We start from the raw sequence: 57,671 nt of genomic DNA, 5'->3' as shown, positions 1-57,671 counted from the left end.
AGAGGGGGATTCGTGTCAATGCCGTCGCGAGTGGGCTGATTCTGAGCCCGACCGCACGGCAGAACCTGTCGGCCGAGAAACTCGAGGCCTACAACGCGAATCTCCTGGTCGACGACTTCGGCGAGACCGATGACCTGGCATCGGTAATCACGTTCCTGGCGGGCCCGGAATCGAGGTACGTCACCGGGCAGACGATCATCGTCGACGGCGGATTCCAGGCTCATCAGCCCTGGCATGCGCAGAACCACATCGTTCACCCACAGGCGCCGATCTGATGACCGAGGGTGCAGGCGCCGCCCGACCTGTCACTACTACCGTGACGCAGCCAAGGAGATCCGCATGACATCGCAACCAATTACTGTGCCGACCGCCACCGGTGACGTTCCGGTATCCGCACTCGGTAGAACGCTGATGCACGAACACATATTCGTCACCAGTCCCGAAGTCCAGCAAAACTGGCCCGACTATCCCGAACAATGGGACGAGGACGCTCAGATCGCCGAGGCCGTGCGGCGACTCGCGGCGCTCGAGGCCGAGGGGTTCGACACTCTGGTCGACCTGACCGTGATCGGTTTGGGGCGGTACGTTCCCCGGGTCGTTCGGGTGGCTGAGCAGTCGAACATCAACATCGTGGTCGCGACGGGCGCCTACGTCTTGAGCGAACTTCCGGTGTACTTCCACTACCGGGGTCCGGGCACCGCGGCGGGCGGGCCCGACCGACTTGCCGACTTCTTCATACGCGACATCACGGAAGGAATCACCGGGACCGGTGTTCGTGCGGCGGTGCTGAAATGCGTCACCGACGAGGCCGGACTGACAAAGGACGTGGACCGGGTCCTGCGGTCGGTTGCGCACGCGCACCGGGAAACGGGTGCACCGATCACGACCCACACCCACTCCGGGCTGCGCCGAGGCCTGGACCAGCAGAAGGTCTTCAAGGAGGAGGGTGTCGATCTGTCCCGGGTCGTCATCGGGCACTCGGGCGACACGGACGACTTCGGTTATCTCGAAGAACTGGCGGATGCGGGGTCGTATCTGGGAATGGACCGATTCGGGCTCGACACGGTGCCATTCGACAAGCGGGTGGAGATCGTCGCGGAGATGTGCCGGCGTGGCTACGCCGACCGGATGGTTCTGTCCCACGACACATCCTGCTTTTCCGACATGTCGGATCCCGTGCGTCGTCGGGAGATGAATCCGCGCTGGCGCTGGACCCACATTCCCCAGGACGTCGTTCCGGCGCTGCTGGAGCGAGGCGTCAGTCAGGGGCAGATCGATGTGATGCTCATCGAAAACCCGCGGCGGATCTTCGCGAACCAGGGCGGCTATTGAGAAAGATGCCCTCGTGAGCAGTCCGATTCGGAAGTTGGACTATTGCCAAGCATGCGCTTGGTCAATTACTGTGACGCCAAGCCAGTAGTGGCGTGCATCACATCATCTCCATATCATCCTTCCGGATCGGACAGGGAGCACGTGCATGACAACAAATCCTCCTTCTGCCAACCCACTCGAGGAATCCGAGTACTCACCCCCCGCCGCGCACGGCAAGATCTGGACGCCGCAATGGATCGGCGCACTGGTTGTCGTCGTCATGCTCGGTGAGCTGGCAACGTTTTCGTACAGTTTGGTCGGGACTGCACTCCCGGGGATCGGCCTCCATTTCCAGACAGCCGACCTGGGCTGGACGATCACCGTCGCCAACCTCGTCACAGCGGTCGCCGTCGCAATGCTTGGAAAGCTGGCCGACCTGCGCGGCAAGCGGAACCTCCTGGTCATCGTCACCGCTCTGTCGGCGGCCGGCGGCGTCATCTCGGCGGTGGCCCCGACCTACGAGGTCTTTCTCGTCGGGCGGGGGCTCCAGGGGCTTCTCTACGTGACGCCCGCGCTGGGATACTCGCTCATCCGTGACGTGTTCCCGAAGCGGCTGATCGCCTTCGCGATCACGGTGACTTTCACCGGAGCCGGTGCGCTCCTCGTCATTTCGCCCTTCATCGCGGGGTGGCTCATCGACGGATTCGGCCCGCTCTCGGTATTCTGGTGCATCGCCGCATTCCAGGTGATCTGCATCATCGGGGTGCTGTTGCTTCTTCCTGAGTCGCCGCTGCGGGTGAAGTCGCGACTCGACTGGGTGGGTGCGATCCTGCTCGGTGCCGGTGGTGCACTGCTCGTGTACGGCCTCGGCAACGGTGGCACCTGGGGTTGGACGTCGGTGAGCTTCGTCGGATTCATGGTTGCGGGACTGGCGTGTTTCGCCGCGTGGATCTGGTGGGACAGTTCGTTTCCCGAGCCGATCATCGAGATCTCGTTGCTACGCACGCGCCCGATGTGGACGACCCTCGTTCTCAACGCCGCTGTGTACGCGCCGGCGGCGATCGTCGTGTCACTGGTGCCGATCATCGTCCAGATGCCCCGTGATCCCGGCGACGAGATCGGCTTCGCCTCGGATGCATTCGGCGTCGCCGCCTTCATGGCACCGCACGGAGCAGCGATGGTCATCTGCGGATTCATCTGTGGAGCCAAGGCTGGGCGGTGGGGAATTCGCTACCCGATGATGGCGGGCTGTAGTGCTCTCGCGGTCGGCAGCATCGGTCTGGCCTTCCTGCACTCCGACACGTGGCAGGTGCTGCTGTGGCTGCTCTTCTGCGGAATTGGAATGGGCGCGACGTACGGTGGGCTGCCCAATCTGGTTGTCCAATCAGCGCCGCCCGAGAAGCAGGGCATCACGTCGTCGATCATGCTGTCCGCGCAGAACTTGTCGAGTGCCGTCGCGGTCCAGCTCGTCTTCGCGATGCTCGCGATGCATACGTTCACGACCGAACTGGGAACCTTCTTCGAGTCCGCCGGATATCGAGTGGCATTCCTCATCTCGGCCGCGTTCGCCCTGGCCGGCCTCGTGGTCCTCAAGATCATGCCTCATGGTCGTGCATCCGACGTCCAGACCGTCAAGACCGCATCCGATGTGGTCGCTCACTGACACGACGCGACATACACAGGAGCGCCGGACACGATGTCCGGCGCTCCTGTGTATGTCCGGGAGCGATCAGGCCCCGTCGATACGCCGATCATCGAAGTCCTGGGCCGATGCGATCGCGCTCGCGGCTTGCGCAAAGCTCCGGTACAGGGGGAGGCGGCTGTCCGACGCGAAGGTATCGAGCAACTCGATATCGGCGGGCGGGCACACCTCGGTGTTCCGAACCACGACGGCCACCCGGACGGGCAATTGGGCGTCGATCACCGTCTGCAGTGTGTCGATCAGTGGGCAAATGCCCGTGGTGCCGTAGTTGTAGTACGCGGCGGCGTTGAAATGAATGAGCACGTCCTGGTATTGCTGACCGTCCTGGGCGAAGATCGGAGTCAGCGCGTCGATCAGAATCGACGTGGGGGAGGCAGGTCCGACGGGCACCTCGAGCGGATTGGCGACGCTGGATCCGGCGCCGTATCCCAGGTCGCGGAGGCGGGTACGGAGCTCGTCGCGCAGCGGAGTGAGGTCGAGGCCGGCGCGATCGCAGGTGTCGGTGGCGAGGACGGATGCGCCGCCCCCCAGCCCGATCACCAGGACACCGTCGGCGTCCGTCCTCGGGTTGTGATCGATGTAGTGCTGGAGGTAGCTCAGGCAGGAGAGGAAGTCCTCGAGCGAACGGACCTGAACGGCCCCCGTCGCCAGGGAAATAGCAGCCCACACCTTTTCGTTCCCGGCCATCGATCCGGTGTGCGAGCTGACGGCGACCGAACCCTGAGTGCTCGAGCCGCCGCGCAGGACCACCACCGGCTTCCTTCCGGCGGCGCGGCGCAGTGCGCTGAGAAGTGCCGCGCCGTCGCGTGTGCCTTCCAGGTAGATTCCGACGACCCGAGTCTCGGGGTCGTCGACGAGCCAGTCGACGAGCTCGCCCTGAGTCACGTCGATCGCATTGCCGATGCTGACGAGCTTCGAGTACCGGATGCCGCGTCGCGAACCCACGGTGATCATGTCACCGGACAGCCCGCCGCTCTGGGACACGACGGAGACCGCGCCTGGTTCGGAAGGTGCACCGAGGGTGAAGGTCTGACGGCCGCGGGGTGCGAACACACCCAGGCAGTTGGGTCCGAGGACGCGGGTCGAGGTGCCGGATGCGGCTTGCCCGAGCTCGGCCTGCAGTGCCGCGCCGGCTTGTCCCATTTCCGCGAACCCGCCGGTGACCACGTGGACAAAACCCACTCCGGCCGCGGCCGCATCGGCGACCACTTCCGGAGTCGCCGCTGCCGGTACCGCCACGACCAGGTAGTCGACCGGGTGGGGAACATCGCGGATCGACGAGTAGGCGGGGACGCCGTCGATACTGTCGGCGTCCGGATGTAGAGCGCAGAGGTTCTCGTCCCAGCCGGCCTGCCGGTAGGCCGCGAGGAAGCGGTTTCCGAAGGTGGATCGACTACTCGAGGCGCCGGCTATCGCGATACCGCGGGGCGCGAACAGGCGGGTGAAGTCGGTGGGCTGGGACTCCGCCGCAACCGGCACCTCGGCCGTCGAGTCCACGATCAGGCGAGCATCCAACGCCTGAACGCCGTCCGCGGTCACTACGATCGGGTTGCACTCGAACTCCGCGAGTGAGTCGCCGAGGCGCTCGACCAGGCCGCCCTGGCCGGCGATCGACAGTAGAAAGTCGATGAGAGCGTCACGGTTGCCCGGTTCACGTCCCCGAGCGCCATGAAGTAGCGGCGCCCCGGGGAAGCTCTCCACCAGTTCTGCGGCATCCGACCGCGACATGGGGGCCACCCGCAGCGCCGACAGGTCGAGCATTTCGGTGGCGATACCGCCGAGTCCGAGCAACACCACGTGCCCGAAGGTTGCGTCGCGGACCACCCCGACGATCAACTCGAGTCCACCCGGATGCTGCTGTTCGACGAGGTATCCGGAGGGAGTGAGGCCCTGGCGGGTGAGAGTTGCCGCCATCTCGGAGACCGCTGCCGGGACGTCGTGCGCTGTCAACCCGAGGATGACGGCACCGACGTCGCTCTTGTGCACCAGTCCCGGGCCCCATGCCTTGAGCACGAGTGGTCCGGACAGCCCGGACACGGCGTCCGCGGCGTCCGCTGCGTTCGTGAAAGTTGCGCTGACCGGAACATCGATACCGTGTTCGCCGAGTAGGGCTTTGACCTCGTGCTCGGGTATTGCGCGCCGGAGATCGGCGGTGACTCCCATATCCACCGGTGACGCCTCCCCCGTTGCAGGGGCGGAAGGGTGCAGCGCGGAACTTGTGTTGGGGGGCATGAGTGATTCCTCTTTCGTGGAAACAAAGTACATTTAAGCAAGCGATTGCTTGGTATCATACGCTGGTACCGGAGCTTCGGTAGTGCTACTGAGAGGTCGAAAAGGATGCCTGAGCAAGTCGATGTCGACGCCGTATCGGAAGTCGGAAACTGGGGGCGGTGGGGAGCCGGCGACGAGCGGGGGGCTGCGAACCTCCTGACTCCGGCCGTCGTGCTCGAAGCCTTCGATGCGGTGCGCGAGGGTAGAACCCTGTCGCTCGCGCTGCCCATTCAGGGAGCTACATCCGGACCGGCGGCTTCCCGCTTCCCGCATCTCGCCGGACGGCCGCTGCCTCAACATTTCATGGCGATGGACGGCGGTGACTACGCGGCGGGGACCGGTCGGATCAAGGGAGAGATGTCGGTCGCGGACGACGCGCTGATGCTCTCGCCGCACGGAACCACAACCCACATCGATGCACTGGCGCACATGTGGCGCAACGACGTGTTGTACAACGGCCACTCGGCGAATCGGGTGCGCAGCTACGGTGCGACACGATGCGGGATCGACAAACTCGGCCCGCTCATCACCCGCGGTGTGATGCTGGACGTTGCCAGGCACCTCGAGGTGCCGCATCTGCCGGCGTCGGCGCGAATCGATGATCAGTTGCTTGCGGAGACGGCTGAGTCTGCCGGTGTGGAAGTCCGGGCCGGGGACGTGGTGCTCGTTCGGACCGGGTGGGCCACGGTTTTCGCACAAGACCCCGAGATGTACAACCACGAGCAGCCGGGTCTGTGTCACAGCGGAGGCCGGTGGCTGGTCGAACGTGACGTCGTGGCGATCGGCAGCGACAACATCGCTGTCGGTGCGCTCGATCCCGGTGGTGTGTTCCATGGGTCCGTCGACGAGGACATCCACATGCTGACGTTGTGGGAACACGGCGTATCGCTCATCGAAATGTTGTGGCTGGAGGAGCTTTCGCGAACGGAGAGATCTGAGTTCCTCTTCGTTGCGGCACCGCTGCCGATCGTGGGAGGCACTGCGAGTCCGATCAATCCTGTTGTGGTTCTCTAGGCTGCGGGTTCAGCCGAAATGCCGCAGAAGGCCGCCTTCGGCGCGCAGGGCTGCGCCGTTGGTCGCCGAGGCTTGGCGCGAGCACGCGTAGACGACCATGCTCGCCACTTCGTCGACCGTCGCGAGGCGTGCCAGCAGAGTGCTCGGCCTGATCGACGTCGCACAGTGGCGGTCCGCGTCCTCGCGCGGCACGGCGTGCTCGGCGGCATAGTCGTCGAGGAACGTGCCGGCACCGCTCGACGCGGTCGGCCCCGGAAGGACGCTGTTCACCGTGACGCCCGTGCCCACCGTGAGTTCCGCGAGGCCGCGTGCGAGCGCGATCTCCGCCGCCTTCGTCACGCCGTAGTGGATCATCTCCGACGGAATGTTCATGCCGGCCTCGGATGCAACGAGGACGATTCGCCCCCAGTTCCGCTCGAGCATGCCGGGCAGATAGGTGCGCGCGAGGCGCACCGCCGCCATCACGTTCATCTCGTAATGGCGGATCCAGTCGTCGTCCGTCGTGTGGAGGAAATGCTTCCAGTCGAACACCGCGGCATTGCCGACGATGATGTCGAAGGAATCGTGCGCGCCGGCGATCGCGTCGCATCCCGCCGCGGTGGTGACGTCCGCAGCGACTGCGGAGAAGCTTTCGGCAGGCGCCAGCTCGTCGGGGGCCTGCTGGACGGCCGTCGCGGTACGACCGTTGACGACGACGTGGGCACCGCAGTCGGCGAGGCCCTGTGCGATCGCAAACCCGATTCCGCGCGTCGAGCCGGTGACGAGCGCCGTCTTGCCGCTGAGGTCGATCTTCATTCTCGAAGCCTTCCTGGTCGCAAATTCCTGGTGACCTGCCCGGCGCCCGCAGCGTCACATCATGGTGATGCCACCGTTGACGCTGAAGGTTTGTCCGGTGACGTACCCGGATTCGGTCGTGCAGAGGAACTCGATCGCCGCAGCCACCTCGCCTGCGGATCCCATGCGGCGCATGGGAATGGCACCGACGAGTTTGTCCATCAGGGCGGGGTTGTTCTCGGCAACCGAATGCAGCATGGCAGTGTCGATCAGCCCCGGGCAGACGACATTGCTCGTAATGCCGTCCCGGGCCGTCTCCCGCGCCAGGGTTTTCGAGAACCCGAGCAGGCCGGCTTTCGTCGCGGAGTAGATGCCCTCCCCGCCTCCGCCCGCTCGCGCGCTGTCGGTGGCGACGAACACGACCCGACCCCATCCGCGTTTCGTCATCTCCGGGACGATCGCGTGACAGAGTTGCATGGGTGCGCGTAGGTTGACCTGCCACAGCGTGTCCCACGCCGCGGGGTCACTGTCCACGAACCGCTCGACTCGCGTCAGGCCTGCATTGTTCACGAGGATATCGACCTCGCGCAGTGCTGCGTTCTCGCCGAGAGCGAGCGCGATCGACGTGGGGTCCGCGAGATCCATGTGGACGGCGGTTCCCCGGTCGATCGAGCCGGCTACGGATTCGGCCGCGCCGAGGTCACGATCGAGTATGAGAACTGCGGCGCCGCGCAGGGAGAGGCGCTGGGAGATGTCCGCGCCGATTCCGGCGCCGCCGCCGGTCACCAGCGCTACTTTGCCTGCAAGATCGGTCTGCATGGGTTCCGAAGATACACTACTGAGCAAGCGCTTGGGTAAGTGTATAGTGATCCGGGACACCGAAAGGGGTGGAGATGGCTTTCTCGGGCCGACGCCTCGGGCGTTCAGATCGCAGTGTCGTCGCATTGCTTCTGCTGAACCAGGGCGAACTGTGTCTGTTGCGCCGGAGTTCGCTCGTTGCCAGCGATCCGGGCAGGTGGCACTGTATTACAGGCTACCTCGACTCGGGCGACGACCCGGCCGAGCACGTGTTGGTCGAACTGGGTGAGGAGACGGGCCTGTCTCGCCTCGACCTGGCCGACCTGGTCGCGGGGCCGGTGTTGAGCCTTCCTGGTGGTGACGGGGTTTGGACGGTGCACGTCTTCGTCGCGACCGCGCGACATCAACGGGTCCGGCTCAACTGGGAGCACGAGGACGTCTGCTGGACTCCGTGGAGCCGGGCGGGGGAGGACGGCCGGGAGCTCGTGCCGTGGCTGCCCGTGCTCGTCGCCGAATCTCTGCCCCACATGCACGTGACAATGTCATAGACAAGCGCTTGTTCAAGTAGTTAGGGTGACTCCATGTCAGCAGATCCGAACCACTCGTCGAATGGGTATGCCCTCGGCATCGATGTCGGCGGCACCTTCACCGACGTCGTCCTCGCCGGGCCCGCCGGCCAGGAATCGGTTGCCAAGACGCTCAGTACCCACGGCGACCCCACTGAAGGAATCGTCAAGGGGGTGCAGGCCGCTCTCGCCGCAGCGGGAGTAGAACCGGCGGCGGTGGATCGGGTGGTGCATGCGACCACACTGGCTACCAACGCCATTCTGGAGCAGAAGGGTGTCCGGGTCGCGCACATCGGTACGCGCGGGTTCCGCAACCTCCTTCCGCTGGGCCGCTACGCGCGGGTCGAGGAAGACCGTTTCGACACTTTCTTCGATCCGCCGTCGTCGCCGATCCCCGCGGCCGACTGTTTCGACGTGCTCGAGCGCCTCGACAGTGCCGGCGGCGTCATCGTTCCCTTGGACGAAAGGTCCGTGCGCGCAGCGGCAGAGAAGATCCGGGACCGCGGTATCCGGTCGGTGTCGATCGCCTTGCTGCACTCGTACGTAAATCCTGCCCACGAACTGCGCGTCGCAGAGATCGTGCGGGACGTCCTGCCTGCGGACGCAACGGTCGTGATTTCGGCCGAGGTGTGGCCCGAGCTTCGTGAATACGAACGCACCACGACGACCCTGATGTCCGCCTACGTGGGCCCGGTGATGGTCTCGTATCTGCGAAAGCTCGAGCAGCGGCTCCGTGACGCCGGAATCGATGCGCGCGTGCAGGTCATGGAGTCCGGAGGCGGTGTCATGTCCGCAGATCTGGCCGGTCGCCGCGCTGTCGCGACAATCGAATCGGGCCCGGCCGCCGGAGTTCTCGCAGCCCGCGCGGCCGGTCTGTCGGCGGGCAAACCGGATGTGATCTCGTTCGACATGGGCGGAACGACGGCGAAAGCGTCCGTGGTCCGCAACGGCGCTCCGGCCATCACCACGGAGTTCCATGTCGGTGGCAAGGGGAGCTTCGGCGGGCGTCGCGCGGGTACCGGAGTGCCGATCAAGACGCCGGCGATCGACCTTGCCGAGGTGGGGGCAGGCGGCGGCAGTGTCGCCTGGGTCGACCAGGGACAGGCGTTGCGGGTCGGTCCGCATTCGGCCGGTTCCGAGCCGGGCCCGGCCTGCTATGGCCGCGGCGGCCAGGACCCGACCGTCACCGACGCGAATCTCGTTCTCGGCTATCTGGATCCGATCGGGTTCGCGGGTGGAACGATGGGACTCGAACCCGACAACTCCGCCCGTGCCATCCGGGAGCGGGTCGCCGAGCCGCTCGGTGTCGGTCTGGAAGCCGCGGCAAACGCGATCCACGAAATCGCTAACGCGACGATGGCCGCAGCGGTCCGGGTCGTCACCGTCCAGCGTGGCCTGGATCCCCGGAACTTCTCGGTCGTCGCATTCGGTGGCGCAGGGCCGATGCACGCGGCGCGGGTAGCAGAGGAATTCGACATCGGCACCGTGATCATTCCACCGTCGTGCGGCGTCGGCTCTGCCGTCGGACTCCTGGGCACCGACTTGAGCACCGATCGCGTTCTCACCCGACTGCGCCATGAGGACGACATCGACGGCGAGTCGATCGACGACACCTTCCGTCAGCTCTCCGAAGCCGCGGCCGGGGATCTCGGTGTCGAACTCGCCGCACCGTCCACTCGAGTCGAGCGGTCCGTCGACGTGCGGCTGGCCGGTCAGGCTCATGAACTGACCATCCGGATCAGCAACGGCGGCGCAGGCAGGCACTGGGACGACACGTCCCTCCCGTCGCTGCGCGAGCGCTTCGCCGAAAAGTACAAGGAAGCCTACGGTATCGACGGTTCCGGCCCCGTCGAGTTGGTGAGCTTCCGCGTCCGGGTCACCCACGTGGTTCCCAAGGTTCCACTCGGCCGTCGTGCCGTATCCGATGTGCGAGGCCAGGGGCCCTCGCGCAAACGCCGCGTCTGGTTCCGGGAGTTCGGTGAGTACCGGGAGACCCCCGTCTACGAGCGCGAAGGAATCGTCGGCGACGAGCCGGTTCCCGGACCTCTTGTCATCGCAGACGGTGAATCGACCATCGTCGTGCCCCCGGCCTGGAATGCCCTGGTCGACGGCGAGTTCAACGTAGTTCTGTCGCGCGCTTCGGAGGAGAAGTAATGACGCACGTTCCGGCCGACGGTTCGGCCCCCGTCCTCGACGACAATGGCTCCGGCACAGCGCAACTGACTTCCGAAGTGCTCCGCAACGCACTCGTCGTCGCCGCGGAAGAGGCGAGTATCGTCGTCGTGCGGTCCGCATTCTCGACCTTCGTCGTGGAGGGTTCCGACGCATCGGCAGCCATCCTGGACAAGGATGGCCGGCTCATCGCCCATTCCATGGCCACAACGCTCATGAACAGCATGGCGCTGTCGGTGGCCGTGCCGTTCCTGCTAGCCGACATTCCGCTCGACACGATGCGGCCCGGAGACGTGTTCGCCACCAACGATGCTTACAAGGGCGGGGTGCACACCAACGACATCCTCATCTTCAAACCGATCTTCGTGGAAGGCGCGGTGGAGTACTTCACCGCGACCTTGATTCACGTGTCGGACATCGGCGGGGCATCTGCGGGCGGAATGGCGTCCTTGGCCACCGAGATCTTCGCCGAGGGATTGCAGTTACCCCCGGTCCGGATCGCCGGCGCGGACGGGTTGGAGGAGCCGATCATGCGGATCCTCGCCCTGAACAGTCGCACACCCGACAAGGTGCAAGGCGATGTCCGCGCGCTCATTGCGGGCGCATCGACCGCGGCCAAGCGTGTCGAAGAACTCATCGAAGAGTACGGTGTGCAGGGTTTCGCGGACGGTGTCCACGACTACCTCGACTACACGGAGGTGCTCACCCGGGCCGCGATCGCGGACTTGCCTGCCGGAACCTACCGCTCCCACTACACCATCGACGACGACGGTGTCACCAGCCTGCGCGGGCATCGCGTTCAGGTGGCGGTCACCATCGGCGACCGCGACATCTCGCTGGACTTCGAGGGAACCGACCGCCAGGTCGCCGCCGCCGTCAACTCGAGTATCTCGCAGTCGCTCGCTGCGGCAGTGTTCGCGTTCCGGTGCTTCGTCGATCCGACGATCCCGATGAACGACGGGTGCCTGCGCGTCCTGGACGTGAATCTCCCGGAGGGCACCCTGGTCAATGCCCAGTCGCCTTATCCCTGCGGCGGACGATTTCTGCCGGCCTACGCGGCCATGGAGGCCGTGCTGCAAGCATTGTCGGACGCTGTCCCCGAACGCGCCATCGCTGCGTCGGGAATCCTGCAGCCCTTCTCGATTGCCGCGACGACTGCACCGTACTGGGTTCATCTCGCCTACGAATTCGGCGGAGTGGGAGCACGGTTCGGCAAAGACGGACCGGACGCCACCGGCATTCATTTCGGTCTGGGGCGAAACTCGGTTCCTCAGGTCGAGCCGGTCGAAGTGCGCTGCCCCCTCGTGGTCGAGGAGGTGGAGTACATCGCGGACTCCGGTGGCTCAGGACGCTGGCGCGGCGGACTCGGAACCCGGACGGTGTTCCGGCTACTGTCCGATGCCTACGTCACGACCCGCGGTGATCGGCTCGAAACGGGCCCCCGAGGACGGGACGGGGGAAGTTCCGGAGTCACCGGTGCTTTCAAGAAACGCACCCTCGACGGGAACACCGTGGTTCTGAACTCGAAGGTGAATAACGAACTCTTTCTTGCGGGCGAGTCGTTCGTCGTCGAGACGAGCGGCGGCGGGGGGATCGGAAATCCGTTCGAGCGTCCCGTGGAGTACGTCCTGGACGACTTCGATGCGGCGCGGATCACGGCCGACGGTGCACGACGCGACTACGGCGTGATCGTCACCGCCAAAGGTGATCTCGATAGTGCAGCGACCGATGCGCGAAGGAAGACACTTCATGACTAGATCGCCTGCAGTCGCCCGGAAGACCCGCGGAACCAAAGGAAGTGATCGATCGTGACCAGCAATGACCGTGCACCGATGAAGTTCGGCGTGTTCCTCGGGCCCGAGCACAAGCCCTCGAACAACCCCACCTGGGACCTCGAGCGCGACCTGCAATTCATCGAACATCTCGACAAACTCGGATTCGAGGAAGCCTTCGTCGGTGAGCACCATTCGAGCGGTTGGGAGATCATCTCCAGCCCCGAACTGTTCATTGCGGCAGCCGCCCAGCGAACTCGTAACATCAAACTGGGTACCGGCGTGATCTCGCTTCCTTACCACCATCCGCTGATGGTGGCGGAGCGTATGACGCTGCTGGACCACCTGACTCGTGGCCGGCTGATCATGGGTGTCGGGCCCGGCGCATTGCCGTCCGACGCGGCGATGATGGGTCTGGAGTACTCCTCGCTCCGTGAGCGGATGGAAGAGTCGCTAGAAGCGATTCTGGCACTGTTCACCTCCGACGACTGCATCGACCGCAAGACCGAGTGGTTCGAACTGCGGCAGGCGCAACTCCAGATGCTGCCGTACACCCGGCCGCACCCGGAGGTGGCGGTCACCGCCGTCATCTCGCCCGCGGGCGCGATGCTGGCCGGGCGGTTCGGGCTGCCGATGCTCGCTCTCGCGGCCGCCACCGACGCCGGCAGCCGTGTGCTCGCCGAACATTGGGACATCTACTCCGAACAGCGGGCCCTGCACGGGCACGGGCCGGGCGACCGCAGAGACTGGCGGCTCGTGAGCGTCATTCACGTGGCTCCCACCCGGGAGGAAGCCGAACGTCAGGTTTCGTACGCAATCGAAGACGCCGGGCGCTACCTCTTCCGCGATGCGAGCTTCCTGAAGGCGATCTACGACTCGTCGGGCCTGGAGGAGGGGGCTTCGATCCTCGACGTGTTCCGCGCGTCCAATCTCGGCGTGGTCGGAACTCCGCAGGATGCGATCGAGCACATCGAGCGGATGCAGGAAATGTCCGGCGGTTACGGCACCCACCTCATCCGGGTGCTCGACTGGGCGTCGCCGCAGGACACCCTGAACTCGTACGAGTTGTTCGCTCGGGAGGTCGTGCCGCACTTCCAGGACTCGAACCGTCGTCGAATCGAGAATTGGAACAGCTTCCACAACTCCGAAGGTGACTTCCAGGTAGCCCTCGGCGCAGCGAACGCCCGCGCCCGCAAACGCTACGAAGACACCAAGTCGAATCGTTTGTGAGCACCTGCGCCCAGACCTACTCGAACACATTGGAGAACCAGATCATGACCCACCAAGTTTCTGTCGGAAACGTGCTGTATCCCGTCGACGACGTCGATTCCGCGGTGAAGTTCTACGAATCGGTGTTGACGCTGCCGACGAAGTTCCAGGACGGTTCACGCTTCGCTGCGCTGGACGGCGGCAAGGTCACCGTCGCCATCGCCGGTCCGGAGGAGGACGTCACCGGCGGTCGCGTCGCCGCGTCCTTCAAGGTGTCCGATGTGGTGTCCGCAGTGGATGCGGCAGTTGCCGCCGGAGCCACGGTTGTCCGCGACCCGGAGGACGGGCCTCATGAGACACGTGCGGTCGTGTTGGATCCCTGGGGCAACGCCGTGGTCCTCTACGCACCGTTGAAGGCGTGAGGGACGACGACATGGCCGGTCGATTCGCCGGGAAGGTCGCGCTGGTCACCGACGCGGCCAGTGGGCAGTAGGCGAGTACACAGGGTAGGAAAGAGATAGATGTCGAGTGCCACGCAAGGATTGGATGGCCGCACTGCTCTTGTCACCGGTGCGGGGAGCGGTATCGGCCGCGCGACCGCGATCGAACTCGCCGCCGCGGGCGCCACGGTGGGTTGCGCGGATGTCGACGAGCACTCGTGCCGTAGCTGCGCCGAAGAGATCACGGCACAGGGAGGCACGGCATTCTCCTACCTGATGGACGTGCGTTCGGCGGCCGACTTCGAGTCCGTAGCGTCAGCTCTGCTTCTGCGGACGGGGCGAATCGATGTCCTGGCGAACGTGGCCGGTGCGATCACGGCCCGCGGACCGCTCCTGTCCATGAGCGACGACGAGTTCGACGACGGTCTCACGCTCAACCTGAAAAGCTTCGTGCACGGTTGTCGTGCAGTCGGCACCGCGATGATCGGTGGCGGTGGTGGAAGCATCATCAATGTCTCGTCCGGAACGGTGGACGGCCGCGCGCCAGACCTCGGGGCGTACAGCATCCCGAAAGCGGGAGTCCTGCAGCTCACCCGGACACTCGCCATGGAACTCGGCGGGGCCGGCGTCCGGCTGAACACAGTGTCGCCGGGATATATTTCGACGTCGATGACCGCAGCGCACTATCGGAACGCCGACGGCACACCGAATGAAGAGCGACGGAATGCAGTCGACAGTGAACACAGTGCCGATATCCCACTCGGGCGGCCCGGCCGTGCGAGCGAGGTCGCCGCTGTAGTCGCATTCCTGGCCTCCGATGCCGCTTCCTACGTCACCGGACAGATCCTGCGAGTCAACGGCGGACTCGTGATGCCGCTGTGACGGCGAAATTCGCACTCCCTCCGGTTCCGGAGTTCGCATTTCCCGGGTTCGCGGACAGCTGCTCTGTCGTCGTCGGCGGGTCGAGCGGTGGGGTCGGTTCGGCAATGGTCCAGCTCCTCCTGAACGCCGGCTCGGCAGTCATCATGGTCGACCGAGACGAGGAGCGTTCGGGAATGCTCACGGCTGCCGTCGGACACGACGAGTCGCTGCTCCCGGTGCTGACGGACATCACCACCGAGGACGGGATCCGCGACCTGGAATCGGCCCTCGACCTAGCCGACCGCCCGGTCCGGCACCTCGTCAATGTCGTCGGAGGCGTGTCCGGCGACGATGTCGGGCACATACTTCATCTCGGAGCGGACCAGTGGACACGCGCGCTCACGACCAACGTGACCTACGCGCTGCGGACCAGTCAGGTTGTCGCGCGGCGCATGGTGCAGGAGCGCCGCGGATCGATCGTCAATCTCTCCGTCGCCGAGGCGGATCGGGCGATGCCCTGGTTCGCGTTCTACGGAGCGACACGATCGGCCTTGGACTCATTGACGCGCACGATGGCCGTCGAGCTCGGGCCCTTCGGAGTTCGTGCGAACACCGTGTCGTGGGGTCTGATCAATTCACCGAGAATGCACCCCGCGCACACGTCGGAGGGCAATCGGGAGCGCGACGTGATTCCGCTCGGCAGGCGCGGGCTGGTCGCCGACGTCGCCTGTGCGGCGATGTTCATGTTGTCGGACCTCGCCCAGTACGTCACCGGTCAGAACTTGGAGGTCGACGGTGGACTGTCGCTGTGTGGACCGCACTACGAACACACCGAGAACATTCCGGTGTTCCTGGAATCCGAATCTGCGCGCGATGGGCTTCGGAGACAGTTCGACCGCATCGCGCACCCCGACCGGGAACACCGGGGTTGACCTCCCGATCGGTAGACCTCGGTGGGCAGTCTACGGCGGAAGGCGGTGGTCGTGCCGACATCGAAAGCGTGCGTGATGCACGCGCCCGCTGGGGATGTGGGTACTCGTGCGAGGGTCACGAGCAACTCTCTGCCTCCACCGCGAGTACGCCGATCCCACGCATCACGTTCTGAGGGTGGCCCGTGCGCAGCCTGGGGTAGAACCTCTTACCGCGCACGGGCTCGGGCGGCGGCCGTCACACTGCGGACTCCGTGATGTCCACGACGGGAAGAATGGAGTGTCCTAGTCTCCGCTCCTTGGTGCGAAGGTAATCGATGTTGTGGTGGTTGACATGTGGAGGATGAGCAACGCGGGAAATCACGTCGACGCCATACCGCGACAGTGCGGTGATCTTGTCGGGGTTGTTGGTGATCAGTCGTGCTCGGCTCACCCCGAGCTCCTTGAGGATGGTGGCCGCCACGGCGTAATCGCGCGCGTCGACGGGCAGGCCCAGCTCGAGGTTGGCGTCGACGGTATCGTAGCCGTCCTCCTGCAAGGCGTACGCCGCCAGTTTCGCCCCCAACCCCACACCTCGCCCTTCCTGACCGCGCAGGTACACGACGACTCCGGTTCCCTCGGCGGCAATCGCTGTGAGCGAGTCCTGGAGCTGTGGGCCGCAGTCACACCTGAGTGATCCGAGTATGTCGCCGGTGAGGCACTCGCTGTGCACGCGGACGAGCGGTGTTGCCGCAGCAGAACCTGCGAGGTGCGGAGTTCCCGCGACGAGAGCAATGTGTTCGACACCGTCGTGAGCGCGGAAAACGTGGCCGATGAAGTCGCCGGCCGTCGTGGGCACGCGCGCTCGCGAGATCCGTGTGACGAGTTGTTCTCGCTGACGACGATGCTCGACGATGTCGCGCACCCGGATCATCTTCAGGTGATGCAGGCGCGCGAAACGAATGAGTGCGTCGCGACGAGACGTTTCACCATCGTCGTCCACCAGTTCGCACAGCACGCCGACAGATTCGAGACCGGCCATCCTGCACAGGTCGACCGTGGCCTCCGTGTGTCCACGACGCTCCAGGACGCCGCCCGGCCGCGCCAGCAGCGGCATCACGTGGCCGGGACGGCTGAGGTCGTCGGGTCGAGTCTGCGGGTCGGCGAGCGCGCGTGCCGTGACGGCGCGATCCGCTGCTGAAATTCCGGTCGTGACGCCGTGTAGTGCGTCGACCGAGACGCCGAATGCGGTTCCGAAGACTTCACCGTTGCCGGCAGCGGGAACCATGGGTGGTAAGCCGAGCGCAGCGGCACGGTCTTCCGTCATGGCGACACAGACGAAACCCGAGGTGTGACGGATGATGAACGCCATCTTCTCGATTGTTGCGTGCTCGGCCGCCATGACGAGATCGCCTTCGTTCTCACGATCCTCGTCGTCGACGACGACGACCATGTCGCCGCGTGCGATCGCGTCGACAGCCGCAGACACGCTGTCGAACCGTTCGTGCGCGGATTCGGCGTCGAGTTGTCCGACGGCCGTCGATATGTGCGTTCTCATGGGTGCCTCCGACGATGCGGTGGTGGGTGGACTCGGCTGGAGGAGCGCTGCCGGCGAGCGAGCTGATCAGGGTGGTTGTGCCCCGCCTGCCTGTTGGAAGTGGGCTAGTCGGCGCTGTGCAGTCGGCCGTATTTTCCGCGGTGGAACAGGAGCGGCGATCGGCCGTCGGCATAGAGGTGCTGGACACGCGAGACGACGATCACGTGGTCGCCGGCCGGATGTTCGGCTTCGACTCGTGCGTCGATCCAGGCGACGGCATTCTCGATGACGGGGGCACCCGATGGCGACGGCTGCCAGGCCAGACCGGCGAACTTGTCGCCTCCCTTGACGGCGAGCTGCCGGCCGACATGTTCCTGGTCTTCTGCGAGGATGTTGATGACGAAGCTGTCGGCCCGTCTGATCGCAGGCCAGGAGCTGCTCGTGTGGGCGACGCAGAAGGCGACCAGGGGCGGATCCAACGACACCGATGTGAAGGAGTTCGCCGCCAGACCGGCGCCATCTCCGGTTGCGGGATCGAGTGCGGTGATGGCAATGACGCCGGTTGCGAAGTGGCCGAGGACCGATCGCATAGTGGCGGCGTCGACCTCAGGCAGGTCTTCCCGCCGTTCCGTTGCTGATGTAGTGCTCATTTCGACCTCCGTGGGTTGCCGGATCTACAGGTGGTGTCCGCGCTCGTCGCGAATCGACGGTGGGGCCGAATCCTCTCGTACCTGCGGGTCGATCTCGACCTGCACGGATATCGGGGTGATCGCGTTGATGGCCTGCGCGATTCGCGCATGCCACATTCCGTTCTGGACGAGGCTCTCGCGGTTGAAGGAGACGTGGACCGTGGCGGAGTCGAGGGTGCCCTGTCGGGAGATGCGCAGCTGCCAATGTGCGATTCCGTCGATTCCTTTGAGCGCCTTGGTGAGAGCGCTGAACGAAACCCACCGGCCACGGATGAGCGTGAGGTCACCATACGTATGTGTGGGCATGGCGATCGATGAGCCGTCGCGAGTGCTCAGGTATCCCGTTCCGGCGATGACATCCGTGAGACCGGAGTGCCACGGGTACTTCACGACGATCTCCGCGAGTTCGCCGTCCGGAAATGACTGCGTGGGTGAGGCGAGAGCGAGGAGGTCTTCGCGGGCCGGGACGAGTGCGGTCGCCTTCGCGGGCTTGTGAGCGATCGGGACTCCGCTGACAGGATCGGTGAACAACTCGATCGTCCGAGCGCCGAATTCCCGACTCAGGTGCTCGATCTTCTTCGGGTCGGCGATCTCGCCCGTCAGTAGGATCAGGCGAAGTTCGAGATCCAGTGGATCGACCAGGAACTCGAGATGCAGCCGGGCGAGAAAGTCTGCGACGCCGGTTGCCGTACCCACCAGGACGTTGGCACGCACGTTTTCGAGCACTCGAAGGAGCCTCATTCGCCCACGGGGGCCCACACTCGCCGCAGCCGAGGCAGCGGACGCAGCAGCCTCGGCGACCAGCGCTCCGCCGAGTTCGCCATCGCTGTTCAGTGCCACGACGACGCGATCGGTTGTCTCGACCCCCGCATCGGTCAGAGTCTTGGCTGTCAGCGCAACGGCGGCGGCCCGGTCGTCCGCGGACAAGGGGAACACAGTCGATGCGGTCGGATCTACCTGAATCAGACCGCGGGCCCTCGCCGGGGTGATTCCTGCCGGGGAGACGTTCCTGCGGAGAATCGGTTCCTGCGGTGTCGCCGCGAAGTGCGTGTGTGTCATCGGATCTCCACAACATCGGAAGCGAACAGTTTGATCGAACTCAGGACGTGATCGTTTGCGAGTCCACCGACCTGGAACTGCCCGATGAGGTCGGTGACACCGGCTTCCTCGAGACGCTGCACGGCCTTTCGTGATCCCTCCACATCGTCGATCACGATCATCAGATTGTCGCGAAGGGTCTCGATCGCTTCTTCCTGAGACTGGCCGGCGGCGAGCGCGCCGAGGACACGGTGGCTCGCATGGCGAGCGTCGTAGTAGTCGGGCGGAGCGACCAGGTTGACCTGGCGCCGGATGTACCACATCACGGCGTCCGCAGCGTTGGCGTGCGCCTCGTCGGCCGTCGGGGCAACATGCCACGGAATCATCAGTGCGATCTTGCGGGTCTCGGGGTCGAAGCCGTGGCGGGCCAACTCCTCCTTGTACTTTGCGATGTCCTCGGCGACGTCGTCGATGCCCTTGAGCATGGTCATGCCGAGCAGGTTGTACCCGCGCCGGGCGGCCTGGAGGTACCCGTCGAGACTCGTCGACGCCACCCACACGGGAGGATGCGGTTCCTGGAGGGGCCGGGGATACACGCCCACGTCCGGGACGCTCCAGTACTCGTGCTCGGCGCTGTACGGCTCGCCGTCCGCCTCCCAGATGCCGAGAACGGTGTCCAGGTTCTCCTCCCACAGTGCGCGCGACTGCTCGAAAGGCCGCTGGAAGGCCTGGTATTCGAGAGGTGAGGCACCGCGCCCGGTTCCGAACTCGATGCGTCCGCCCGAGATGATGTCCATGGTGGCGACGCGCTCGGCCGTGCGAATCGGATGCGAGAAGGGGAGCAGCACGACGCCGAGCCCGAGTCGAATCTGGCTGGTGACCCGCGCGAGTGCGCTCAACACGATGTCGGGAGCCGAGGAGTGTGAGAACCCGCGAGTGAAATGGTGCTCGACCATCCAGGCGGTGCTGTAACCGAGCCCATCGGCGAGGGTGACCTGCTCGATGAGATTCTCGAATGCCTGCTGCTCGACCTCTTTGGTCCGCCCACGCACCTCGAGTTCGTATCCGAGGCCTGCCCGCAGCTTTGCCATGCCAACTCCTGTCAGTAGTACCAAGCGATCGCTTGGGATTGCCTCTGTGCGACCTTGACTTCGCAAGCGTAACCCAAGCGCTTGCTCAAATGCTATACGCTCGCGGCATGGAGATCATGGATTGGGTCGGATACGAGTTGGGCACCAGAGTGGTGCGGTACCGGGAAGAGGATGCGATCCTGTACGCGCTCTCCGTGGGCGCGCGCGCCGAGGAACTGTCGTTGGTCTTCGAGCGTGACCTGAAGGTCTTGCCGACGTTCGCGCTCACTCTCGGGCTGTGGGTGGCGGACGCGGCCTCCGCTGCCGGGGCGTTCGCGCCGGCGGAAGCGCTGCACGGAGCGCAGTCGCTGACGATGCACGGTTCCCTGCCTCGAGCTGGGGTATTCGAGGTCACGGGTCACGTCGGATCTATCCGCGACACAGGGCGTTCCGAGATTCTGGATATCGTGTGCGAAAGTGACTTCTTCTCTGCCACCTACTCGATCATCCTGCCCGGCAAGGGCGGCTTTTCGCCGCCCGAGACGCGGGCGAAGGCGGGCGCGGGGGAGGTTGAGATGGGCGGTATGGCCTCAGTGCGTCTGTCGGCCGAGCAGGCGGTTCTGTACCGGCTCACCGGTGATCGCCACCTGATCCACGTCGACCCGGCCGCCGCGCGAGCGGCTGGATTCGCACGGCCCATCCTCCACGGTCTGTGCACGCTCGGCGTCGTCGTCAAGGCGCTTGCGGAGCCGCTGGGTGCACAACCGTGGGAGCTCGAGCATGTCGAAGCGCGATTTGCGTCGCCGGTCTACCCCGGAGACACCTTGCGGATCGTCGCCGGAGAACCCTCTCGCGGGGGTGCCGAGGATGTCGCGTACTCGGCGTCCGTCGACGAGAGCCGCGTCCTCGCCGGCGGTCGGGTGCGTTACCGGTGAGGTGAGGGTGATCGGCGACCGTCGGGTCGCCCGGTCGTCCGCCCCCGCTCAGCGGCTCTCGAGGATTGCCGCACTCCCGTAGCTCCCACCGAATCCCGTGCACAGCGCGACGTGCGGTGATTCGACTTGGTGAGACGAAGCGGTTCCCCGGAGCTGGCGCACAGCCTCGAGGATGTTGTTGAGGCCGTGGACGTACCCCTCCGACAGCAGTCCGCCGTGCGGATTGACGGGGAGGGTGCCGGTCGGGAGGGTGGCACCCGAGCGTACGTAGTCGCCGCTGTTGCCGTGGTCGCAGAAGCCGAGGTCCTCGAGTTGCTGCAGAACGATCGGGGAGTAGGCGTCGTAGAGCAAGGCCACATCGATCTCCGCAGGGCGAATGCCCGAGTACGACCAGAGCTTCCGCGCCACGAAGCGGGAGAAGATCGCCGAAATGTCCGCAGCCTTGTCCATGGTGGAGGCGCCAATACCGCCGCCGCGCACCACGGTGACAATGCGAGGGCTGTTCGGGCCGAGAGCATCGGCAATGTCGGTTCTGCTGACGACCAACGCCGCGCCGGCGTCGGTTTCCTGGCAGCAGTCCGCTCGGCGCAGTGGGGTGGAGACCATCGGGCTCGAGAGGTAGTCGTCCAGGGTCATGTCGGAGCTCACCAGTGCGCGGGGATTCTCCGATGCCAGACGTCGCGACTGACAGACCACGGCGGCCAGGTCGTCCTCGGTGGCTCCCGTGAGATGCATCCACCGGGTGGCCGCCAGCGCGAACAAATTGACCGGCCCCGCCATACCGTACGGGGTGGTGAATTGGGCTTCGCCGCCGGCGACCCGCAGTGGAGCCTGACCCATACGCTTCCCCGAGCGTCCGTTGAGCGCTCGGAAGACAAGCACGTTCGCCGCTGTACCCGAGTGGATCAACATCGCCGCGTCGCCCAGAATCGAGGCGGATTGTGTCCCACCGCCGTAGATTTCGTTCGTCCAGATCTCGGGTGGGAGGCCGAGATGCTCGGCGACGTCATTGACCGGCGCGGAGTCGCCCATGTGGTAGCACAGCACGCCGTCGATGTCCGAGACGTCGAGTCCTGCGTCTCGGATGGCGGCCCGGCTCGCACCCAGCGCAAGTTGAAGTGGGCTGACACCGGAACGGCGGGAGATGTCGGTTAGGCCGATCCCGCTTACCGCGGCGGCTCCGGCGAATGCCTGTCTCGTCATATGCTCCCCTTGTAAACCAAGCGCTTGCTTGAAAGGATAGTCCCATGTGTGGTCGAGTCGCACCCGAACCGAGTGATCTCGCGCGTCCGTTCTGGGATGGATGCAACGCGGGACTACTGCTGATTCAGCGGTGCCTCACCTGTGGAATGTTCATTCACCAGCCCGAGCCCGAGTGCATCGGATGCGGTGGAACGAGCCTCACGTTCGAAGCCGTCGGCGGAACCGGAAGGGTCGAGACCTTCACGGTGATTCACCGTAGCTTCGTCCCGAACTACCGAGATGCCGTGCCCTACGTCGTGGGCTGGATCGCGCTTCCCGAACAACGGAATCTTCGGATCTTCAGCGCCATCGTCGGACCGGAATCCGTCGAACGCGTTGCGATGGACGCTGCGGTGGAAGTGCGATTCGAGAACGTCGTGGGATTCGGCGCCATCCCCGTATTCGAACTGGTGTAACGCTGCACCCGTGGCGCATTGCGTTAACCGACTTCTCCGTAAACGAACGATGGAAGGACCGCGAAGTTGAGAATGGGACTGGTAGGCCTCGGAAGAATGGGCCACAACATGCGGGAGCGACTCCGCGCGCGCGGCCACGACGTGGTCGGCTTCGATCCGGGCGTGAGCTCCAGCGATGTGGACTCGCTGGCGGCAATGGTAGCGAGCCTCGACGGGCCACGAGTCGTCTGGATCATGGTTCCTCATGGGAAAGCCACCAGCGACACGGTCCGCGCGCTCGGCGACCTGCTCGATTCCGGTGATCTGGTGATCGAAGGAGGGAATTCACGATTCACCGACGACCAGGCGCATGCGGAACGGCTCGCACCGCGCGGCATCGACTACATCGACTGCGGCGTGTCCGGCGGTGTGTGGGGCAAGGACCTCGGATACGCCCTCATGGTCGGAGGTGTCGAGGAGGCGGTGGCACGAGCGATGCCGATCTTCGAATCGTTGCTACCCGAAGGTGACTCGGCGAAGAGCTTCGTCCACGCCGGACCGGTCGGTGCCGGGCACTTCGCGAAGATGATCCACAACGGAGTCGAATACGGCCTCATGCAGGCCTACGCGGAGGGCTACGAGTTGCTCAGCGCGGAACAACTCGTCACGGATGTGAGAGGCGTTCTCGAGGCGTGGACTGCGGGCACCGTCGTGCGCTCGTGGTTGCTGGATCTGCTCGTGGAGGCGCTCAGAGACGATCCGGGGCTCGCAACACTCTCCGGGTTCGTGGACGATTCGGGTGAAGGGCGATGGACGGTGGAAGAAGCGATCGGTCATTCCGTCCCCGTCCCCGTCATCTCGGCTGCACTCTTCGCGCGCTTTTCGTCGCGACAGGACGACTCGCCGGCGATGAAGGCTGTGTCTGCTCTTCGCAGGCAATTCGGCGGACACGCAGTGCAGAAGGTCGCGCCATGACAGTCGACGACGTCTCGATCAGCAGTAGGGCGGTCAAGGATGCGTGGGCCGAGCTCCTGGCCGAGCATCAGAAGCTGTCGACATGTCATCTACGGGAACTGTTTGCAGAGGAACCCGCCCGTGGCGACGAGCTGACCCTCGCTGTGGGAGATCTGTATATCGACTACAGCAAGCACCTGGTGACGCGACGGACTCTCGGGCTGCTCGCGTCCCTGGCCGACGCGAGCGGGCTCGAAGAACAGCGCGACCGCATGTTCGCCGGCGGGCACATCAACACCACCGAGGACCGCGCCGTGCTGCACACCGCGCTGAGGAATCCACGTGACGTGGCACTTTCGGTCGACGGACGGAACGTCACCGCTGACGTGCACGACGTACTCGACCGGATGGGCGATTTCACCGATCGGCTGCGTTCGGGTAGCTGGCGCGGTGCATCTGGAGAACGCATCACCACGCTGATCAATATCGGAATCGGCGGTTCCGATCTGGGGCCGGCCATGGTGTGCCGCGCCCTGCGGGCGTACAGCACCGATTCGCTCGACGTCCGGTTCGTCTCGAACGTCGACCCCGCCGATCTCACCGCGGCTCTGCGGGGGCTGGACCCGGCCCGCACGCTGTTCGTGGTCGCGTCCAAGACGTTCACCACGCTGGAAACCCTGTCGAATGCCGCGTGCGCGCGGCGGTGGGTGACCGAATCGTTGGGGGAGCAGGCAGTAGCCCGGCATTTCGTTGCAGTCTCGACGAACTCGGAAGCGGTGTCCGCGTTCGGCATCGACACAGCCAATATGTTCGGCTTCTGGGAGTGGGTCGGCGGACGGTACTCCGTCTGTTCCGCCATCGGTCTGCCCGTGATGGCCGCAATCGGCAGAGAGCGATTCGCTGATTTCCTCGCTGGCTTCCACGTGATGGACGAACACTTCCGCACGGCTCCGTTCACGAGGAATGCACCGGTAATGCTCGGGCTGTTGAACGTCTGGTATGCAAGCTTCTTCGGTGCACAGACCCGCGCGATCCTTCCGTACGCCCAGGATCTGGCACGGCTTCCCGCGTACCTTCAGCAGCTGGCGATGGAATCGAACGGCAAGTCCGTTCAGGTAGACGGCCTCCCGGTATTCGCACCGACATCGGCAATCGTGTGGGGAGAACCGGGGACCAACGGTCAGCACGCCTTCTATCAGCTCCTGCATCAGGGGACCACCATGGTTCCGGCGGACTTCATCGGGTTCGCCGAAGCAGACGCGGACCGCCCCGCGGTCGGCGGATCCACCACCATGCACGAGATCCTGCTGAGCAATCTCCTCGCGCAGACGAAGGTCCTGGCATTCGGCCGGACCGGTGCGGAGGTCGAGGCCGACGGAACGCCCGTCGACCTGGTTGCCCACAAGGTCATGCCGGGAAATCGTCCCACCACCACGATTCTCGCTCCGGAACTCACACCGTCGGTCCTCGGGCAACTCATCGCCCTCTACGAGCACGAGGTGTTCGTGGAAGGGGTGGTGTGGGGTATCAACTCGTTCGACCAATGGGGGGTCGAGCTGGGAAAGGGGCAGGCTCTGGCTCTCGAACCGGCCCTGACGCAGGCGGGAGTTCCCGAAACGTGCGGGGACTCGTCGACCGATGCGCTCGTGAAGTGGCTCCGGCGACACAGATAGCGGCCGCGAGAAAAATGAACCAGGTCAACCCGCAATGCGCGGGTTGACCTGGTTCACGTGCGACGGCCGTCGTCGGAACGACTTACGATCGTCCTCGGAGAGCCCGCCCCATGTGCCGTAATGTTCGCCCGCTTCGATCGCGTGAGCTTGGCATCGGTCCTGTACCGGGCATCGCGCGCAGATCTGTTTCGCCGCCTTGGCGCGTGCCGAACGTTCCCGGCCCCGTTCATTGTCCGGGTGGAAGAACAGTCCGATGTCGGTGGCGCGGCATCGGGCGTGTAACTGCCAGTCCCATTCGGCGGTGAGTGGCGCGGGAAGGTTCATCGGAATCGGTGCGGGCATGGTCGTCCTGTCGTCTTGGGCCGAGCTCACCAGGGGTGAAGTGCCAACGCTCGGCGATAATCAAGCAAGCGATTGCTTGGTATCGTACAGCCTGATGTGCCCACGACGGAATACGCCGAGGCCGTCACATGCCGGAGGGCCCGCACAGAGACTGTGCGGGCCCTCGTCGGTGTTCGGGTCAGAAGTTGATCATGTGCCCGGCGAGGCCGTGGATGGCCTCCTGCAGGGCTTCGCTGAGCGTCGGGTGCGTGTGCACGTTGCGGGCCAGCTCGTTGACCGTGAGGTCCCACTTCTGCGCGAGGGTCAGCTCGGGCAGCAGCTCGGAGACATCGGGGCCGATGAGGTGTCCACCGATCAGCTCGCCGTACTTCGTGTCGGCGATCAGCTTGACGAAGCCGGTGGCATCCCCGAGGCCGTGTGCCTTGCCGTTGGCGGCGAACGGGAACGTCGCGACCTTGACGTCGTAGCCCTCGTCCTTGGCCTGCTGCTCGGTCAGACCGAAGCTGGCGACCTGCGGCTGGCAGAACGTCGCGCGCGGCATCATCCGGTAGTCGTCGATCGGCAGCGTCTCGGCGCCGGCGATCGTCTCGGCGGCCACCACGGCCTGCGCCTCGGCGACGTGCGCCAGCTGCAGCTTCATCGTGACGTCACCGATGGCGTAGATGTGCGGCACCGACGTCTGCATGGTGTCGGTGATGCCGATGGCGCCGCGGTCGGTGAGCTGCACGCCGGTCTTCTCCAGGCCGAAGCCCTCGACGCGGGGTGCGAACCCGACGGACTGCATCACCTTGTCGACGACGACCGACTCGGTCTCGCCGGACTTGTTGTTCTTGACCTGGACGGTGACCTTGGAGCCGTCGTCGTCGATGCTCTGCACGGCGGCGCCGGTGATGACCTTGACGCCGAGCTTCTTGTACTGCTTCTCGATCTCCTTGGACACGTCCGCGTCCTCGTTGGGCAGCGCACGGTCGAGGAACTCGACGATGGTGACGTCGACCCCGTAGTTCTTCAGGACGTACCCGAACTCCATGCCGATCGCGCCGGCACCGACGATGAGGATCGATCCGGGCAGGTCCCGGGTCATGATCTGCTCTTCGTAGGTGACGACGTTCTTGCTCAGCTCGGTGCCGGGCAGCAGCTTGGTGGTGCTGCCGGTGGCGATGATCGCGTTGTCGAACGTGATCGTCTCGGTGCCGCCCTTGGTGAGCGCGACCTCGAGGGTGTTGGCGTCGGTGAAGGTGCCCTTGCCGTCGTACTCGGGGATCTTGTTCTTCTTCATCAGGAAGTGGATGCCCTTGACGCGGCCCTCGGCAACCTTGCGGCTGCGGTCGAACGCGGCGCCGAAGTCGAAGGACGCCTCACCCGAGATGCCGAACAACTTGGCCTCTTTGGTGAAGAGATGCGCAAGTTCGGCATTGCGGAGAAGAGCCTTCGAGGGGATGCAGCCCACGTTCAGGCACACACCACCCCAGTACTTCTGCTCGATGATGGCAGTGCTCAATCCCAGTTGTGCCGCGCGGATAGCAGCGACGTACCCACCGGGACCGGCTCCGAGGACAACGACGTCATAGTGTGAGGTCACGGGTACTGATCCTGCCGCTCTACGTGTTGGGTTCAGCTCTACGTGAGAGCTTCGGAAGATTGCGATCTGCGCCCGTGCGGCATCAGCAGCGTCGCAACGAGTCCGATCACCGCCAAGGCAGCCGCGAGAATATAGACGGAGGTGAAGCCACTGCCTCCGTAGATCGGCGAGCCGTTAACCACCGTGGCGACGTTGAGTGCGAGGATCGCGAATCCGATCTGTACCGCGATGGCGCTTCCGAGGGACCCGAACACATTGACGGTGCTCGCTGTCACCGCCTGGAGGCGGACCGGGGTGGCCGCGATCACGAGGTTCGGGATTGCGGCGCTGATCAGTCCACCGCCGAAGGCGTAGACCAGATAGCCGAGGAGAATCGGAGTGAACTCGGTGTGGCTGAAGGCGAGTGCTAATGATCCGACGGCCATCAGGCAGAAGCCGATCCAGTTAGGCAGGCGCGCTCCGCGCCGCTCGGCGAGATATCCCACGAGGAATCCCATCAGTACGGATGCGAAACCGGCGGGTGTGGTGATCCGAGCCATGAAACTTGCATCTTCGCCGAGCCCGTAGGTGAGACCGAGTGAAATGGGGGTCTGCACGATGAAGGACAGCAGCACGAACTGCAGCGCGATCACCGCTTGGCCGGTGAACTGGGTGATCAATGTGGTCACAACAGGACGTCCGCGAAGGACCGAAAGGTCGATGAGCGGACTCGCAGACCGCTTGGCCTGCTGAATCCAGATCGCAAAAGTGGCGATCGCCAACGCCGCGCACAGAAGGGTCTTCCACGATGTCCAGCCCCAGGTACCGCCTTCGCCGATACCGAACAGCAGAATCGCCACGGTGAGACCGAGCAGAAGGCCTCCGGTCCAGTCGATCTGGGTGCGCACACGTACCGGTGATTCGGGCACGACGAGCAGGACCAGCGCTCCGATCAGGACCGGGAAAACGGCGAGTGCGAAGAACACGCCGCGGTAACCGAAGTTGTCGATGAGAAGGCCGGCGAAGATGGGGCCGGTGATGGTGGTGACGCCGATACCGGCCGTGGCCAGGCTGACGGCAACGGCCAGCATGCGTTTCGGGAAGATGTCGCGCATCAGGGAGTACACGATGGGGACGATTGCGAGACCGAATCCCTCGACCGCACGGCCAACGAGCACGAGTGGGAACGTCGGAGCAAGCGCGACGATCAACGATCCCACCGCCATGCATCCGGTGGTGATCAACAGCCACTTCTTCTTACCGTCCCGGTCGGCCAGCTTGCCGACGAGGGGCGCGCTGATCGCGCCGGTCAGGGTGAACAGTGTGGAAACCCAGGCGATGTACGGAGTCTGGAAGGTTGCGGCCATATTCGGCAGCGCTGGTGTGACCAGGTTGAACGCGTAGGCGACTTCTTCGGACAGAAGTACCAGGATCAGGAGGACACCAATCCACCCGGCGGTGGACTTTTGGCTCACTCCTTCGGGGGGCAAGGTGGGGTCTTCATCGAGCGTCGGGTGCGAGGCACCGTCCGTGGGGGTAGCGGTCATCTTGCTTCCTGCATTTCTCTGACGGGAAGGTGGAACGCTGATGCGCTAAGCGGCCGGGGAGGCAGCGTGCGCGAGGAGAGGAGTCAGCGTCACTCCAAGCTTGTGATGTGAGGCACAGTAAAGTGGAGCGATCAATTCTGTCAAGTGATCCACTGCGGGGATGTGGCTGCGCCCGGACGGGAAGCCCTCGGGCTCGAAGTTCCGGGCGTAGCGGTGCGGTAGGCGAGGGTCGCGGCCGAAGTAGCGTGAACCACGAAGGCCGCGACGGTTTTGCAAGACGGAGCATGCACACCCCCGGCAACGGAGCCTTTCGCTAGGGTCGGCTACCCCGCATTAGAGTCTCAAGGCCGCCCGCGACGAAGTCGACCAGCACATCGAACTTCGAGTCCGAGAGCGCACGCGATTTTTCGCTACTGGCGTCAGACCAGCGCGCAGCCATCACGATGAGGGTGTTCACCGTCAAAGACCAGTTCAGGTCGATGCTGTCATCGTCCACGTCCGGATACGCCCGCTCGAGAATTTGGCGGAGTAACTTCGCGGTGTCGTCCTCGACGGGGAATAGGCGCGGGTCGTTCGCGAGGCTCAGTTGCCCGCAGATGGTCAGCCAGCGCACGCCCTTGTCCGGTTCCTCGACCAGATACTTCCGGTACGGAATCGCGAGCAGGTTGACGATCTGCCCCGCGTCGGGGATCTCCTCCGACTCGACCATGTCTTTGGTGAGGGTGTGAATGTGGGACAGCACGCCCGATCCGGCGTCGAGCAGGACTGCGTCGAGGATCGCGTCCTTGGATCCGAAGTGGTAGTGCGCCGACGCAGCGCCGAGGCCGGCCTCTGCGTTGATCGCGCGAATGGAGACCTTCTCGACGCCCTCCGCGGCAAAGAGCTTGGTGGCGGCGTCGATGAGGGCGCGGCGGGTCGCGGCGCCGTCTCGAGGGCTGGATCGAGGCACAATTCCACCTTTCCTGGTTCGTTGTCGTGATCATATCGTGTGATCCACTTGGTGGAGTTTCCGCATTTCAAGCTGCATTTCGTGCGTTCGTCAGAACAGGAGACTGGTAACAATTCTTAGTGGCGCACTTGATTGAAGCACTCGATCCACTTACTGTAGTCTGTGATAGCTGACACAGCTACCCATTCGCGTTCACGTCGCCACATCTCGGTGTCCCACGGGCACCCATCACGAACCATGAAGGAGGCCACGATGGCATCGCCGCACAGCGAGCATCGGCCCGACAGCTCCGAGTCACCGACGGTGAGTGCGGAACTGATGCTGGACATGTTCACCGTCATCGCTCGTGCACGTGCTCTGGAGGACGCGGTTTCGGTTCACATTCGCGATCACGGATTCGCCGGCTTCTGGCACCCGGGTAAGGGGCAGGAGGGTGCGGTGGCGGGTGCTGTTGCCGCCATGGCACCCGACGATTACCTCTTCTACCAGGGCAGGGGTGCAACCTGGCCGCTCGCCAAGGGGATGGGTCTGGCCCCGATCATCGGCGATCTCCTGGGCAAGGCGACAGGGTCGACAGGCGGTAAGGGCGCCGGCGTACCCCACTGGGCCGATCCGGCTCTCGGCATCATGGGTGAAGGTGCCACCCTCGGGTCGGTGTACCCGGTCGCCGCCGGCGCGGCCCTCTCCGCCCAGTTGCGCGGCACCAGCCAGGTCGCACTCGCCGACTTCGGAGATGGCACCGCGGCACGCGGCACCTTCCATGAAAGCCTCCTCGAGGCCGCTCGCTGGAAGCTCCCGCTGGTCTACTTCTGCGAGAACAACGGCATCTCCGTGTCCACCACCTTCGAATCCGTCAGCCCGACCAAGACGATCGCGGAGCGTGCATCGGCATACGGCATTCCCGGTGTCCGCGTCGACGGACACGACGCAGTCGAGGTCTACGTCGCGGTGAAGAACGCAATCGACCGGGCCCGTGCCGGGCAGGGCCCGTCCCTCATCGAAGCAGTGGTCACCCGGGTTGGCGGCCACTGGGAAGGTGACGCGCAGAAGTATCGCCCGGCCGACTTCCTCGCCACCTACAACGACCCGCTGGAGGTCATGCGGAAGCGCATCGACTCCGGGACCGCCGACCGAATCATCGCCGCAGCAAAGACCGAGATAGCGCAGGCACTTATCGAGGCCGAAGCCGCCCCGCTGCCCGATCCCTCTGTCATCCTCAAGGACGTGTTCGCATGACCATCGCTACCCCCACGACAGGCACCGCAATCTTGAGCTACGAGGCCGCGCAGGGTGCGGCCATCGCCGAAGAGATGCGCCGCGATCCATCGGTCTTCCTCATGGGCCAAGACATCGCTTCGGGCGGATTCTTCGGTGGCACACGTGGACTCGTCGAGGAATTCGGGCTCGGCCGGATCCGCAACACCGGCATCACCGAGGCGTTCATGGTCGGCGCGGCTGCCGGTGCGGCCATGACCGGCATGCGGCCGATCGTGCAGCTCGGATTCGCCGACTTCAGCCTCATCGCAGGTGACGAGATCTTCCAGAAACTCGGCAAATGGCGCCACATGCACGGCGGCCAGTTCGAGCTGCCGGCCGTGATCATCATGCCGATCGGACCGAGTGGCGGCGCCGGCCCAGAGCACTCGGGCTCGATGGAGATGCTGCCGATGCACTTTCCCGGGCTGAAGGCCGTGGTGCCATCGAATCCGGCAAACGCCAAGGCACTCCTCAAAGCCGCGATCCGCGACCCCAACCCTGTGCTGTACTACCCCAGCAAGCAACTCAACTTCAAGCGCGGGGAGGTCTTCAACGACCCCGAATATGTGCTGCCACTGGGCAAGGCATCCATCGCACGCGAGGGCACGACCATCAGCGTGATCAGCTACGGCTGCATGGTTCCACGTGCCCTCGAGGCAGCTGCCGTGCTCGCCGCCGAAGGAATTGAACTCGAGATCGTCGACCTGCAGACACTGGTCCCACTCGATCGCGACGCCATTGTCAATTCGGTCGTCAAGACCGGACGCGCGATGATCGTGCACGAAGCCCCGCGGACCGCGGGCCCCGGTGCCGAAATCGCCGCGTTGATCCAGGAGCGATGCTTCTACTGGCTCGAAGCGCCCGTCGCTCGTCTCGGGTCCGTCGACGCTCCGATTCCCGCGAGCCGATTCCTCGAGGATCACTGCTTCCCGAGTGTCTCCGACATCGTCGAAACAGCCCGCCACCTAGTCCGTGACTGACAAATCGAACCACGAGGACCTTCTCATCATGCTCGAACTAACCGATGTTCACATGCCGCACATGGGCTCCGTGGAGTTCGCACTCTTGACCGAATGGCTGATCAAGCCGGGCGAGAATGTGCAGGAAGGCGATGCCCTGTGTGAGGTGTCGACCGACAAGGTCGATACCGAGGTGGAATCGCCCCAGTCCGGAATATTGATCAGCTACGTCGCTGCAGTTGACCAGGAAGTCCCGGTCGGTGACGTCATCGCCCGCTTCGCTCCGGACGACAGCGATCCCGAGCTGGTCGCGCGAGCCATTGCCGACGCGAACGGAGAGTCGATCTCTTCGGCTACTCCGAACACCGACGACCACAACACAATCGCATCGTCGCCGGCATCCGCGTCGCCATCCCCCGCCGGGGTAGCGGCGGCTCCGATGCCGGCCATCTCTACGCTCGAGGAATCGGCGCCGCCGACCGACTCACTCGTCCTTGCCGCATCGTGGATCACCCACGTCAACCGGCCTCCGGCGGGAGCGCGTCGGGGCTCTGCGGGTTCGTCGGCCGCGGAGCGTTCCGGTGAGCTTGCCAGCAAGAGCGGATTCCTGCAGACGCAGCAGGGTACGCCCGCGATTCCGCCGGGATACGAGAACGTCGCGTATACCGCGAGCGAACACACCCGGCTTCGGCGAGCGATCGCGAAAAACCTCAGCGAGTCGTGGAATACCGCACCCCAGTTGACGGCACAGGTGGATGTCGATTTCACCGCTGTGTCGGTGGCACGCGCGAAGATCAACCGTGACCGGACCGCGAGCGGTGAGGGCAAGCTCAGCTATCTGCCCTTCATCGCGGCGGCTCTCTGCCGTGCGATCGCAGCGCATCCCGTTGTCAACTCCACCTTCACGGAGACACATCTTCTCCAGTGGCAGACGGTGAATCTGGGCATTGCGGTGGACACCGCAGACGGTCTGCTGGTCCCGGTCATCCGCGATGCGCAACAGTTGTCGCTCGCGGGCCTCGCAGATGCGATCGTGACCGCGAGCCGGGCGGTGACGAGCGGCACGGGGAGGCCGGAAGACCTTGCCGGCGGGACGATCACGATCAGCAATTCCGGTAGCGTCGGCGGGGTGGTCTCGACACCGATCCTGACCAAGCCGCAGGTGGCATCCCTAGGGGTACCGGCCATCGTCCGCACGCCGGTCGCGCGGCGAAGTGCTGACGGCGCATCCGAGCTGCTCACGATCCGTCCGATTGCCCGCCTCGGGCTGACCTTCGATCACCGCGCGCTCGATGGTGCCGAAGCGCTGCGCACTCTCGTCGACGTGCAGCAGACACTCGAAAACTGGCCCGCGGAGGACTGATGACGCACGCGGACGGCGGTAGGGAAGGACGAATGATGAAGGCGGCAGTTCTTCGCCGAGGAGCCATTGTGTACACCGACGTTGCCGCACCGGCAGCCGGGCCCGGACAGCTCTTGGTCGCGCCGGTCGCGACCGGTGTCTGCGGGAGCGACCTGTCGGCGTGGCAGCACACCGACGACTTCCTTGCCGCCCACCGCGAAGCCGACGTGCCGGGCGAGTTGTTCGATCCGTGCGAGGATGTGGTGTTCGGGCACGAATTCAGCGCGCGTGTCGAAGCACTCGGCGAAGGCGTCACCGACTACCAGGTCGGTGACCTGATCGTGGCGCTGCCGTGGGTCATCACAGCCGACGGGGCGCCCCACACCGTCGGTTACTGCGATTCCTCACCTGGAGCGCTGGCGGAGACGAGCGTCGTGCAGGCCGGCGGTCACCTGAAAATCCCGGCGGGTGTCGATCCGGTCACCGCGGCGGTGACCGAACCCCTCGCTACCGGAGTCAACGCCGTGCAGCGGTCGGGGATCACGGCCGAATCGGCTGCAGTCGTCACAGGATGCGGACCGGTCGGTCTGGGTGCGATAATCGAGCTTTCCGTCCGGGGTGTGCACCCCATCGTTGCCTCGGACCCGTCGGGGAAGCGTCGAGAACTCGCGCTGGCCTATGGCGCCGACGTCGCCGTGAACCCGCTCGAGACGGATCCGATGACGGTTCTCGCCAAGGAACTCGACCCAACGGCACAGACTTTCGTGTTCGAGGCCTCCGGTGCTCGAGGCATCGTCCGGGAGTTGATGACCACCGCACCGAAGTACTCCCGGATCATGATCGTCGGTTCCGCCATGCGCCCCGAGACGATCCGACCGGTCGCGGGCATCCTGAGAAACATTTCGCTGGAGTTCGTGGGAGGCCCGGGACGCGGCGAGGCCACATATGGGGCGTTCGAGCGGACCTTCGATCACCTGATCAACGAGCGATTCGACCCATCCCTGATGGTGACCGGCTATGCCAGCCTCGACGCAGTCGAGGATGTCTTCGCTGCCCTTCGACCCAGCGACGGCAGCACGATCGACCACGTGAAGATCCTTGTGCGCAACGACCTTCCCGTAGGTACGGGAATCGTCCCCACCGGCTGAAAACTTCTTCCCTCCAACTCATATCGAGGAAATCATGAATCAAGTCGACGAGATCGCGCGATCGGCGCCCTTCAATCTGTCCCTCGTGCGGGCCAAGCTCGAGGAACTCTTCGAACTGGACCCTGCTGACGAACTCAGCGTTCGTCTTCTCGCCGGTGGAAGGTCGAATCTCACGTTCGAACTTGCCAGCTCGGGCCGCAAATGGATTCTGCGGCGCCCGCCGATCGGGCACCGGCTCGAAACTGCGCACGACATGAGCCGCGAGGTCGCCGTCCAGCGTGCGCTTGCGAACAGTCCCGTTCCTGTCCCGCGAATCGTGTTCGCAGACGACGATGCCGGCCACGCCGGCGGCAATTACTACGTAATGGACAAGATCGAGGGGGAGGTGCTACGAACCGACGGTGACTTTGCCGAGGTCGAATCGACACAGCGGCAGCCCTTGTCGTTCGCATACATCGATTGCCTTTCGGCGTTGCACACCCGCGACCACACTGCGCTGGGCCTGGGAACATTCGGTCGCCCAGCCGGATTTCTCGACCGACAGGTACGCCGCTGGACGAAGCAGCTCACGGCATCGAAATCGCGGGAGCTCCCACTACTCGAGCGGCTCGGACGACAACTGGGCGAGCAGGTGCCCGCGTCGTCGCAGTCGGCGATCGTCCATGGTGATTTCCGGTTCGACAACATGATCGCGCAGGTTGCCGATCAGCCTCGCATCGCCGCGGTTCTCGACTGGGAGATGTCCACGATCGGCGATCCGTTGACCGACCTCGGCCTGGTGCACCTGTTCTGGTCCGGGTGGGAGGGCATCGACAACCCGATCGCCGGAACCCCCTCCACACACGCCGCATACCCTTCCTTCGACGAACTCGTCGAGCGATACGCCAGTACGACCGGATTCGACGTCAGCGAACTGGGCTGGTACTCGAGCTTCGCGTTCTACAAGATGGCCGTCATCCTGGAAGGCATCCACTTGCGATTCATCAACGGCGAGACCGTAGGCGACGGCTTCGAGAACATCGGCACGATGGTCCAGCCTCTGGCCGAACGTGGTGTCGCGGCGCTGCCCTGACGGGTTCGCACGCCGTCGAATAGCTGAGCCGCGTTACGTCGGCCGAGAACCAAAAACATAGGACTGACATGGATTTCACCTTCGACCCGACAACCACCCAGTTGCGTGATCGGGTCTCCACATTCATGGACGACTTCATCTTCCCCGCCGAGAAGCACTTCCATGACAACCCCGCTGCGGGTGACCTGCAGTGGGAGCGCCCTGCGATCATGGCGGACCTCAAGAAGGAAGCCAAGGTGCAGGGGCTGTGGAATCTGTTTCTCCCACACGATCCCCGCGGCGCAGGGCTGTCGAACCTGCAGTACGCTCCGATTGCGGAATTGACCGGCTGGAGCCCCGAGGTGGCGCCGGAAGCATTCAACTGCAATCCACCCGACACTGGGAACATGGAACTTCTCTGCCTGTTCGGGACAGAAGAGCAACAGCAACGGTGGCTCGACCCGCTTCTCGACGGCTCCATCCGATCCGCCTATTGCATGACCGAGCCGGATATCTCGTCGTCGGATCCGTCGAACCTGACAACCACTGTCACCGATGACGGCGACCACTGGGTCGTCAACGGCCGCAAGTGGTGGTCGACCGGGGCGATGAGCAGTGCGTGCGGGCTTTTGGTCGTCATGGGTGTATCGGACCCAGGCGCGGACCCACGGTCCCGCCACAGCCTCGTGCTCGTCCCGCGCGAAACGCCAGGCGTGACGTTCGAACGGGGCCTGTCCATGTTTGGCTTCACCCACGGAGCACACGGCGGGCATGCGGAGGTGCGGTTCGACAACGTGCGAGTGCCCAAAGAGAACCTGCTCGGCGAACGCGGTCGCGGGCAGGCACTGGCGCAGGCCCGGCTCGGACCCGGCCGCATCCACCACTGCATGCGCATGATCGGCATGGCCGAGCGTGCGATCGAGCTGATGTGCCGCCGGGCCAACGAACGGACAGCTTTCGGCAAGCGGCTCGCCGATCAGGGCATCATCCAGCACTGGATTGCCGAATCACGGGTGAAGATCGATCAACTCCGACTGTTCGTGCTGCGGACCGCGTGGCTGATCGACACCGTCGGTGCGCGGGAAGCGCGGTCCGAGATCTCGGCGATCAAGGTCGCCGCACCCGACGCCGTCAGCTGGGTTCTCGACAAGGCGATCCAGGTTCACGGTGCCGGCGGCATGACACAGGACCACCCCCTCGCGATGCTCTGGGCTCAGGCCAGGACGATGCGCTTCATCGATGGCGCCGACGAAGTCCACCGGATGGTGCTGGCCACCCGGGAACTGCGTAAGCACGCCACCCCGTCCGCCGTGCGTTCCTGACCCCAACCATCGGTGCCGGTGAGGGAATCCGATGCGGGACCCGGCACGGGGACAGGGGATCGCGATCGGTTCTTCACGCACCGGGCCCAGCCGCCTGATTCAGGCAAATAACAAACATAGAGCAGGAGAAAGAAACGTTGAAGATCGCAGATTCCGCCGCCGTGGTCACCGGAGCCGCCTCGGGCCTCGGTGCCGCCACCGCCAAGCGCCTCGCCGGCGCCGGCGCCACCGTGTTCGGACTCGACCTGCAGCAGTCGATCGAGCGCGCCGGGAACAACGTCCCCGATGGTGTGACCCTCCTCGCGACCGACGTCACCAGCGGCGACGAGGTTCAGGCCGCGATCGAGAAGATCGTGGAATCGGTTGTGCCGCTGAGGATCGCCGTCAACTGCGCCGGTGTCGGCTGGGCGAGCCGGATCCTGTCGAAGAAGGGTCCGCACGACCTGGAGTTGTTCCGCACCGTGATCACAGTCAACCTGCTCGGCACGTTCAACGTGATGCGCCTGGCCGCCGACGCGATATCCAAGACGGACACGGTCGACGAGTCCGGGCAGCGTGGCGTCGTCATCAACACCGCCTCCGTCGCCGCGTTCGAGGGCCAGGTCGGCCAGATCGCGTATTCGGCGTCGAAGGGTGGCGTGCACGGGATGACGGTCCCCGCCGCCCGCGACCTCGCGCAGTTCGGGATCCGCGTCAACACCATCGCCCCCGGAATCGTCGACACCCCGATGCTTGCCGGCGTCACCGACGAATACCGCCAGGGCCTCGAGGCCGGTGTCCCGTTCCCGTCGCGGCTGGCCCAGCCCGCCGAGTACGCGCAACTCGCTCAGATGATCGTCGAACACGACTATCTCAACGGCGAGACCATTCGTATGGACGGTGCCCTCCGCATGGCACCTCGATAGTCCGTTAACGAGGTGCAGGAATGAAATCGGAACACAATTTCCCCGAGGCGAACGGTCGGAAGCTGCTCCGCCTCGAGGTCCGGAACGCGGAGACTCCGATCGAACGCAAACCGAACTGGATCAAGACGAGAGCGAAGATGGGCCCGGAATACTCCGAGCTCAAGGGCCTCGTCAAACGCGAGGGTTTGCACACCGTCTGCGAAGAAGCCGGCTGCCCCAACATCTACGAATGCTGGGAAGACCGCGAGGCGACGTTCCTCATCGGCGGCGAACAATGCACCCGCCGCTGCGACTTCTGCCAGATCGACACCGGCAAACCCACCGACCTCGACCGGGACGAGCCCCGCCGCGTCGCCGAATTCGTGCAGGCGATGGGACTGCGGTACTCCACCATTACCGGCGTCGCCCGCGACGACCTCCCCGACGGCGGCGCCTGGCTCTACGCCGAAACGGTCCGCCAGATCCACCAGCTCAACCCCGGCACCGGCGTCGAGAACCTCATCCCCGACTTCAACGGCAAGCCGGACCTGCTCGCCGAGGTCTTCGAGTCCCGCCCCGAGGTCCTCGCCCACAACCTCGAGACCGTGCCCCGCATCTTCAAGCGGATCCGCCCCGCGTTCCGCTACGAACGCTCCCTCGGCGTGATCACCGCCGCCCGCGACTTCGGGCTGGTCACCAAGTCCAACCTCATCCTCGGCATGGGCGAGACCCCCGACGAGGTCCACCAGGCGATGGAAGACCTGCACGCCGCCGGCTGCGACATCCTCACCATCACCCAGTACCTGCGCCCCTCCCCCCGGCACCACCCCGTCGAGCGGTGGGTCAAGCCCGAAGAATTCGTCGAGCACTCGAAGGCCGCCGAGGAGATCGGCTTCGCCGGCGTCATGGCCGGACCGCTCGTCCGCTCGTCGTACCGCGCCGGTCGCCTCTACACCCAGGTGGCGCAATACCGTATGTCGCACATGAAGGAGCCTTCGTCATGATGAACGACTCCGTTATCGAGGACGCGCAGATCCTCGAATTCGCACGTCGATGGATGCCATACGGCGGGGGAAACTCAGGCGATCTACTCGTCGAGTTCGGCATGACGCCAGCCGGATACAGAGATCGGCTGCGACGAATTCTCGATGGACCGGTCGGCCGCCGACTCGAGCCCACCCTTCGCGCGCAACTGACCGAATATGTTGCCATGCAGTCACGCCGCCGAGGCAGGTAATTATCAACGATGCGAAGTGGGAGGGGGCGGCGTGCCGCCCCCTCCCACTTCGTCAATGGACGCTCGGGGCGCCTTCGACGACGCGCCCACGCTTGATTCCGATCGACAAGACGGCGCCCACGAGTGAGACGCCGGCGCCGACCCACATCGTGGTGTGCATGCCGTGCATGAAGGCGGTCTCAGTTGCTGTGTGCAAGGCCGTCACTGTCTGCGGCGTCATCTCTGGGGTAAGGGGGGTAACGCCCTGCGCGACAGCCCGCACGGCTTCACCCGACACGTCACCGACAACTGCGTCAGGGACACCGTTGTCTGTCATCGCGGTAGTGAAGCTGTCGGCGACGGCGAACGCCATCACCGCACCGAGCACGGCAGTGCCGAGGATGCCGCCGATCTGCAGTGACGTTTGGTGCATGCCGGCGGCCGGCCCGGCGTCGTCGACAGCCGCGTTGCCGAGCACCGCTTGAACCGACGATGTCATGACCAAGCCGACGCCCAGTCCGAGCACCGTAAAGGGGACGGCGAGCGAAAGGTAACTTCCATGCGGATCGACCCCGGTGAATAGGGCGAATCCAACTGCACTGAAGAGCATTCCACCGATAAGCGGCAGTCGTGGGCCGAATCGATCGATGATCCATCCGCTGCTACTCGCGGCGACGACGTTTGCGATGCTGAGCGGCAAGATGTGCAGTCCGGCGGTCATCGGTGAGTCGCCGTTGATCTGCTGGAGAAACAGGAGGACGAAGAAGAGGGACCCGACGAGAGAGAAGAACGAGATAATGGTCAACACTACGCCGAGGGTGATCGAGCGGTCGGCGAAGAGGCGCAGGGGAATAAGGGGATCGACTGCGCGTTTCTCGGCGAAGACGAACGCGGCGCCTGCGACGATCCCGGCAGCCAGCAGGGTGAGGACGACGAGGTTCGTCCAGCCGACCTCCGGCGCCTGGATGAGGGCGTAGGTGATGGGGAGCAATGCGGCGGCGAGTAGAACGCTGCCGGCGAGGTCGAAGGGCGTCGAGTCGACGTGTTGGCGTCTCGGCAGGACGAGCAAGCCCACGACGAGCGATGCGAGCGCGATCGGGACGTTGATCATGAACGCCCATCGCCAGCTCGTGTGTTCGATGAGGAATCCCCCGAGGAGAGGTCCTGCTGCCGAGGATGCTCCGATCAGAGAGGCGAACAGCGACAGTGCCTTCGGGAGGGTTTCGGCAGGAAAGAGAGCGCGCAGAAGGGCGAGCGCATTGGTGATGATGAGGGCGCCGAACAGGCCTTGCCCGAGTCGGCCGGTGATGACCATCGTCACCGAGGGCGCGCATGCTATGGCGGCCGAGGCGGCACCGAATCCGACGATTCCGAGGAGGAATACCGTCCGTCGACCGAATCGATCGCCTAGTTTTCCTGCGAGCACCAAGGTTGCGGCCATCGCCAGCAGGTAGATATTCGTGATCCATTGCAGGCCAGAGAGGCTGGCACCGAGATCATGGGCGAGTATGGGGTTCGCAACCGCGGTAATGGTTCCGTCGAGTGAGACGATCAGGACGCCGAGCGCGATTGCGATCATCGCAACCCAGGGGTTGGTTCGTGGGAATGGTTCTGACGACGGTGCTGGTGTCGAGGGTTCGGTGATGTTTCCCGTAGTTGTCACGCGGGTCTTGACTTCCTTGTCGGGTTCTTGGAGGGGGGTGTCGTGGTGGTGTGGTGGCCGCCCGCGGATTCGAGGGCGGGGAGAAGTGTCGCGATGCAGGTGTCGAGCTCCTGGATGAGCATGGGGACGGTGCCGGAGGAGCGTCGCCATCTGAGGAGCGCGACGCGGGATGCTCCCGCGAATGCGGCGACGGCCAGACGGGCTTTGAGGTCAGTGTCCGGGTGGAATGCCGGACGTGACTGGAGGGCAGCGACGAGAAGTTCTTCTTGCTGGTAGCCGCGTCGGAGGTTGGCGGCCAGCAGCCCGGGGTGGGTCTCGATGAAAGTGTGGAGGGCGAGGTATGTCTCCGACTCTCCAGATGTTTCGAGCCAGGCCCACGTGTCGGCAAGGGCACGTCGAAGGCTGGTCAGTGGCGGTTCGTCAGTGGGACGGGTGCTGACACTTTCGAGGAAACGGTCGTCGAGGTCGGCGAGATAGCCGAGAGCCAGGTCTTCCTTTGTGGGGAAGTAGCGGTATGTCGTCCGTGGTGAGATCTCGGCCGCCTCTGCGATGCCTTCGACGGTGACGCCGTCGAATCCGCGTGCGAGGAAGAGCTCTACGGCAGTGCGGGTGAGGATTCGGCGGGTCCGCGTTGCGTTGCGTTCGCGTCTTCCGGGGGCAGCCATGTCACAGATATTGGCAGTGACTGCCAATAATGGCAAGTTGGCGGTGGAGGCAGTCGTTGACATGGCATCGGCGACCGCCTACATTTCCCAACCAAGCACTTGTTCAATTAGGAGTCGAGTGGATACCTTCGTCGCACTGGCGTTCAGCGCCGCCGCTTACGGCGCCGTTCTGGCCCTGGCAGCGCTGGGCTTTCTAGTCCTGTACAAGGCAACGGGAGTCGTCAACTTCGCACACGGGGATCTGATCACATTGAGCGGCTATGTTGCTCTCTGGTTCATCACCGATCTCGGCTCTGCCCCGGTTGTGGGTTATCTGCTCGCGGTGATCACGATGGGACTGATCGGAATGGGGCTCGAACGGGTCGCCTACGCGCCGCTACGGCGGCGGCCGCATCTGATCGTGCTCATTGCCACCCTCGCCGCCGCACTCGTTATTCGCGCCTTCATCTCTTTGTGGCAGGGGAGCGCGCCGCAGCGCCTCCCGTCGCCGGTGGACGGCGCAGTAGTCACCGTCCTGGGCACTCCCATCGCCGCTCAACGGATACTCATCATCGTCGTCGCGCTCGTCTGCATCGCAGCAGTGATCCATGTCTTCGGTTACAGCAGCTTCGGACGACAATTGCGGGCCTTGGCGAGTGACCGGGAGACCGCGGAGCTCTATGGTGTGCGGACCGCACGGATCAGCCTGGCGGCGTGGGGTTTGTCGGCGGCGCTCGCAGCGCTGGCCGGGATCCTGGTTGCCCCGCTGTCGAGCCTCGACCTGAATTTCGGTTTCACGATCATGTTGGCGGCGTTCGCGGCCGCGGTCCTCGGCGGATTCGGCAACCTCTGGGGCGTGCTGATCGGCGCGTCGGCAATCGGGGTGATCCAGTATCTCATCGGAGGTTATGTGCTCCACGACTACGCATCGATCCTGCCCTACGTCGCCATGCTGGCCATTCTCGGACTGCGACCGCAGGGGCTTCTCGGCCGAACGGCGGCCCGCTTGTGAAGGCACTCGAGTTGGCGAGATCGGCCACCAGCCTGTACAAACGCGGTCAGTACGCCACCCTTTCGGCGGTCGTGCTGCTGGCGCTGCTGTGTTCACAGGTCGTCAGCAAGGGCAGCTCCGCCAACCTCCTGAACCTCTGGCTCGTCTACTCGATCGCCGCGCTCGGGTTCTACTGGATCTTTGCGCTGGGTGGCAGGTTCGCGTTCTCTCAGACATTCATGATGGCGCTCGGCGGCTACACCACCGCATTCTTCGACCGCAACGGTGTCGGATTTCTCGGCTGCGTGCTCGCTGCACTGGTCGTGACCGCCGTGGCCGCGCTCGCCGTCGGGACCGTGTTGTGGCGGACGGAGCACTTCTATTTTGCGCTCGGCACCTTGGCCGTCACCGAGATCGGCGTTGTGCTGTTCGGCAAGACGTCATCTTTCACCGGGACCAACGGGAATATCACCGGCATCAGCTACCCGGTCTTCTTCGGACACGAGCTGAGGACCGATGGTGAAGTCTTCTGGCTCCTCGCGGCTGTCCTCACCGCGTTACTGCTTCTGACAATCTGGATCTCACGATCGCCGGTCGCCCGCGACCTCACCGCGGTGCGGGACATGCCCACGGTGTCGAAGACACTCGGAGTATCCGTCGATCCACTACGTATGACGACGTTCGTCACCGGCTCCGCCGTCGGCGGCCTCGCAGGGGCCCTGATCACCCACTGGCAAGGCTTCATCGGAGTCGACTCATTCGGATTGAACCTCGGAATCGGCCTGTTCCTCATGGTCATTCTCGGCGGCCTCGCGTCCCATTGGGGGGCGCTCGTCGGCGCAGCGTTCTACGTCGCGGTACCCGAGCTGCTCTCGGGTCTGCAGCAGTACATGTCCATCCTGTACGGAGCGCTGCTGCTGGTCATCATCCTGATCTTTCCCAGCGGTCTCATCGGTCTCGCCGACACGATCACCCAGTGGCGGCGGACGAGTCATCCGCGATCGGCGGCATCATGACGACCCACGGCGAGGGCATCGCAGTGCACGATCTCTCGGTCCACTTCGGCGGGGTGACCGCTGTCGACCAGGTCAGCTTCGAGATAGCCGCGGGGGAGATCGTTGGCCTGATCGGGCCCAACGGCAGTGGAAAGACGACCCTGCTCAATGCTTTGACCGGGGTCGTCCCCGCGTACGGCACCCTCACCGCCGGCGGTCGAGCGATCAAGCTCGGTCGCCCGTCGCATTCACGACGAGCGCGACTGATCCGGGTCTTTCAGGCTCCGCAACTCTGTCCGAATCTCAGCTGCGTCGAGAACGTGATGCTCGGTGCGGCCGAACCCGGTGGCCGCACCCTCGCGTCGGCGTGGTTTCGGCGACCGGCCATGTGGCGTCACGAAACCGGCCGACTAGCTGACGCCCGCAGCCAACTCGCGCGCGTCGGCCTTCCCGGGGCCGATGCGCGTCCGGCAGGCCAGCTCACGTACGGAGAACAACGACTGTTGGAGCTGGCACGTGCTCTCACCGGCGCGCCGCGGGTCCTCATGCTCGACGAGCCCAGCGCCGGACTCAACGACGCGGAGACCCGCAATCTGCACGATCTCCTGATACAGATCAGGAACGAAGGGACCACGATCCTCGTCGTCGATCACAAGATCGACTTCATCGATTCGCTCTGTGACCGCATTCTCGTCCTCGAGGTCGGTCGGCTGATAGCCCAGGGGATCCCGTCGCAGGTGTGGGCCGACGACCGCGTCATGGACGCTTACCTGGGAGTGGCACATGATGCTTGAAGTGTCCGGACTCGACATCCGATACGGGGCGACGCACGCGGTCCGCGGCGTCGACTTCAGCATCGACGTGAACGAAACAGTCTGCCTGCTCGGACCGAACGGCGCTGGAAAATCCTCCCTGCTCCGGAGCATCTCGCAGCTGGTGCCCTACGAAGGATCGATCCACTTCGATGGGCAGCGAATCGACAATCAGACGCCGGCAGACCTCAGCAGAGCCGGCCTGATACACGTACCCGAAGGTCGACACATCTTCCCAACCCTGTCGGTCCACGAGAACCTGCAAATGGGCGCGCACGCCCGGGCCGGGAGACCGAAGGGGTATGGCTACGACGACGTCTACACCCTCTTTCCCGCACTGGCGCGGATGCGAAAACGGCAGGGCTACGCTCTGTCCGGTGGCGAACAGCAGATGGTGGCGCTCGGTCGCGCACTTGTGGCGTCGCCCCGCCTACTCCTACTCGACGAACCCTCGCTCGGGCTCGCTCCAGCGATTGTCAGGACGGTCTACAAGGCGTTGAGGGAAGTCGCCACCCGAACGACCATGCTGCTGGTCGAGCAGAACACCTCTGATGCCCTCGCGTTGGCAAGGCGCGGATACGTACTCGCCGACGGCCGGTTCACGATGCAAGGTGACTCCGCGGAGCTGGCAGACCGAAGCTCAGTCCTTGCAAGCTATCTGGGTCAATCAGATGCCGAATCGAGATCAGTCTCGAAGTCGTCGCCGACTGACAAGTAGAAGGAGTTCATATGAAATCACACAGTGTTCGGTGGCGTCTCCGATCGAGCTGGATGATTGCACCGGCAGCGGCCCTGATGCTGGTGACTGCCGCCTGCAGCTCCGAGGGATCCTCGACGTCCGGTGGCCCGGAACAGGCGACCGTCGTGGGGCTCATCGAGATCAAGGGCGACTCTCCGAACGCGTTGAACGATTACAACAACGGCGCACAGATGGCCGTCGACGCGATCAACCGAGCCGGGGGCGTCCTGGGAAAGCCAATGGACTACCGAAGGATTCCCGCGTCCGTCACGGATCCGCAGGCCGCACGAACGGCCTTCCTCAAGGCAGTCGACGAGAACCCGAGCGCGATCATCGGCTTTCCCGGGGGCGGATCTTTGGAGGCCCTCACCCGCGATGTCGACTCGGCGGCGATCCCGATGATTCACATCAGCAGCGACGGCAAGCTTGCCCGAGGTGCCGAGGCCGGAAGCGAATGGCTGTTCTCGGTCAACCCCGATGACACCGCGCGTGCAACGAACGCCGTTTCCCTCGCGAGCAAGCTGGGTGGGAAACGGATCGGCATCGTCGCCACTGACGAGACCTTCGGCAGGGTATCCGCAGAGAATTCGATCGCCGCGATCGAAGCGGCTGGACTCGAGCTGGGCACGGTCCGCTACGTACCACCGACGGTGACCGACCTTACCGGAACGATTCTGGATCTGCGGGACTCGGATGTCATCCTGTCGTGGACCTTCCCGAACGTGCTTGCACTGCAGCTCAATCAGATGGCACAGAACGCCATCGACACGCCGGTCATTACGGGGAACTCGGGTCCACTGGTGACCGCCGGTAACCTCGCTGACGAGAACGCACGGCGTCCCCTGCACGCCGTGACACCGTGCGCCCCGGCAATCGGGGACAGTGCAGCCGGACGCACGTTCGCTGCCGACTACCAGGCAAGGTTCGGCGCAACCCCGACGGCTTCCGCGACGCAGGTCTACGACTCCGTTCGATTGCTCGCGGCTGCGATGGAATCCGCCGGAACGGTCTCGGACCACGATGCCATCGCCGACAGCTTGCGAGCGATCGAATGGGACCAGGGTGCCTGCGCCGCGATGTACAGGTCCGACGGTGCACAGTTCCTCGGCCATCAGATGGTCGCCGAGGCGTTCGCGGGCCCGGGGACGATCGTCGATCGCTACGATGTCGCGCCCTCGGACGAACGGTAACGCCCCCGATCCTCATACGTACATCCACCCAATTCGACAAGGAGTTATTTCATGCCAGAGGCAGTCATCGTCTCCGCGGTCCGCTCACCGATCGGCCGCGCCGGCAAAGGCTCGCTGCAGAGCATCCGCCCGGACGAATTGGCCACGCAGATGGTCGCGGCGGCGTTGGCGCAGGTGCCCGCACTCGACCCTGCGGAGATCGACGACCTCCTTCTCGGGTGCGGCCAGCCCGCGGGCCAGTCGGGCTTCAACATCGCCCGCGTCGTCGCGGTGGAGCTGGGTTACGACTTCCTGCCCGGCGTCACCGTGAACCGCTATTGTTCGTCGTCGCTGCAGACCACCCGCATGGCGTTACACGCGATCCGTGCCGGGGAGGGCGACGTGTTCGTCTCCGCCGGGGTGGAGTCGGTGTCGAGTTTCGTCACCGGCAACGCCGACGGCCTGCCGAACACCAAGAACGAGCGGTTCGCCGAAGCCCAGGGGCGCACGACCGAGTTCGCGCAGGGCGGGCTGCAATGGTCCGATCCGCGCGAACAGGGGCTGCTCCCCGATGTCTACATCGGGATGGGGCAGACCGCGGAGAACGTCGCGTCGGCGACGGGGATCTCCCGCGAGGAGCAGGACCGCTGGGCGGTGCGCTCGCAGAACCGCGCTGAAGAGGCCATCAAGAACGGCTTCTTCACACGGGAGATCACCCCGGTCACCCTCCCCGACGGCACCGTCGTCAACACCGACGACGGCCCCCGCGCCGGCACCACGTACGAGGGCATCAGCCAGCTGAAGCCGGTGTTCCGGCCCGACGGCACCGTCACCGCCGGCAACGCGTGCCCCCTCAACGACGGCGCCGCCGCGCTGGTCATCATGTCCGACACGAAGGCCAAGGCGCTCGGGCTGACGCCGCTGGCGCGAATCGTCTCCACCGCGGTGTCGGGGTTGTCGCCGGAAATCATGGGCCTGGGACCGGTCGAGGCAGTGACGCGGGCGCTGGACCGGGCGGAGATGAGCATCAGCGACATCGACCTGTTCGAGATCAACGAGGCCTTCGCCGTTCAGGTCCTCGGTTCGGCCCGCGCACTGAAGATTGACGAGGACACCCTCAACGTTTCCGGCGGCGCCATCGCCCTCGGCCACCCGTTCGGCATGACCGGCGCCCGCATCACCACGACTCTGCTGAACAACCTGCGCACCCACGACAGGCAGTTCGGCGTAGAAACCATGTGCGTCGGCGGCGGCCAGGGCATGGCCATGGTCCTCGAACGGCTCAGCTGAGGCGGCAAGCCGGCCCCGTGATCTATACCCACTCCCTCTACAGGCGATATCGTGAGACGGCAGCGTGTAGAGGGTGAAGTGCATGGTCGATCCGCAGGAGACACAGCGTGATGTGACGTCGCCCGTGGCCGACGAGCTCGAGGCCGTGGGGTTCGCGGACGCAGTAGAGATCGGCCACGGGGGTTTCGGCGTCGTGTATCGCTGTGAACAGGTGGGGCTCGACAGGACCGTCGCCGTCAAGGTCCTGACGGCAGACCTCGACGAAGAGAACCGCGCCCGGTTCTTCCGTGAACAACGGGCGATGGGCAGGCTGACCGGTCATCCCAACATCGTCAATGTGCTCCAAGTCGGCGCGACGGACAGCGGGCGGCCATACATCGTGATGCCCTACCACCCGCAGGAGTCCCTCGACTCTCAACTACGCAGATCCGGACCCCTCAGCATCTTCGACGCACTTCGCCTCGGTGTGAAGACGGCAGGGGCACTGGAAACCGCGCACCGACTCGGAATACTCCATCGCGATGTGAAACCGGCCAACATTCTCCTCACCGACTACGGGGAACCCGCACTGGCAGATTTCGGCATCGCGCACATTGCGGGCGGATTTGAAACCGGAACCGGAACAGTCACCGGATCGCCGGCGTTCACCGCCCCGGAGGTACTTCGCGGAGACACCCCCGGTGCAGGCTCGGACATCTACAGCCTCGGAGCGACGCTCTTCTGTGCAATCACCGGACATGCGGCGTTCGAACGCCGCAGCGGTGAACAGGTGATCGCCCAGTTTCTCAGGATCACCACGCAACCGGCGCCGGATCTGCGGGAGCACGGCATCCCGGACGCGATATGTGCGGTCGTCGAACACGCGATGGCGGGCGACCCGTCGGAGCGCCCGATGTCGGCAGCCTCGTTCGGAGAGGAGCTTCGTGAACTTCAATCTGCTTGCGGATTTCCGGTCGACGACATGGCGCTGCATGCCGATGCGAGGGCCACTACGAAACGTGAAGGCAGCCACGCCGGCGCTGGTGAACGGACACCTGGAAGCCCGAACAGTGACCGGGCTGATCACAGCTCCCCGAGAAGCGTTCGAACAGCACCGCCCCTCCGCAATCCTCGGGGAAATCTCCCGCTCGAGTTGACGAGTTTTGTCGGCCGCCGATCGGAGCTGGCGGAAGTCAAACGACTCCTCTCCACCACGCGGCTGTTGACGTTGACCGGATTGGGCGGTGTCGGCAAGACTCGGCTGGCGCTGCGAGCGGCAACGAACACCAGGCGAGTATTCGACGACGGGGTGTGGCTTGTCGAGCTCGCGGAGCTTCGGGACGGATCACTCGTCGCCGACGTGGTCGCGGCTGAATTAGGGCTGCGCGATCAGTCCGCCCGGCCGACGGAGGACGTTCTCGTCGACTTCCTCGCGACGCGGAAGGCGCTCCTGGTGCTCGACAATTGTGAGCAGGTGGTGGCGGCGGCCGCGCAATTGGTGGAGACGCTGCTTCGCCGATGCCCCGACATTCGGGTCCTGGCGACCAGTCGCGAAATCCTCGACATCAGTGGCGAGGCATCGTTTCGTGTTCCCCCGCTCACGGTCCCCGGTACCGGCCACGAGCCGACCCTACGCGGAATGCCGCAGTACGACGCGATCACTCTCTTCGCCGACAGAGCTGTTGCCGCCGTCCCAGACTTCGAACTCACCGAGGACAACCAGTCGGCAGTTGCCGAAATCTGCCAGGAACTCGACGGTCTCCCCTTGCCGATTGAACTGGCCGCCGCGCGCCTGCGCGCGATGTCGGTCGATCAGGTCCGCGAACGACTCAGCGGAAAATACGATGTGCTCTCGCGCGGCAGCAGGGACGCGCCCACACGACAGCAGACGCTACGATTCTGCATCGACTGGAGCTACGAGCTGTGTACGCCCGCCGAACAGCTGGTGTGGACGCGGCTCGCGGTCTTTGCGGGGTCATTCGAGCTGGACGCGGCCGAGTGGGTCTGTAGAGAGGATCTGCCCGCAACCGACTTCCTCGATGTCATCACCTCCCTCGTCGACAAGTCGATACTCATTCGCGAAACAGTGGACTCGGTTGTGCGTTTCCGACTGATATCGACCCTGCGCGACTATGGACTCGAGAAACTCTCGGCTACAGACGATTACATGACACTGTCCTGTCGGCACCGAGATTGGTATCGACAACTCGCGTCCGGCGCGGAATCCGATTGGATCAGTTCACGACAACTGGCATGGATCTCCCGGTTGAACCGCGAACGCCCCAACCTCAGACGTGCGATGGAGTTCTCGCTGTCCGAATCCGCAGAGCCCGCAATGGCATTGCAGATCGCAACCGCTCTCTTCCTGTTCTGGTCCTCGGGGGGTCTGTTCAACGAGGGGCGCTACTGGTTCGACCGGATACTGTCCGACCAGAGCGGCGAACCGACTTCGGAACGAATCAAGGCACTGTATGCCGACAGTGTGCTGGCAGAGGTACAAGGCGACCTGCCCGCAGGGACCGCCCTCGTCGAGGAGGGGCATGCGGTTGCAGCGCAACTGGCCGACCCGCTCGCTCACGCCCTTATCGCTCACGCCGAGGGACTGTCTGCCCTCTTCGGCGGTGAACTGGCACGGGCATGCACACTCCTCGAAGACGCGCTGCACGTCTTCGGAGAGCAAGCGCCGCTGTCCTTGCAGGTCGGTGCGTCGTACGTGCTCGGGTGGGCATACGGAATGCGCGGTGACAACGACCGCGCGATCGAATACTTCTTCCTGGTCCGCTCAATCACGGAACCCCGAGGAGAAGTCGTCAACCGTTCCTACGCGCTGTGGGCGATGGGCGTGGCAGAGTGGCGGCGAGAAGCCTCGGACACCGCCGTGGAACTCCTCAGCCGCAGCCTGCAGTTGGCACGGGCGGTGCCTGATCCACTCACAGGGGCAACCTGTCTGGAGGCCCTCGCATGGGTCGCAGGCGGACGCAAACCCGAGCGGGCCGTGACCCTCATGGCGGCCGCCGAGAACCTCGTCCAGTCCGTCGGTAGCTCCACCGTGATATTTCCCGATCTGCGACGTCACCACGACGATTGCGTCCACCGTAGCCGTGAGGTGTTGGGCGACCGCCGTTACGAGTCCGCCTGGAAGACGGGTGCATCGATGTCCTTCGACTCAGCACTCGCCTATGCGCTCGGCACGAGTGCACCCAAGCGGTCCGAAACCGGCCAGGAGGAAGTGCTCACTAAACGCGAACGTCAGGTAGCGGACCTCGTGGCGCAGGGCATGACAAACAAGGAGATCGCCGCACAACTCGTCATTTCCCAACGCACCGCGCAAGGTCACGTCGAGCACGTTCTTGCCAAACTCGGGTTCAACTCACGAGCCCAGATCGCGGCCTGGGTGACCGAACGCCGGCGATAAGGCGACGCGTTCTTGACTTCCGTGCACCGAGTCGTAAGCTACCTCTGTAGCAAGCGATTGCTTGGTATTGTCGTACCTGGCGAGGCCACCGTCGTGACGGACCAGGCTGCATCGCGGGGCGCTGAACGCTACTTCCGTGAAGGGAATGAGATGAACACTCGCGTTGCCGGTCCGGGGAGCGGATCCCTGTTCGTCACTGGCGCGTCCAGCGGATTCGGTGCACACGTCAGCGCCATGATGGCGGCGAGAGGGCACCAGGTCGTCGCCTCCATGCGCGATGCGTCCAAGTCCGACTACCTGTACGACCTGATGGGTCGCTACGGCGCGGAGTCGAGTCGCCTCAGCGTCATCGAACTCGACGTGACGTCGTCAGAATCACGGGAAAACGCCGTCGAGTACCTGAATGGCTTGGCGCGCCCACTGGGGACGATCCTCCACTGCGCGGGCTACACAACGGCGGCGTTCTTCGAAGATCTGCCCTCGGAATCCATTCGCGATCAGTTCGAGACGAACTTCTTCGGGGCCGTCGAGCTGACAAAATTGCTTCTTCCGGGTCTGCGGAGCCGCCGCGACGGGACGATTGCGGTCATATCCTCGAACGCCGTCAACATCGCACATCCGATGTATTCCATCTACGCGGCAAGCAAGTGGTCCCTCGAGGGCTGGGCCGAGGCACTGTCGATCGAACTGGCCCCTTTCGGAGTCGACGTCCTGATCCTCCAGCCAGGAAACCACGACACCCCATTTGCCTCCAATGTTGTGTCGATCAGTCCCGAGTCCAGTCCATATGCCGGACTGCATGCGGCCGCGATGGGGAAGTTGCAGTCTCTCGGAGACCGCGCACGCCCCACCATCAAGGCTGCGACGGAAATCTGTAATGCCTTGGAAGCAGAGACGCGTCCGCTGCGTCTGCGTCTCGGAAACGACGACAAACTGATGGCTGCGCTGGCTCGCTGGGCACCATACGGGGTGCGCAGGCGCATCGTCGAACGCATCACCGGACTGTCCAGGGGCGCCCTCTCCGCGGAGCCCCCGTCGGCAACGTCACACCTACGATGAAATAGGGAAGTCATGAGTGTAACTGGAAGATTCGATGGACAGGTCGCTTTCATCACGGGCGCGGCCCGCGGTCAGGGGCGCAGTCACGCGGTACGACTCGCCGCCGAGGGTGCCTCCATAATCGCCGTCGACATCTGCAGGCAGATCGACAGCGTGCCATATGGAATGGCCACCCCCGAAGATCTCCGCGCGACCGTTTCCCAGGTCGAGGGAGCCGGCGGCAAGATCTACGCCGCGGTCGCCGACGTCCGCGATCGTGCCGCACTGGAAACCGCACTCAATGAGGGGGTCTCGCGCTTCGGTGTCCCCGGTATCGTCCTCGCCAATGCGGGAATATCACCCCAGCGCGCATCCGAGCCAGACCCACAACAGGTGTTCATCGACACGATCGAAACGAATCTGGTGGGAGTCTGGAACACCCTCAGCCTCGTGGCACCGATGATGATCGAGCGAGATCGAGGCGGCGCCATCGTGATCACCAGTTCCGCTCAAGGTCTTATCGGACGCGGAGGTGATGGTTCCGGCGCAGCAAGCGCCTACACAGCGAGCAAACACGGCGTCGTCGGCTTGATGAGATCGTTCTCAGCCTGGCTTGCTCCGCACTCGATCAGGGTCAACACGATTCATCCGACCGGGGTCCGGACCGCGATGGTCGAGCACGACGACATGATGGCCTGGGTGGCGGTCGACCCCGACCGTGCCGTGACCATGTCCAATCCGATGCCCATTGGCATGGTCGACGCCTCCGACGTCACGGAGGCGGTGCTCTATCTCGTCGGCGAATCCGGGCGGTACATCACCGGTGTGACGCTGCCCGTGGACGCGGGCTTCACCAGTAAGTAGGACACGGCCGTTTCGGACAGCTCCACCGCGGGATTGATCAGGACCTACCGACAGGAGAGAGGGAAAACGATTGCCAGCACTGACGGTGCGCCTTCCGGCGCCGATCGCCGAAGCGTGGGACTGGCAACTGGCCGCCGCCTGCCGGGACGCTGACCCCATGGTCTTCTTTCATCCCGACAACGAGCGAGGTGAACCACGCGCGAGCCGAGTGCGTGCGGCCAAGCGCATCTGCCGAGGTTGCCCCGTGCGGGCTCGGTGTCTGGGTTACGCACTCGAAGCCGGAGAACACCACGGAACCTGGGGCGGATACACCGAAGACGAACGACGAACACTCCAACGACAGGCCACGCAGTATGAGCGCGATCGGGGTGCGTGCGCTACCTGACGGCGTGACACTCTCACGTTCTCAGCGACGAGACTGAGGCAAAGTGGTTCGAGAACTCGAGCGGCGAGCCCGAAATAGGACAGGTAGGACCTGAGTTGACCGAGACTCGACCAATGGTCATCGACGCCCCGACGCCGTCTGCGATGCGGCGGGTGTTGCGGCGGGCGCGGGACGGTGCCACGTTGAACGTGGACGAGGCGGCGGTGTTGTTGCAGGCCCGTGGCGAGGATCTGGTGGATTTGTGTTCGTCGGCGGCGAATGTGCGTGATGCCGGGTTGCTGGCGGCGGGTCGGCCGAGGGTGGTGACGTATTCGCGGAAGGTGTTCATCCCGTTGACCCGGTTGTGCCGGGACAAGTGCCATTACTGCACGTTCGTGACGGTGCCGGGCAAGTTGCGGGCCGAGGGGCGCGGGGCGTATCTGGAACCGGACGAGGTGCTGGAGATCGCCCGGCAGGGCGCCGAATTGGGCTGCAAGGAGGCCCTGTTCACATTGGGTGACCGGCCGGAGGATCGGTGGCCGGAGGCGAAGCAGTGGCTCGACGAGCGGGGCTACGACTCGACGCTGGACTACCTGCGGGCTATGTCGATCCGGGTGCTCGAGGAGACCGGGCTGCTGCCGCACCTGAATCCGGGCGTGATGAGCTGGGAGGAGATCTCCCGGCTCAAGCCGGTGGCCCCGTCGATGGGGATGATGCTCGAGACCACCTCGACCCGGTTGTTCACCGACAAGGGCGAATGCCATTACGGCAGCCCGGACAAGGATCCGGCGGTGCGGTTGCGCACCCTCACCGACGCCGGCCGGCTCAGTGTGCCGTTCACCACCGGGATTCTGGTGGGCATCGGCGAGACGGTCCGGGAGCGGGCTGAGTCGATCATGGCGATCCGGAAGTCGCACAAGGCGTTCGGGCACGTCCAGGAGGTGATCGTGCAGAACTTCCTGGCCAAGCCGGACACCGCGATGCGCGATACCCCCGACGCCGGTCTCGAGGAGTTCACCGCGACCATCGCGGTGTCCCGGTTGCTGCTGGGCCCGGGGATGCGGATCCAGTCGCCGCCGAATCTGGTGTCGACCACCGAATGCGCCGCTCTGCTGGGGGCGGGCGTCGACGACTGGGGTGGGGTCTCGCCGCTGACCCCGGACCATGTGAACCCGGAGCGGCCGTGGCCGAACCTGGACACCCTGGCCGAGATCACCGCGGCCGCCGGGTTCGAACCACCGAGCGCACGGCGGCGCAGCCGCAGTTCGTGCTGGCCGGGGCGCCGTGGATCGATCCGCGGATCACCGGGCACGTGCAGGCCCTCGCGGACCCGCAGACCGGGTTGGCGAAGCTCGATACCAGGCCGGTGGGGTTGCCGTGGCAGGAGCCGGACGAGTCGTGGGAGTCGGCGGGGCGGGTGGACCTGAACACCGAGATCGACACCGACGGCCGCCACACCGACACCCGCAGCGACCTGGGCAGCGCGTTCGGGGACTGGGAGACCGTCCGGGAGCAGGTGCTGGAGTTGTCCGGCCCGGTGCGGGTGGACACCGACGTCCTGGCGGCGTTGCGCAGCGCCGAACGCGACCCGGCGGGTCTGTCGGACGACGAATATTTGGCGTTGGCGACCGCCGACGGTCCGGGACTCGAGGCGGTGGTCGCGTTGGCCGATGCGCTGCGCAAGGACGCGGTCGGGGACGAGGTCACGTATGTGGTGAACCGGAACATCAACTTCACCAACATCTGCTACACCGGGTGCCGGTTCTGTGCGTTCGCGCAGCGCAAGGGGGACGCGGACGCGTTCACCCTGTCCACCGGCGAGGTCGCGGACCGGGTGTGGGAGGCGCACGTGGCGGGGGCGACGGAAGTGTGCATGCAGGGCGGTATCGACCCGGAGTTGCCGGTGACCGGGTATGCGGATCTGGTGCGGGCGGTGAAGAAGCGGGTGCCGTCGATGCACGTGCACGCGTTCTCGCCGATGGAGATCGTCAACGGTGCGTCGCGGGGTGGGCAGAGCATCCGGGACTGGTTGACCGAACTGCGGGAGGCGGGTCTGGACACCATTCCGGGGACGGCGGCGGAGATCCTCGACGACGAGGTGCGGTGGGTGCTGACGAAGGGGAAGTTGCCGACGGCGACGTGGGTGGAGGTGGTGACCACGGCGCACGAGGTGGGGTTGCGGTCGAGTTCGACGATGATGTACGGGCACGTCGACAACCCGAAGCATTGGGTGGGGCATCTGCGGGTGCTGTCCGGGATTCAGGACCGCACGGGTGGGTTCACCGAGTTCGTGCCGTTGCCGTTCGTGCATCAGAGTGCGCCGCTGTATCTGGCGGGGGCGTCGCGGCCGGGTCCGACGAACCGGGACAACCGGGCGGTGCACGCGCTGGCGCGGATCATGTTGCACGGGCGGATCCCGAACATTCAGACCAGCTGGGTCAAGTTGGGGGTGACCGGCACCCAGGTGATGTTGCAGGGTGGGGCGAACGATCTCGGGGGCACGTTGATGGAGGAGACCATCTCCCGGATGGCGGGTTCCGAGCACGGATCGGAGAAGACCGTCGAAGAACTACGGGCCATCGCCGAGGGCATCGGCCGCCCGGCCCGCGAACGCACCACCACCCACGCACGACGACACGCTCTGCCGGCACTGTTATGAGCACGAACGGGTTCGGTGGCTATGCGGTGGTGGTGCCGATCAGATCATTGAAGACGGCCAAGAGTCGGCTTCGGACACGATCCGACACCATGCGTTCGGACCTCGCGTTGGCGTTCTTCCTCGACACGATCACCGCTCTCGAACGCAGCACCGAGGTGGAGAGGATCGTGGTGATCTCACGCGACGCCATTATCCAGGCGTGGGCTCGGGGACGGTGCGACATCGTTCCCGACGGTGAGACGGGTCTCCCTGCTGCGATAGACTGCGGTATCGAAAGGATCCGAAGGATAAGCCATTCCGGGCCGGTGGCCGTCGTCCTCCCGGACCTGCCCTATGCGACCGCTGACTCGTTCGACATGCTGTTCGACTCTGCACGTGAACACCTGCGGGCCTTCCTGGCTGACGCCACCGGCACCGGCACAACATGCGTGACGGCAGCATCGATCGAGGCGGTGGTGCACCGTTTCGGACTGAACTCGGCGCGAGCGCATGCCGAGGCCGGCCTTGCAGCACTCGATGTTCCAGTGTTCAACTTGCGCAGCGACGTAGACGTACTCGACGATCTTCGCCAACCGCACGCGCACAGCCCGGGTGACGCAACCAATGAGGTCCTGAATCGCTGGCGAGTACCCGCTTAGTACTGTTCTCGCTGGCTTCGACCTGGCATTCCCTGCGGGACAGAACCTGCCCTCTGCCGTGAACTTTCGTGAGCCGAGCTGTCACGGCCCCGGGGGCTCTCCGACGCCCTCTGAGGCGTCAGAAATCCGTGAATGCTTCGGCGGCATGCCCTCGCTGATCCCGCGAGTGCAGCGCGCAGGGCTGGACGAGCGTAGGAAGCAAATGGGATACACGTGTAACACTTACGGCGCGGCGATACAGGCCGCCGGTCGTGCAGATTGCGACGGTCGCACGCGGCGTTGGCCAGCCGGCGTTGCTGGTTGTGTTCGACGAGTTGACGTCAAGTCTCGACAGCCGCACCGCGACCCCAGGACGACTCGGTACACCGATTGACGATCCGTGACCGGCTGGCTGGACAGCTCGCCATTCTCGCTTCGAGTCGGGATTGTCTTGTCCGGCCTCGTGGCGGGATCACAGGCATGGCTGGGCGCGCGTCCGGTCAGCGAAATGAACGTAGACGCGGCGCGATGACACCGCCGGCGTTGTCGGCAATCAGCAGGACGTCTTGCCTGCGGGCCTGACGTGGTCGGATCGACCCGAGCCGACCGCGCCTGGGCACCCGACCGATGCGCCGGGTTCATCCCTGTGCACCTCGTTGTGAGCTGGGCGAGTGCGGGTCTGGCTCGACCGCGGGGGGCGAGTCAGACCCGTTGTCCTGCAGAAGGAACGCCTAGCTGTGTGACATCAGTGACCTGAGGAAGAAGGTCAGGTTGGCGGGGCGTTCGGCGAGGCGGCGCATGAAGTAGCCGTACCACTGCTCGCCGTAGGGGAGGTACACCCGCAGGTGCTTGTTCTCGCCGACCAGGCGAAGTTGTTCGGCGTCGCGGATGCCGTAGAGCATCTGGATTTCGAACTCGTCGGCGGTGCGGCCCGTGGTCTTCGCCTGCTGCAGGGCGGCCTCGATCATGGCCGGGTCGTGGGACGCGACCATCGGGTAGCCCTGGCCGTTCATCAGGATCCGCAGGCAGCGCAGGTAGGCCTCGTCGACCGCCTCCTTGCCCTGGTACGCGACCGAGGCAGGTTCCTTGTAGGCGCCCTTGCACAACCGGATGCGCGATCCGGGGCCGGACAGGTCCCGGCAGTCGGCCTCGGTGCGCTTCAGGTATGCCTGCAGCACGGTGCCCAGCGACGGGAAGTCCTTGCGGAGTTCGCGGACGATCGACAGCGTCGAGTCGGTGGTGGTGTGGTCCTCGGCGTCGACGGTGACCCACGCGCCGGCCTCCTCGGCTGCGGTGCAGATCTTGTGCGCGTTCTTGAGCGCCACCTTGTGCCCGTCCCGGGGCAGGAACTGCCCCAGCGCGGACAGCTTCAACGAGACCTCGACATTGCGAACCGAGGTCGGCGACGTCGACGCGGTCTTCTGGCTGAGGGTCGCCAGATCGGACAGCAGGGTCAGGTAGTGCGACACGGTGGCGTCGGCCTGCGCCGAATCGGTGGTGTCCTCGCCGAGATGATCGATGGT

Annotated in this window: 49 protein-coding genes and 2 pseudogenes (2 of these 51 only partly in view); 36 read left to right on the top strand and 15 right to left on the bottom strand. The window is 64.7% G+C overall.

Going from position 1 to position 57,671, the window contains the following annotated elements:
- The 3 genes from I1A62_RS24715 to I1A62_RS24705 all read left to right on the top strand — a co-directional run.
- On the top strand, nucleotides 1–275 hold the final stretch of the coding sequence (locus tag I1A62_RS24715) for an SDR family NAD(P)-dependent oxidoreductase (RefSeq protein ID WP_219460604.1). 640 nt of this gene lie to the left of the window's left edge; only the last 275 of its 915 coding nucleotides appear in the window; its start codon lies off the left edge, out of view; the stop codon is at nucleotides 273–275.
- 64 nt (nucleotides 276–339) lie between these two features.
- The gene (locus I1A62_RS24710; protein ID WP_219460601.1) at nucleotides 340–1,332 is read left to right on the top strand and encodes a phosphotriesterase; all 993 of its coding nucleotides are present in this window, start codon (nucleotides 340–342) and stop codon (nucleotides 1,330–1,332) included.
- 145 nt (nucleotides 1,333–1,477) lie between these two features.
- Nucleotides 1,478–2,974, top strand: a complete 1,497-nt coding sequence (locus I1A62_RS24705; RefSeq protein WP_219460599.1) for an MFS transporter — start codon at nucleotides 1,478–1,480, stop codon at nucleotides 2,972–2,974.
- Between the two features lie 66 nt (nucleotides 2,975–3,040).
- Here the strand turns inward: I1A62_RS24705 and I1A62_RS24700 are convergent, their stop codons facing one another.
- Nucleotides 3,041–5,245: an acetate--CoA ligase family protein gene (locus I1A62_RS24700; protein WP_219460597.1), complete on the bottom strand. Its 2,205-nt coding sequence runs from the start codon at nucleotides 5,243–5,245 to the stop codon at nucleotides 3,041–3,043.
- Between the two features lie 105 nt (nucleotides 5,246–5,350).
- Between I1A62_RS24700 and I1A62_RS24695 the strand changes: the two genes are divergently transcribed.
- A complete protein-coding gene (locus I1A62_RS24695) occupies nucleotides 5,351–6,298 on the top strand; it encodes a cyclase family protein (protein WP_219460594.1) in 948 nt (315 codons plus the stop codon).
- A gap of 9 nt (nucleotides 6,299–6,307) precedes the next feature.
- Here I1A62_RS24695 and I1A62_RS24690 read toward each other — a convergent pair whose 3' ends face one another.
- A complete protein-coding gene (locus I1A62_RS24690; RefSeq protein ID WP_219460592.1) occupies nucleotides 6,308–7,093 on the bottom strand; it encodes an SDR family NAD(P)-dependent oxidoreductase in 786 nt (261 codons plus the stop codon).
- A gap of 54 nt (nucleotides 7,094–7,147) precedes the next feature.
- The gene (locus I1A62_RS24685; protein ID WP_219460590.1) at nucleotides 7,148–7,891 is read right to left on the bottom strand and encodes an SDR family NAD(P)-dependent oxidoreductase; all 744 of its coding nucleotides are present in this window, start codon (nucleotides 7,889–7,891) and stop codon (nucleotides 7,148–7,150) included.
- 74 nt (nucleotides 7,892–7,965) lie between these two features.
- Here I1A62_RS24685 and I1A62_RS24680 point away from each other — a divergent pair, with 74 nt between their 5' ends.
- The 7 genes from I1A62_RS24680 to I1A62_RS24650 all read left to right on the top strand — a co-directional run bounded on the left by I1A62_RS24680 (nucleotide 7,966) and on the right by I1A62_RS24650 (nucleotide 15,822).
- On the top strand, nucleotides 7,966–8,418 hold the full coding sequence (locus tag I1A62_RS24680) for an NUDIX domain-containing protein (RefSeq protein ID WP_219460587.1): 453 nt from the start codon (nucleotides 7,966–7,968) through the stop codon (nucleotides 8,416–8,418).
- A gap of 33 nt (nucleotides 8,419–8,451) precedes the next feature.
- Nucleotides 8,452–10,590 (top strand): hydantoinase/oxoprolinase family protein, encoded by a 2,139-nt coding sequence (locus tag I1A62_RS24675; protein ID WP_219460585.1) that lies wholly within the window; start codon nucleotides 8,452–8,454, stop codon nucleotides 10,588–10,590.
- Complete coding sequence (locus I1A62_RS24670; protein WP_219460583.1) at nucleotides 10,590–12,365, top strand: hydantoinase B/oxoprolinase family protein; 1,776 nt, start codon at nucleotides 10,590–10,592, stop codon at nucleotides 12,363–12,365. Before I1A62_RS24675 ends, I1A62_RS24670 begins: the two co-directional genes overlap by 1 nt.
- Nucleotides 12,366–12,416: 51 nt before the next feature.
- The gene (locus tag I1A62_RS24665) at nucleotides 12,417–13,610 is read left to right on the top strand and encodes an LLM class flavin-dependent oxidoreductase (protein WP_219460580.1); all 1,194 of its coding nucleotides are present in this window, start codon (nucleotides 12,417–12,419) and stop codon (nucleotides 13,608–13,610) included.
- A 44-nt stretch (nucleotides 13,611–13,654) separates the two neighbouring features.
- Nucleotides 13,655–14,011, top strand: coding sequence for a VOC family protein (locus I1A62_RS24660; protein ID WP_219460577.1), 357 nt, complete (start codon nucleotides 13,655–13,657; stop codon nucleotides 14,009–14,011).
- A gap of 99 nt (nucleotides 14,012–14,110) precedes the next feature.
- A complete protein-coding gene (locus I1A62_RS24655) occupies nucleotides 14,111–14,911 on the top strand; it encodes an SDR family NAD(P)-dependent oxidoreductase (RefSeq protein ID WP_219460575.1) in 801 nt (266 codons plus the stop codon).
- On the top strand, nucleotides 14,908–15,822 hold the full coding sequence (locus I1A62_RS24650; protein ID WP_257890915.1) for an SDR family NAD(P)-dependent oxidoreductase: 915 nt from the start codon (nucleotides 14,908–14,910) through the stop codon (nucleotides 15,820–15,822). Before I1A62_RS24655 ends, I1A62_RS24650 begins: the two co-directional genes overlap by 4 nt.
- A 235-nt stretch (nucleotides 15,823–16,057) precedes the next feature.
- On the opposite strand, the gene ribB is transcribed toward I1A62_RS24650, so the two are convergent.
- The 4 genes from ribB to I1A62_RS24630 form a co-directional block, all read right to left on the bottom strand.
- Complete coding sequence (ribB, locus tag I1A62_RS24645; protein ID WP_219460569.1) at nucleotides 16,058–17,356, bottom strand: 3,4-dihydroxy-2-butanone-4-phosphate synthase; 1,299 nt, start codon at nucleotides 17,354–17,356, stop codon at nucleotides 16,058–16,060.
- A 104-nt stretch (nucleotides 17,357–17,460) separates the two neighbouring features.
- Entirely contained in the window at nucleotides 17,461–17,985 is a 525-nt protein-coding gene (locus I1A62_RS24640; protein ID WP_219460567.1) for a flavin reductase family protein, read from the bottom strand.
- Nucleotides 17,986–18,009: 24 nt separating this feature from the next.
- A complete protein-coding gene (locus I1A62_RS24635) occupies nucleotides 18,010–19,083 on the bottom strand; it encodes a hypothetical protein (protein WP_257890914.1) in 1,074 nt (357 codons plus the stop codon).
- Nucleotides 19,080–20,153, bottom strand: coding sequence for an LLM class flavin-dependent oxidoreductase (locus tag I1A62_RS24630; protein WP_219460565.1), 1,074 nt, complete (start codon nucleotides 20,151–20,153; stop codon nucleotides 19,080–19,082). The genes I1A62_RS24635 and I1A62_RS24630 overlap by 4 nt, the downstream gene beginning before the upstream one ends.
- 107 nt (nucleotides 20,154–20,260) lie before the next feature.
- Between I1A62_RS24630 and I1A62_RS24625 the strand changes: the two genes are divergently transcribed.
- Nucleotides 20,261–21,067 (top strand): MaoC/PaaZ C-terminal domain-containing protein, encoded by an 807-nt coding sequence (locus tag I1A62_RS24625; protein WP_257890913.1) that lies wholly within the window; start codon nucleotides 20,261–20,263, stop codon nucleotides 21,065–21,067.
- A 48-nt stretch (nucleotides 21,068–21,115) separates the two neighbouring features.
- On the opposite strand, the gene I1A62_RS24620 is transcribed toward I1A62_RS24625, so the two are convergent.
- Nucleotides 21,116–22,270 (bottom strand): acetyl-CoA acetyltransferase, encoded by a 1,155-nt coding sequence (locus I1A62_RS24620; protein WP_219460564.1) that lies wholly within the window; start codon nucleotides 22,268–22,270, stop codon nucleotides 21,116–21,118.
- 44 nt (nucleotides 22,271–22,314) lie between these two features.
- Here I1A62_RS24620 and I1A62_RS24615 point away from each other — a divergent pair, with 44 nt between their 5' ends.
- The 3 genes from I1A62_RS24615 (at nucleotide 22,315) to pgi (ending at nucleotide 25,331) form a co-directional block, all read left to right on the top strand.
- On the top strand, nucleotides 22,315–22,725 hold the full coding sequence (locus tag I1A62_RS24615) for a Zn-ribbon domain-containing OB-fold protein (protein ID WP_219460562.1): 411 nt from the start codon (nucleotides 22,315–22,317) through the stop codon (nucleotides 22,723–22,725).
- Nucleotides 22,726–22,791: 66 nt separating this feature from the next.
- Nucleotides 22,792–23,679: a phosphogluconate dehydrogenase (NAD(+)-dependent, decarboxylating) gene (gnd, locus tag I1A62_RS24610; RefSeq protein WP_219460560.1), complete on the top strand. Its 888-nt coding sequence runs from the start codon at nucleotides 22,792–22,794 to the stop codon at nucleotides 23,677–23,679.
- Complete coding sequence (pgi, locus tag I1A62_RS24605) at nucleotides 23,676–25,331, top strand: glucose-6-phosphate isomerase (protein ID WP_219460557.1); 1,656 nt, start codon at nucleotides 23,676–23,678, stop codon at nucleotides 25,329–25,331. The genes gnd and pgi overlap by 4 nt, the downstream gene beginning before the upstream one ends.
- A gap of 24 nt (nucleotides 25,332–25,355) precedes the next feature.
- On the opposite strand, the gene I1A62_RS24600 is transcribed toward pgi, so the two are convergent.
- The 4 genes from I1A62_RS24600 to I1A62_RS24585 form a co-directional block, all read right to left on the bottom strand.
- Complete coding sequence (locus I1A62_RS24600) at nucleotides 25,356–25,673, bottom strand: WhiB family transcriptional regulator (protein ID WP_219460556.1); 318 nt, start codon at nucleotides 25,671–25,673, stop codon at nucleotides 25,356–25,358.
- 178 nt (nucleotides 25,674–25,851) lie between these two features.
- Complete coding sequence (gene lpdA, locus I1A62_RS24595) at nucleotides 25,852–27,255, bottom strand: dihydrolipoyl dehydrogenase (RefSeq protein ID WP_219460554.1); 1,404 nt, start codon at nucleotides 27,253–27,255, stop codon at nucleotides 25,852–25,854.
- A gap of 38 nt (nucleotides 27,256–27,293) precedes the next feature.
- Entirely contained in the window at nucleotides 27,294–28,781 is a 1,488-nt protein-coding gene (locus I1A62_RS24590; RefSeq protein WP_257890912.1) for an MFS transporter, read from the bottom strand.
- 313 nt (nucleotides 28,782–29,094) lie between these two features.
- Entirely contained in the window at nucleotides 29,095–29,730 is a 636-nt protein-coding gene (locus I1A62_RS24585; protein ID WP_219460553.1) for a TetR/AcrR family transcriptional regulator, read from the bottom strand.
- 252 nt (nucleotides 29,731–29,982) lie between these two features.
- On the opposite strand from I1A62_RS24585, the gene I1A62_RS24580 reads away from it, so the two are divergent.
- The 9 genes and pseudogenes from I1A62_RS24580 to I1A62_RS24540 all read left to right on the top strand — a co-directional run bounded on the left by I1A62_RS24580 (nucleotide 29,983) and on the right by I1A62_RS24540 (nucleotide 38,930).
- A complete protein-coding gene (locus tag I1A62_RS24580; RefSeq protein ID WP_219460551.1) occupies nucleotides 29,983–30,966 on the top strand; it encodes a thiamine pyrophosphate-dependent dehydrogenase E1 component subunit alpha in 984 nt (327 codons plus the stop codon).
- A complete protein-coding gene (locus I1A62_RS24575) occupies nucleotides 30,963–31,967 on the top strand; it encodes an alpha-ketoacid dehydrogenase subunit beta (RefSeq protein ID WP_219460548.1) in 1,005 nt (334 codons plus the stop codon). Before I1A62_RS24580 ends, I1A62_RS24575 begins: the two co-directional genes overlap by 4 nt.
- Nucleotides 31,960–33,309, top strand: coding sequence for a dihydrolipoamide acetyltransferase family protein (locus I1A62_RS24570; RefSeq protein WP_257890911.1), 1,350 nt, complete (start codon nucleotides 31,960–31,962; stop codon nucleotides 33,307–33,309). The genes I1A62_RS24575 and I1A62_RS24570 overlap by 8 nt, the downstream gene beginning before the upstream one ends.
- A gap of 68 nt (nucleotides 33,310–33,377) precedes the next feature.
- Nucleotides 33,378–34,436: an alcohol dehydrogenase catalytic domain-containing protein gene (locus I1A62_RS24565; RefSeq protein WP_257890910.1), complete on the top strand. Its 1,059-nt coding sequence runs from the start codon at nucleotides 33,378–33,380 to the stop codon at nucleotides 34,434–34,436.
- A 34-nt stretch (nucleotides 34,437–34,470) separates the two neighbouring features.
- Nucleotides 34,471–35,508 carry a phosphotransferase family protein gene (locus tag I1A62_RS24560; RefSeq protein WP_219460546.1) on the top strand — a complete coding sequence of 346 codons (1,038 nt, stop codon included), beginning with the start codon at nucleotides 34,471–34,473 and terminating at the stop codon, nucleotides 35,506–35,508.
- 68 nt (nucleotides 35,509–35,576) lie between these two features.
- Nucleotides 35,577–36,809 (top strand): acyl-CoA dehydrogenase family protein, encoded by a 1,233-nt coding sequence (locus I1A62_RS24555; RefSeq protein ID WP_219460543.1) that lies wholly within the window; start codon nucleotides 35,577–35,579, stop codon nucleotides 36,807–36,809.
- A 137-nt stretch (nucleotides 36,810–36,946) separates the two neighbouring features.
- Nucleotides 36,947–37,714 carry an SDR family NAD(P)-dependent oxidoreductase gene (locus tag I1A62_RS24550; RefSeq protein ID WP_219460538.1) on the top strand — a complete coding sequence of 256 codons (768 nt, stop codon included), beginning with the start codon at nucleotides 36,947–36,949 and terminating at the stop codon, nucleotides 37,712–37,714.
- Nucleotides 37,715–37,734: 20 nt separating this feature from the next.
- Nucleotides 37,735–38,652 (top strand): annotated as a pseudogene (lipA, locus tag I1A62_RS24545) (lipoyl synthase); the annotation flags it as partial.
- 41 nt (nucleotides 38,653–38,693) lie between these two features.
- Nucleotides 38,694–38,930: a DUF3263 domain-containing protein gene (locus I1A62_RS24540; RefSeq protein WP_219460534.1), complete on the top strand. Its 237-nt coding sequence runs from the start codon at nucleotides 38,694–38,696 to the stop codon at nucleotides 38,928–38,930.
- A gap of 52 nt (nucleotides 38,931–38,982) precedes the next feature.
- Here the strand turns inward: I1A62_RS24540 and I1A62_RS24535 are convergent, their stop codons facing one another.
- Nucleotides 38,983–40,488, bottom strand: a complete 1,506-nt coding sequence (locus I1A62_RS24535; protein ID WP_219460532.1) for a DHA2 family efflux MFS transporter permease subunit — start codon at nucleotides 40,486–40,488, stop codon at nucleotides 38,983–38,985.
- Between the two features lie 80 nt (nucleotides 40,489–40,568).
- Entirely contained in the window at nucleotides 40,569–41,237 is a 669-nt protein-coding gene (locus tag I1A62_RS24530) for a TetR/AcrR family transcriptional regulator (RefSeq protein WP_219460531.1), read from the bottom strand.
- Nucleotides 41,238–41,253: 16 nt separating this feature from the next.
- Between I1A62_RS24530 and I1A62_RS24525 the strand changes: the two genes are divergently transcribed.
- From I1A62_RS24525 to cofC, 12 genes and pseudogenes are all read left to right on the top strand, one after another.
- The gene (locus I1A62_RS24525; RefSeq protein ID WP_219460529.1) at nucleotides 41,254–42,228 is read left to right on the top strand and encodes a branched-chain amino acid ABC transporter permease; all 975 of its coding nucleotides are present in this window, start codon (nucleotides 41,254–41,256) and stop codon (nucleotides 42,226–42,228) included.
- Between the two features lie 11 nt (nucleotides 42,229–42,239).
- Nucleotides 42,240–43,223, top strand: coding sequence for a branched-chain amino acid ABC transporter permease (locus tag I1A62_RS24520; protein ID WP_219460527.1), 984 nt, complete (start codon nucleotides 42,240–42,242; stop codon nucleotides 43,221–43,223).
- Nucleotides 43,220–43,996, top strand: a complete 777-nt coding sequence (locus tag I1A62_RS24515) for an ABC transporter ATP-binding protein (protein WP_219460526.1) — start codon at nucleotides 43,220–43,222, stop codon at nucleotides 43,994–43,996. Before I1A62_RS24520 ends, I1A62_RS24515 begins: the two co-directional genes overlap by 4 nt.
- The gene (locus I1A62_RS24510; RefSeq protein ID WP_219460524.1) at nucleotides 43,986–44,732 is read left to right on the top strand and encodes an ABC transporter ATP-binding protein; all 747 of its coding nucleotides are present in this window, start codon (nucleotides 43,986–43,988) and stop codon (nucleotides 44,730–44,732) included. The genes I1A62_RS24515 and I1A62_RS24510 overlap by 11 nt, the downstream gene beginning before the upstream one ends.
- Nucleotides 44,733–44,785: 53 nt before the next feature.
- The gene (locus I1A62_RS24505; protein WP_219460523.1) at nucleotides 44,786–45,943 is read left to right on the top strand and encodes an ABC transporter substrate-binding protein; all 1,158 of its coding nucleotides are present in this window, start codon (nucleotides 44,786–44,788) and stop codon (nucleotides 45,941–45,943) included.
- Nucleotides 45,944–45,994: 51 nt separating this feature from the next.
- Complete coding sequence (locus I1A62_RS24500) at nucleotides 45,995–47,212, top strand: acetyl-CoA C-acetyltransferase (RefSeq protein WP_219460521.1); 1,218 nt, start codon at nucleotides 45,995–45,997, stop codon at nucleotides 47,210–47,212.
- An 82-nt stretch (nucleotides 47,213–47,294) separates the two neighbouring features.
- Nucleotides 47,295–50,606, top strand: a complete 3,312-nt coding sequence (locus I1A62_RS24495; RefSeq protein ID WP_219460520.1) for a protein kinase — start codon at nucleotides 47,295–47,297, stop codon at nucleotides 50,604–50,606.
- A gap of 150 nt (nucleotides 50,607–50,756) precedes the next feature.
- On the top strand, nucleotides 50,757–51,665 hold the full coding sequence (locus tag I1A62_RS24490; protein WP_219460518.1) for an SDR family NAD(P)-dependent oxidoreductase: 909 nt from the start codon (nucleotides 50,757–50,759) through the stop codon (nucleotides 51,663–51,665).
- A gap of 12 nt (nucleotides 51,666–51,677) precedes the next feature.
- The gene (locus I1A62_RS24485; RefSeq protein WP_219460516.1) at nucleotides 51,678–52,508 is read left to right on the top strand and encodes a mycofactocin-coupled SDR family oxidoreductase; all 831 of its coding nucleotides are present in this window, start codon (nucleotides 51,678–51,680) and stop codon (nucleotides 52,506–52,508) included.
- A gap of 85 nt (nucleotides 52,509–52,593) precedes the next feature.
- Nucleotides 52,594–52,893, top strand: a complete 300-nt coding sequence (locus tag I1A62_RS24480; RefSeq protein WP_308340780.1) for a WhiB family transcriptional regulator — start codon at nucleotides 52,594–52,596, stop codon at nucleotides 52,891–52,893.
- A 113-nt stretch (nucleotides 52,894–53,006) separates the two neighbouring features.
- Nucleotides 53,007–55,531, top strand: a pseudogene (locus I1A62_RS24475) (bifunctional FO biosynthesis protein CofGH).
- The gene (cofC, locus tag I1A62_RS24470; RefSeq protein WP_257890908.1) at nucleotides 55,528–56,169 is read left to right on the top strand and encodes a 2-phospho-L-lactate guanylyltransferase; all 642 of its coding nucleotides are present in this window, start codon (nucleotides 55,528–55,530) and stop codon (nucleotides 56,167–56,169) included. Before I1A62_RS24475 ends, cofC begins: the two are co-directional and overlap by 4 nt.
- A gap of 710 nt (nucleotides 56,170–56,879) precedes the next feature.
- Here cofC and I1A62_RS24465 read toward each other — a convergent pair.
- Nucleotides 56,880–57,671: the 3' portion of a proline dehydrogenase family protein gene (locus I1A62_RS24465; protein ID WP_219460507.1), read on the bottom strand. Its footprint extends 180 nt past the window's final position; only the last 792 of its 972 coding nucleotides appear in the window; the start codon falls outside the window, past its right edge; it ends in the stop codon at nucleotides 56,880–56,882.

Source organism: Rhodococcus sp. USK10 (assembly GCF_019378875.1).
GTDB lineage: Bacteria > Actinomycetota > Actinomycetes > Mycobacteriales > Mycobacteriaceae > Rhodococcus_F > Rhodococcus_F pseudokoreensis.
Note: the sequence above shows the minus strand (reverse complement) of the source record. Positions and strands in the feature narration are given on the sequence as shown.

Coding starts and splice junctions, on each gene's coding strand:
- I1A62_RS24710 (WP_219460601.1), top strand. CDS start 340: ATGACATCGCAACCAATTACTGTGCCGACCGCCACCGGTGACGTTCCG.
- I1A62_RS24705 (WP_219460599.1), top strand. CDS start 1,478: ATGACAACAAATCCTCCTTCTGCCAACCCACTCGAGGAATCCGAGTAC.
- I1A62_RS24700 (WP_219460597.1), bottom strand. CDS start 5,245: ATGCCCCCCAACACAAGTTCCGCGCTGCACCCTTCCGCCCCTGCAACG.
- I1A62_RS24695 (WP_219460594.1), top strand. CDS start 5,351: ATGCCTGAGCAAGTCGATGTCGACGCCGTATCGGAAGTCGGAAACTGG.
- I1A62_RS24690 (WP_219460592.1), bottom strand. CDS start 7,093: ATGAAGATCGACCTCAGCGGCAAGACGGCGCTCGTCACCGGCTCGACG.
- I1A62_RS24685 (WP_219460590.1), bottom strand. CDS start 7,891: ATGCAGACCGATCTTGCAGGCAAAGTAGCGCTGGTGACCGGCGGCGGC.
- I1A62_RS24680 (WP_219460587.1), top strand. CDS start 7,966: ATGGCTTTCTCGGGCCGACGCCTCGGGCGTTCAGATCGCAGTGTCGTC.
- I1A62_RS24675 (WP_219460585.1), top strand. CDS start 8,452: ATGTCAGCAGATCCGAACCACTCGTCGAATGGGTATGCCCTCGGCATC.
- I1A62_RS24670 (WP_219460583.1), top strand. CDS start 10,590: ATGACGCACGTTCCGGCCGACGGTTCGGCCCCCGTCCTCGACGACAAT.
- I1A62_RS24660 (WP_219460577.1), top strand. CDS start 13,655: ATGACCCACCAAGTTTCTGTCGGAAACGTGCTGTATCCCGTCGACGAC.
- I1A62_RS24655 (WP_219460575.1), top strand. CDS start 14,111: ATGTCGAGTGCCACGCAAGGATTGGATGGCCGCACTGCTCTTGTCACC.
- ribB (WP_219460569.1), bottom strand. CDS start 17,356: ATGAGAACGCACATATCGACGGCCGTCGGACAACTCGACGCCGAATCC.
- I1A62_RS24640 (WP_219460567.1), bottom strand. CDS start 17,985: ATGAGCACTACATCAGCAACGGAACGGCGGGAAGACCTGCCTGAGGTC.
- I1A62_RS24635 (WP_257890914.1), bottom strand. CDS start 19,083: ATGACACACACGCACTTCGCGGCGACACCGCAGGAACCGATTCTCCGC.
- I1A62_RS24630 (WP_219460565.1), bottom strand. CDS start 20,153: ATGGCAAAGCTGCGGGCAGGCCTCGGATACGAACTCGAGGTGCGTGGG.
- I1A62_RS24625 (WP_257890913.1), top strand. CDS start 20,261: ATGGAGATCATGGATTGGGTCGGATACGAGTTGGGCACCAGAGTGGTG.
- I1A62_RS24620 (WP_219460564.1), bottom strand. CDS start 22,270: ATGACGAGACAGGCATTCGCCGGAGCCGCCGCGGTAAGCGGGATCGGC.
- I1A62_RS24615 (WP_219460562.1), top strand. CDS start 22,315: ATGTGTGGTCGAGTCGCACCCGAACCGAGTGATCTCGCGCGTCCGTTC.
- pgi (WP_219460557.1), top strand. CDS start 23,676: ATGACAGTCGACGACGTCTCGATCAGCAGTAGGGCGGTCAAGGATGCG.
- I1A62_RS24600 (WP_219460556.1), bottom strand. CDS start 25,673: ATGCCCGCACCGATTCCGATGAACCTTCCCGCGCCACTCACCGCCGAA.
- I1A62_RS24590 (WP_257890912.1), bottom strand. CDS start 28,781: ATGACCGCTACCCCCACGGACGGTGCCTCGCACCCGACGCTCGATGAA.
- I1A62_RS24580 (WP_219460551.1), top strand. CDS start 29,983: ATGGCATCGCCGCACAGCGAGCATCGGCCCGACAGCTCCGAGTCACCG.
- I1A62_RS24575 (WP_219460548.1), top strand. CDS start 30,963: ATGACCATCGCTACCCCCACGACAGGCACCGCAATCTTGAGCTACGAG.
- I1A62_RS24560 (WP_219460546.1), top strand. CDS start 34,471: ATGAATCAAGTCGACGAGATCGCGCGATCGGCGCCCTTCAATCTGTCC.
- I1A62_RS24555 (WP_219460543.1), top strand. CDS start 35,577: ATGGATTTCACCTTCGACCCGACAACCACCCAGTTGCGTGATCGGGTC.
- I1A62_RS24540 (WP_219460534.1), top strand. CDS start 38,694: ATGATGAACGACTCCGTTATCGAGGACGCGCAGATCCTCGAATTCGCA.
- I1A62_RS24535 (WP_219460532.1), bottom strand. CDS start 40,488: ATGATCGCAATCGCGCTCGGCGTCCTGATCGTCTCACTCGACGGAACC.
- I1A62_RS24530 (WP_219460531.1), bottom strand. CDS start 41,237: ATGGCTGCCCCCGGAAGACGCGAACGCAACGCAACGCGGACCCGCCGA.
- I1A62_RS24515 (WP_219460526.1), top strand. CDS start 43,220: ATGACGACCCACGGCGAGGGCATCGCAGTGCACGATCTCTCGGTCCAC.
- I1A62_RS24510 (WP_219460524.1), top strand. CDS start 43,986: ATGATGCTTGAAGTGTCCGGACTCGACATCCGATACGGGGCGACGCAC.
- I1A62_RS24505 (WP_219460523.1), top strand. CDS start 44,786: ATGATTGCACCGGCAGCGGCCCTGATGCTGGTGACTGCCGCCTGCAGC.
- I1A62_RS24500 (WP_219460521.1), top strand. CDS start 45,995: ATGCCAGAGGCAGTCATCGTCTCCGCGGTCCGCTCACCGATCGGCCGC.
- I1A62_RS24495 (WP_219460520.1), top strand. CDS start 47,295: ATGGTCGATCCGCAGGAGACACAGCGTGATGTGACGTCGCCCGTGGCC.
- I1A62_RS24490 (WP_219460518.1), top strand. CDS start 50,757: ATGAACACTCGCGTTGCCGGTCCGGGGAGCGGATCCCTGTTCGTCACT.
- I1A62_RS24485 (WP_219460516.1), top strand. CDS start 51,678: ATGAGTGTAACTGGAAGATTCGATGGACAGGTCGCTTTCATCACGGGC.
- cofC (WP_257890908.1), top strand. CDS start 55,528: ATGAGCACGAACGGGTTCGGTGGCTATGCGGTGGTGGTGCCGATCAGA.